Below are 57671 nucleotides of genomic sequence, written 5' to 3'. Positions count from 1 at the left end.
GGGAAAACGGCAGCGCATTATCAAAACTGCCCCCCGTGGCAAAACAGTGCGCCTGATTAACAATGACCCGGCACACCGGCATGGTTTCGCCAAGTTCCACCGGGCGGTCTGCATCCGTGGTATGAATCCCCAGTGAGTGCCCTTTGCCCATGTAATCCAGAATTTCACCGGCCTTTACTTTGGCTGCGGCATAATCGCTGGCCCGGTAAACGGTTAATACCAGTGACATCTTTTCACCGCTGAAGGGCGCATCCGCGCCGGCGTCGGTTTCGGTTACCATCAGGAAATCGCTGTCTTTCAGCCCTTCCCTGCTCAGCCCTGCCACCGCACAGACATCCGCGACAGGCTTCGCCAGCACATGACGGTTTAAGTGGCCGTCATGCCACATGGCTGCCTGCAGTTGCTGCTTCTCGTCACTGTTCAGCAACGCGCCGTTCACCTGTGCCAGTTCGGCCAGCATGGCGTCATACACGGCATCCACGATAATCACTGAATTCTCAGAAGAGCAACTGGTGGCATTATCAAAGGTTTTCGAGGCTTTAATCTTGGCAGCGGCATCGGCAAGATCTGCGGTTTCATCCACAATCACCGTGACGTTACCCGCCCCCACCCCAAAGGCAGGTGTACCGCTGGTATACGCCGCCCGGACATTGTTCTGTGAACCGGTGGCAACAATATGATCTACCTGACTGAGCATTTCCTGGCTGAGCACCTTGCTCACCGGGGTCGGTAACTGTTGCACCAGATCACGGGGCGCGCCCACCCGGTCCAGCTCCCGGTGCACCAGCTCAAGTAACCGGGTACAGGACGGCTGACCTTTCGGTGACGGCGCAAGGATGATGGCATTGCGGCACTTAAGGGCGTTGAGCATATTATTCATCGGCGTGGCGATCGGATTGGTCGAAGGCACAATCACCCCCACGACGCCCACCGGCCGGCCAATTTCCACCATGCCGTTTGCCGGGTCTTCACTGATGATCCCAACCGTTTTCGCCTGCTGTAAATCCCGCAACAGCCCTAAGGTCTTGCGGTGATTCTTGGTAATTTTATCTTTAACGTTACCCAGACCGGTCTCTTCCACTGCCAGCTCTGCCAGCCGGGCATTATTTTCAGGATTAATCAGCGCCCAGGCGGCAGCGGTAACCACTTCGTCTACCTGCGCCTGGTTATACTCGTCGAAGATCGCCTGCGCCGTCCGGGCTTTGGCAACCAGTTCTGCGACCGCTTGTTCCGGTGATAATGACATAACAAATCTCCACTGATCCGGATATTGATATAACTCTCATAACTCAGCTATATGTGTAGATCAGGCAGCATACAGCTGTACGCTGCCCTTCACTGATGCAGGATTACCCAGGCATCAGTGCTGATTCAGGCAGCCGTTACTTTTTCAGATCGGCTAACAGCTCTTTCAGATAGGCCTCACGCTCTTTCCACATGGTGATGACCTCTTCACGGGGAATGATCCGTACCGGAGAGCCGGCGGAATCCATTTTTTTGAGGGTTTTCTTGTCTTCAAACATCATCGGCACACGCTGTGCCAGATAATCCACCACCTCGTCAGGGGTACCTTTACGGGCCATGATGCCACGGAAGTTAACGCTGGAATCATCCACCTCAACCCCCTGTTCCATGAACGTTGGTACATCCGGCAGGAACTCCTTATTCCGCTCCAGATCAGCCACTGCCAGAATCTTCACACTGTCACGGTTACGGAACGCATCCGACAGGTTATTGAAGCCGGCCTTCACCTGGCCACCCATAACGCTCTTCATTGCCGGGGTGCCTCCTTTATGTGGCACGTAGGTCAGTTTCAGGCCGGATGCCTTGGCAAACTGCAGATATGCGATGTGATGACCGACATATAAACCGGCCCCGGAGAACGTCACCTTACCCGGATTTTCCTTCGCATAGTTCATCAGGTCTTCAAGGGTATTAAACGGGCTGTCTTTACCGACGATCAGTACCGCCGGGTCCGCCCCCCAGTTGGCAATTGGTTCCAGATTATCGATATTATATTTGGTCTTGAAAACGATCGACTGGGCAATGAAATGCGGTACGTTATACGCCGCCAGTTCATAGCCGTTCTTTTTCGCTTTAGAGGCAAAGAAATCCCAGCCAACTTTACCGCCGGCACCGGGTTTATTCAGGATAACCATGGGCTGCCCCAGATAATCTTCATTCCCCGCCAGCATCGTCACGATACGCGCCTGAAAATCCGTTGCCCCACCCGGTGAATAAGAAACCACCATACTCACCGGACGTTCCGGATAGGCATCCGCCTGTGCCAGCTGTGGCAGCAGCGCGCTGCCTGCAACGGCGAACGCAAGCGCAGAAGTTTGCAGGGTTTTAGTAATCTTTTTCAGCATGGATAACTCCTCGTCCCAGGGACTGTATTTATTGTTGTATCGAGCATTTTGGGTCATGCAATGCCCGGCTAAATCAGCCAGGCGGAAGGTGTCTGCAATTGCAGTAGCACCGAGAAAATCAAATAAATCACGCCGGTAAACAACACGCCTATCACCGTGTTCTTCAGTACTGAGCGGCTCCTTGGCCGCAGCGGTGTATAAATCACCGTAATCAGTACAAAAGCCAGAAAAGACGTGGTGTACATACCGACAATATCGGCAAAGTACAGGTACAGCAGAATGATGATAAACATCGGAATCAGCCGGACTACATCCGGCCAGCGGGCCGGATTACCCTGCCCGACAATGCCGAACATCCAGCGCCACAGAAAATCGGCAATATCCTTCAGCCAGCTCAGCAGTTCACCGTCGGTCACCAGCAGAACCAGTGCGAAGCCGAACAGAAAATAGGTCAGTAAATTCGGAAAGAAATACGCTTCCTCACCGTATTCAACGTTGCTTCCAAGGCTCAGTAACAGAACCGCCAGCGCCAGCCCGCCAAGTGCGGTTAAACGTTTCGCTAACATGATCAGGCCTCCTTCTCGACAACATAGCCGTCATCATCGGCCTGCTGTGCCGCTCGCAGCTGTCGCTTGGCCTTCATTTCACTGAAGACGCTGTACACAACCGACAGCACCACAATGGTGACCAGGGTGATATTCAGCGCACCGCCGAAGAAATACGGCACCATACCGTCGCCCACCTGTGCGATGATCTGCCCCTGCAGGAAGTTAGTCTCAGCAATCGGCCCGAGGATAATGCCCAGCACCACCGGCGAAGGGCTGAAGCCGATTTTGGAGGCAAAATACATGGTGATCCCCAGCCCCATCATGACGAATACATCTGAGAAGCTGTTTTGCACACTGAAGGTACCGAACACCGCCAGCACAGTGATTGCTGCCGCCATATAGTATTCAGGGATATCCATCACAAACCGGCTGTAACGGCTGATCATGATGCCGAAAATACACATCAGCAGCTGGCCGACCAGCAGGGAGTTAATGAAGGTCCAGACCACCGGGCCATGCTCAGAGAACAATGCCGGGCCAGGAAACAGGCCGTGGATCAGCAGACCGCCCAGCAACACTGCGGCTGTCGGTGACCCCGGAACACTCAGGGTCAGCAGCGGTACCAGCGAAGGACCAACCATTGCGTTATTCGCCGACTCAGCCGCGATCACACCGGCAGGCTCACCTTTACCGAATTTCGCTTTATCACGGCTCATTTTCTTGGTCTGGTCATAAGACACCAGACCGGCAATCTGCCCGCCGGCACCGGGGATTAACCCCACAACCACACCGATGACACTGCCCACCAGCAGGGCCTTCCAGCGCACCAGCGTATCGCGGACAGACATAGCGATACTCTGGGCTTCCATAGCAAACTTGGTAACACCGCCCGGCAGATCCTGGGGGGTCAGCATTGAAAGCACCTGCGGAATCGCGAACAGTCCGACTAAGGCAGCAATAATATTGATGCCACCACCCAGATGTTCACTGTAGTTAAAGCGCTCCACCCCCAGCACCGGATCGTAGCCAATGGTGGATATCCACAGCCCCACAAACCCGGCAAATAAGCCTTTGATCACCGACCCGGAGCCCAGTGAACCGATTACCGTCACCCCAAGAATAGCCACCCAGAACAGATGGGAAGGACCGAAGCCCAGCGCCCACTGGGACAGCGTCGGCGTGAAGAAAATCAGCACCAGCACACCCAGAACACCGCCTACGAAGGAGGCCAGAAAACAGTAATGCAGGGCTGCGGTTGCCTTACCCTGTTTCGCCAGAGGATTACCGTCCAGAGTGGTGGCGATATTCGCCGGTGCACCGGGAATACTCAGCAGGATGGCACTGACCGCGCCCCCGGCGACAGTCGCGGTATAAGCAGCGCCCAACAGAATCAGACCGGTGGCCGGTTCCATATGAAAGGTAAAGGGAATAAGCAGCGCTACCGCCATGGTAGGGCTGAGACCGGGAGTCGCCCCGAGGATAAGGCCCCCCACGGTGCCAAGCACCAGCACGAGGAAATTCCAGGGCGTGAATACGTCCGGAAGGTATTGCAAAAACTCTAGCATCATTATCACCCTTGCACCGCTTAGTCATAACAGAACTGGGGTCTGCTTCCACCACGGTGTCGTTGTTATTTTATCTCGGGCTAATCGGGCTTTTAACGCTGCTTGCCCAGCGTTAAAAAACCCAACAGACATTTGGTTTTTATCTTTTTTTACAGTCAGTTACAGCAATATTTATACACATTCTGTGGGCCACGCCCGGTTACTTAACTATCAGCATGCTGGTTGATGAAATATCAGCTATTTTTCTGGAAATACTGCCGATCAGTGCGCCTTCCACCTTACCCAACCCCCGGGTGCCTACCACTATCAGATCGGCCTCAAACTTCGTTGCCTGCTTGATAATCGTGCCGGCCGGATCACCCTTTGCCACTTTAGCGGTTACATGCTCAGCCCCCTGCTGACTGGCCACATCCAGCGCTTTGGTCATAATTTCTTTACCTACCTCTTCCAACGCGGAAGAGCGCAGCTTGGCCAGATCATCACTCTTTATGTAGCGTTCCAGTTCCGTGGGAATTTTCATTGGCCGGATGACATGCAATAACAGCAAATCAGCGCTGAAAGCGGTGGCAATTTCAGCCGCCGCGGTCACTGCCTGAAGTGACATTTCCGATCCGTCTACTGCGACGCATATTTTTTTATACATGCGAATGTCTCCGGTGATGGTCTGCCTGAGAGAACGTCTCTTCAGGGCTGAAATACACATCGGCAGACACTGACTACCGACACACTTCATATAACTCATATATATGACTTATATGATCGTAACGGGTCAGCTCTGTAAGTCAAGCTTAAAAATACCCTTCAGGAAAAATCAGAGCGGCTGAATAACGTCTTTCTTACTACCTAATAACAGCCGGAAGTGAACAGAACGGGAACATAAAAAGTCATATAAAACATATCACTTAACGCAGCCATACCCTATCGGAAAGCACCTTCAGAATGCGAACAAAAAGCGTGAGATGAAATATCTGCAAGTAAAATTATCCGGCGATACCTGCAGATTTAAGAAGGGAAAAGAGAAGAAAAAATCTAACGGATTTCAGCCTTATAACTGAATTTATCTGCCCGGCCAACTGTTTTACGGTACTCAATCATCTTATTGTTTCGGCTGTAAGTATGGCGCACCAGCACCACCACCGGAGATTTTTCAGGTATCCCCAGAATCTGTGCTGTCTGCTTATCGGCAATATCGGCAGTAAGGGTTTCCTCAGCCCGCACCACCGGCACTTTATACTTTTCCACCACCATGGCATACATCAGATCGGGAATATGCACATCCCCCTTTTCCAGCCCGGGCAGGACATCCGGACACCACCAGCAATGCTCCACCAGAATCGGTAATTCCTGAATATAACCCTGACGCTGGATGTAAAGTAATTCACTGTCCGCCGGATACCCCAGCTGCTGACAGATATGTTTCGGCGCAGAACGCAGCGCCCGCTCCCCTGCTTCCTTATGAATCCGTACCCCTTTCCCGGTACCGTCACCATAGGAAAAGAACCGGAACAGGCTGTTATTAAAATCAATGGTTGATACGTAGGTCCCCTTTCCCTGATGTCGGAACAGCCGTTTTTCATTCACCAGATTGTCGATTGCCTTCTTTACGGTTCCCTGGCTGACGTCCAGCTGAGCAGCTAACTGAGGCTCAGAAGGGATCAGATCACCCGGGACCAGACGGCCACCATCAATGTCATTGAGAATATGCTGTTCAACACGCTTGTACAGAGGGATGTGCTGGGCACTCATAGGGGCAAAAACCCTTGATAAATTAATAAGACAGATCAGCTGAAATATACGCGATTCCCCTTAATGCCGCAATTTACAGCCCGCTGCCAAGCCGTATTGATAACTTTTAACCCCGCATTTACCGCCGTGTTAATACGCTTGCGGCAACCTTCGGATACCGAGACAAATTCATGGATTTTCCACCCCCTGCGTTGCTGATCGTGCTGACACTGTTACTGGCCGGCTGTACCGGCTCAGCCGTCAGACAAGCACCGCTGACTGAAACAACCGGCCTGCAACCGGAACAATGGGCAACAACCGTCAGCGGTGAACAAACCCATACCGGCAATCAGCTACTGGCACTGGTGGATGACCCGCAACTGGATGTGCTGGTCGCTGACGCCCTGAAAACCAATCAGCAGTTACAGCAAACTGCACTGCGTATCAGGGAGCAACGGTTGCTCACCACCCAGACTGCTGCGGCAGAAAAGCCGGACCTGAACCTGAGCCTCAACAGCCAGCGCAACAAAACAACGGTGATTAACGAAAGCCACGCACTGGCACTGAACCTGAACTGGGAACTGGATGTATGGGGCCGGCTCGCCAACGCCTCCTCCGCAGCCGAAGCCGACACCCGGGCATTGCAGCTGGACTATCAGGCAGCCCGCAACTCCCTGACATCCAGAATCATTCAGCGCTGGATCGATATCAGCCTGCGTGCCCGGATCATCACTACCCTTGAGCAGCGGCTGGAAAGCCTGCAAAAAACGGAAGCAACCATCACCGAACGTTTCCAGCGCGGGCTGGGCAATCTGGCGGATCTGGAAGCTGCCCGGGCCAGCACGGCCCGTACCCGGGCAGACCTTGCCGCCCGGCAACAGAATCAGGCCGACGCCAAACGCTCCCTGAATGTGCTGCTGGGCCGGCAGCCACAGTCCCCTCTGCCACTGTTCGCAGAGTTGGCAGAAACACACCTGGCCGTGGCCATTCCTCTGCAGCAATTACCGGGGGAAGTACTGGCCGCCCGCCCGGACCTGTTAGCTGCCTATGAACGCATTGTCGCAGCCGACTACAACACAGACGTCGCCTATAAAGCCTTGTTACCCGGATTCAGTCTCACCGCCAGTATCAGCCAGTCCCGGAACAGACTGTCTGACCTGTTATCCGGCAGCAATGCCTGGAGCCTGCTGGGCAGTTTAACCGCTCCGCTGTTCAACGCCGGGCGACTTGAAGCCGGCAAAGACATTGCTGAATTACAGGCTGAGCGTGCTTATCTGGCTTATCAGCAAACCCTGCTGACAGCCGTTCAGGAAGTGGAAACCGCGTTATCTCAGGAATATACATTACAGCAGCGTCAGGAATATCTGGCACTGGCCAGCCGCCATTCTGACGCCAACTTTATCCACTATCAGAGCCGCTACCGGGACGGTCTGGCAGATATTCTCAACCTGCTGACAGCGGAACAGCAAGCCTTTGATGACCGCATCGCCTTACTGCAAATCCGGCAGGCCCGGCTTTCCAACCGTATCGTGCTGGGCCTGGCCCTTGGCATGGGAGTATGATCCGTGACAATTAAGTTATTACCGAAAAAACTCATCATCACCCTGCTGTCTGTCGCCGGGCTCGGAGGTGCATGCCTGTATACCGCAGCAGCCATCGACAATCAGCCTTCAGCGGAACAGTTTGAAGAGACTGTAACCGCCCCCAGAGTCACTGTTCTTGAACTGACACCCGGCAGCTTTACCGCCCGGATTAACGGCTTTGGTGAGGTCACCAGCACCGATGAACTGAGCCTGAGCAGTCAGATCAGCGGCCGGGTAGTCTGGCGTAATCCGGATTTCACTGATGGCCGGCAAATCCGGAAAGGTGAGATTCTGTTACGGCTGGATGATACCGACTATCAGACCGCACTGGCACAGGCACAGCAAAACCTTGCCGATGCTAACCTCGCCCTGCAGCAGGAAAAACACCAGAGCAGCCAGGCAAAGAAAGACTGGCAGCGCGCCGGCCTGACTACCCAACCCAGCGATCTGTTACTGCGTAAGCCTCAGCTGGCTGCCGCACGGGCCCGTTACCGGGCAGCCAGCGCAGCAGTAACCCAGGCCCGCAATAACCTTGCCCATACGGAACTGAAAGCACCTTTTAACGGGGTAGTATCTGCCCGCAATGTCAGTGTTGGCAGCTACCTGCAGCCGGGCAGTGAACTGGCAAAACTGCGCGCCAGCGACCGTGCCGAAGTACGCATCGGTCTGACCGCCAGCCAGTGGCAACAGCTGCCGGAAGACCCGGCCACCGCCAGTGTAAGGCTGTTCAGTAAAGACCAGCAGACCCGTTGGGAAGCACAGGTTCTCCAACTCGCTGATGCTGTCAGCCCGACAACCCGTTTACGTGAACTGATTATCAGCGTTGAACAGCCTCTGGAGAAAGATACCCCCTTGCTGACAGGTGACTTTGTCGCCATCAGCATCACCGGCAGGCAGCAGGCAAACCTCTTTGCCATACCCGCCGCAGCCCTGAGCGCTGCCGGCTATATCTGGTACGTAGAGGATAATTTACTGAAACACAGCGCCCGCAAAGCCATCTTCAGCAAAGATAATCAGCTGTTTATCCCCCGGGGAGACCTACCCGCGTCACTGCAACTGGTGCGTAAACCGCTGGCCAGCTACTTACCGAATATGCAGGTCAGCCCGGTCACTGAACAGCAGACGCTGGCCACAACGGAGATCAGCCAATGATCCATGATACCCGTCAAGGCTGGGTCGCCTGGTTTGCCCGTAACCCGGTGGCGGCTAATCTCCTGATGGCCCTGATACTGATCGCCGGCCTGATGAGTGCGATGAACCTGCGGGTAGAAGCCTTTCCGCCCCTTCCTCCTAATACGGTCACGGTATCGGTTGTCTATGAAAGCGGCTCCGCTGCCAACGCGGAGGAAGGGCTGGCGATCAAGCTGGAAGAAGCTCTGCAGGGCATTGAGGGAATTAAAAAACTCACCAGCGACTCTGACGGTTCCGGTACCACAGTCACGGTTGAACGTACCAGTGGCTACGATCTGGAGACTCTCTACCGGGACGTTAAAAACCGTATCGACAGCATCAATACCCTGCCACAGGCAGCGGAACGTCCGGTGGTCAGTAAAGCCACGTATCTGGAAGACGCTGTCAGCGTTCAGCTCTACGGCGATGCAGACCCGGCTACCTTGCAGGAAGTGGCCCGGCGACTGCGCAAACAACTGCTGAACGACCCGGCCATTGAGCGGGTGAATACCAACGGTAACCGTACGCCTGAGATTACCATTCAGGTGGATGAAAACCGCCTTCAGGCGCTGGGAGTCAGCATAGCCGACATTGCCGCCCGCATTCAGGGCGCCTCTCTGAATGAACGGGGCGGCGAACTGTTCAGCGCCGATGGCACCCTGGTTATCAAGGCCGATCAGCAGGCGTACTATCAGACCCAGTTTGAACAGATACTTATCCGTCAGACGACCGGAGGCCAGCGCATCACACTGGCCGATCTGGCAACCGTCGAAGACGGTTTTACCCAAACACCGGTACTGTCGCGCTACAACGGTCTGCCGGCGATCGGCCTGGATGTAAAGATGTACACCACCTCAGACATCATGCAGATCTCCCGGCAAGTCGAACAAGAAGTGGCCAGCTTTCGCAGCCAGTTACCTGTCGGCATCGAAGCCGTTATCTGGAATGACCAGAGTATTTATATCGCTGACCGTCTCAGCCTGCTGATGAAGAACAGCGTGATGGGGATTGGGCTGGTGATGCTGTTACTGGCCCTGTTTCTTAACGTACGGGTCGCCTTCTGGGTGGGTGTAGGCCTGCCGGTCATCTTCTGCGGCGCACTGTTACTCATGGACGCCCGTCTGTTCAACCTGACCCTGAACGAGTTAACCACCTTCGGGTTTATCATCGCGCTGGGCATCGTGGTTGATGATGCGGTTGTGGTCGGCGAAAGCATTTACGCCTCCCGGGAAAAACACGGGGCGACTGTCGATGCCACGATTGCCGGCGCACAGCGGGTCACCATTCCCACCGTATTCGGCGTGCTGACCACCATTGTCGCCTTTATGGCACTGACCCTGGTTGACGGCGAAATGGGCAAGATATTCAGTTTCTTTGCCTACGCGGCTGCCTTCTGTCTGGCCTTCTCCCTGCTGGAATCAAAACTGGTGCTGCCGGCGCATCTGGCACACCTGAAAATGCAGTCTGATCAGCGCAACCCTGTTAGCCGGGGCTGGGGAAAAATCCAGACGGTCATGAGCAACGGCCTGAATTACTTCACCCGCAAACTGTACCGCCCACTGATACATCAGGTACTGGCATACCGGTACGTGACGGTGATCATCGCGGTCAGCCTGTTTGTGCTGGTCATCGGCATGGTGCCTTCCGGCAAAATCAAAGCCGTCTTCTTTCCACATATCCCCAGTAACTTTATTACTGTCCAGCTGGAGCTGGAAGAAGACACCGGTTTCGGTCTGGTACAGAAACAGGCACTGATGATTGAACAGGCGGCCATGCAACTCAACCGCGATATCCAGCAGCAATACGCGCTGGATGAACCGCCCGTAAACCATCTGGCCATCTGGACCGATGCCAGCAGTGCCACCCTCATAGCCGGGCTCTCAGGACGGGCAGGCAGACCGCTGACCACACAGGACATTGCCAACAGCTGGCAATCCAGAATCGGCAACCTTGAAGCGGTTCGCAAGCTGAAGTTCATCACGGCCTGGGAAGGCGCCGATGACATCAGCATCGAAATCCGCTCAGAAGATAACCAGACACTGGAAACCGCCAGTCAGGCCATTGAAACTGCGCTGAAAAATTACGAAGGCATTTCCGCAATACAGAACACCCTCAGGGCCGGTCAGGGACAAATTGACCTCACGCTGACCCCCGCGGGGCAGGCAATGGGGCTGACAGCGCAGAATATCGCCAACCAGATCCAGCAAGCCTTTCAGGGGTTTGAAGTACAGCGTTTTCAGCGTGGCCGGGACGAAATGAAAGTCAAACTGCGCTACCCGGATAACGCCCGTCGTCACATCGATAATCTGGCGGATGCCAGAATCCGCACCGACAGCGGTCAGGTTTTACCGCTGGACAGCGTTGCCAGCATCAGCAGCCGTTATGTGGCCAGCAATATTTACCGGGTAAACCGCAGCCGGGTCGCGGTTATTTCTGCCGATGTCGACAAATTCGCCGCCACACCACAGCTGATTCTGGATGAATTAGACAGCGGCCTGTTCAGCCAGTTAAGCCGGGATTACCCCGGTCTGGAAATCAGGCTCGGCGGCGAAGCACAGGAAGAAGCGGAAACCCGCAGTTCACTGCAGGGGGCATTTCTCATTGCACTGGTTGCTATCTATGCATTACTGGCAATCCCGCTGAAGTCATACCTGCAACCCCTGATGATCATGACCGCCATTCCGTTTGGCATTGTCGGCGCACTGATCGGCCACTGGCTGCATGACATCCCCCTGAGTATCCTGTCGCTGTTCGGCATTCTGGCGCTGTCCGGCGTAGTGGTAAACGACAGCCTGTTACTGATCAGCCGCTTTAACGAACAGCGTGCCGCCGGTATGCCCGCTCATCTGGCCATGGTACAGGCAGGGTGCAGCCGGATGCGGGCCATATTCCTGACCTCCATAACCACTTATGCCGGGCTCGTACCGCTGATATTTGAAACCTCTGAGCAGGCTCAGTTCCTCATTCCCGCCGCAATCGCCATGGGCTATGGTATTCTGTTCGCAACCCTTATTACCCTGATTTTAATACCGGCACTGACAATGATCGGCGAAGACCTTAAACCGGCCGCCAAACGGCCTTCCCGGAGAAAGCCTGTCGCCGCCATCACCGCCAAACCTCAGGAACTGATTTCATGACGCTACCCAAGATTGAAATTTTGCTGGTCGAGGATGATATCGATCTGGCCAGCTCCACCGCCGACTTCCTGGCCCTGGAAGGCATCACCTGCGACCATGCCTACAATGGTCAGGCAGGCCTGAAACTGGCCACAGAAAACAGCTATCAGGTATTGGTTCTCGATCTGATGCTCCCCCGCATGGATGGCATCACCCTGTGTGAAAAACTGCGCCAGCAGGGCACCGACACGCCGGTTCTGATGCTCACCGCCCGGGACACACTGGAAGATAAAATTGCCGGCTTCAGAGCCGGTACCGACGACTATCTGGTGAAACCCTTCGCCATGGAAGAACTGGCCATGCGGATTCGGGCACTGGCGGTACGGCGCAGCGGGCAGGTGCGCAAACTGCAGGTCGGCGGCCTGACACTTAACCTGGACAGTCGCCATGCCAGCCGGGACGGTATCACCCTTAAGCTGACCCCCAGTTGCTGGACACTGCTGGAAACCCTGATGCGCGCCAGCCCGAACCCCGTCAGCCGAAAAGACCTTGAATACAGCCTCTGGCAGGACAGCCCACCAGACACCAACAGCCTGAAAGTCCATATGTATAACCTCCGGCAGCAGGTAGATAAACCCTTTGCACAAGCCATGATTCAGACCCTGTCACAACAGGGCTTTGTATTACGGGATAACAATGTTTAAACACGGTAAACGTACCATGCGCAGGCAATTCAGCCTGCTGGTCGTCAGTCTGACGCTGGTAACAGCGCTGATTTATACCTTTCTGGTGGATATCAGCCTGAGCAGGGGCTTTGATGAAATGGCCAAGTTGACGATGCAGTTTGAAATCGATGACTTCGAAAAACGCTACACTGAAGCCCACGATACGCCGCTGCCGCAAACCAGTATCCTGCATTTCTATCTCGACGACTGGCGTCAGGCACCGCCTTTTTATCATCAGGTTGTGCCGTTTACGGAGCTGGAGTATGGAGAATATGTTGAGGTGGAATGGTTTCCCAACGGAGAAGAAAGCTGGGACGGCGCCCGTTTCCTGACAATATATACACACCGTTTACCCGACCAGCGCAAGCTGTATGTTGTTGCCGATTTTGATGCCGATAAGCTCTCGCAGGAACAACGGCAAAAGTTCGACCGCTTATTCAGCCGTGGCTTCTTCGTCGGTACTGTTTATGTGTTCCTGATGATTCTGGTGGTCTGGCTGTACGGTCGGCGCCTGACCCGCCGCAGTGACGCACTGGCAAAATGGGCTGAAGAATTATCCTTTGAAAAACTCCAGCAGCCGGTGCCGGATTTTTATTTCCACGACCTTAACCAGATCGCGAACCAGCTTCAGACCGCGTTTGTCCGCATTGCGGATCTGCTGGAAAAAGAACACCGTTTTCTGCGTAATGCCAGCCATGAATTGCGTACTCCGATTGCGGTCATTAAAGCCAATATGGAATTACTGGCCCGCATGGAGTCTTCAGCACCGCTGCAACGCCCCCTTGATCGCATCAACCGTGCCAATGCCAGTATGCAAAAGCTAACCGAAACCCTGTTATGGATCTCACGGGATAACAATACGCCCCCAAAACAGGAAAATATCGTCCCGGCCCAACTGATCAGAGAGCTGCTGGAAGACCTTGGCTACCTGCTGGAAAACAAGCCCGTCGAACTCAATTTCCGGGAAAGCTTTGGGGGCCATAAACTCCTGCCGGTAACCCCGCTGAGGATTGTCCTCAATAACCTGTTACGTAATGCTTTCCAGCACACCCAGGAAGGCAGCATTAATATTGAAATTGACGAGCATTACCTGCGCATTGAAAATCACGATGAAGGGGCCACGCTTACCGACAGTGATAACAGCTTCGGCCTGGGCATTCATCTGGTAGAACAGATTTGCCAGAAGCTTCACTGGGAACTCCGGCTCGAATACGTCGGGGACGGCGTCATTGCCACCCTGAAATGGCCGGAACACATTTTTACTCACTGAATTCAGACATAAAAAAACGCTGCATATGCAGCGTTTCTTCTATTCCGGTACGTCAGGGGAAGACGTGTATCAGAACTGGTAACGGATACCCATCATCGCAGACACCGCAGAGTCTTCACTGACAATCGAGCTGTCAGTAATCTCATCACTGTAACTTTCATAGTTTACCGCACCGATAATGGTCCACTCCTGATTCAGCGCGTATTCTGCCGACACACCCACACCGTAAATCCAGGCACTGTCACCGTCGTAAGCAGCACGACCTGCGCGGGCCTGGCTGGCGGAAACACCGTAGTAATGATTCACTACCTTATCACTTACCCAACTGGCAGATACTGCCGGGAAAACGGTCAGATCGCCAAACTCAACCGGTATTCCCCATCCGAGGTTCACCTGGGTGCCCTTATGCTCATCTGCAACATCCTGAGCTACAGAGGCGCTCAGCAGCCCCACCTCCGTCATCATTTCCGCACCCAGCACCAGATTCGTACCGCTATCCACATCACCCAGATCACGCAGCTGTCTGCTGTCGGTGCGCTCACCGTCCAGATCATCCGCTGCAATCGCGGCATACAGACTCAGCGTTTCTGTTTCATAGAAGGTATAACCCGCCTCAAGACCGGAAATATAAAAATTGCCATACTCAATATCAAACAGCGGCAGTGCAGCACTGTCGTCATCAATCCCCTTGTAGATTGATTCGCTGTAACCTGCCCCAAGCCCCAGGCTGATATTCAGCTCCGGCTCGCCTTCTGCCGCAACAGCAGTGGTTGCCCAGATACCGGCGAACAGACTTACTGCCCCGACCCCGGCCATTTTAGCGTGTTGTTTCACCTTTAATTCTCCTGCACTTAGCCATGAAAGCCCACAGCATACCCCTCTGGGGGTTAAGTAAGAGTTAAGGTGGAAAACAACCCTCAAAATGCCAACATTCAGGCAAAATTCATCCCAGATACGGCTCAGGATATGCTAGTCTAGCCCCCACTGATATGCAGCGTACCCACAGAAACAGGGAGGTAATGTTTCAAACAGAGCGTATTCAAAGGCGTTACACCTTTGTGAGTGATTTTCTCTGACATTCCCCTGCACTTAACTGATCTGTCAGCCGCAGTACCTGCGCCAGAGGTAATTTGCCATGGTAAAAATCACTACACAGCTCATCAGCGTCTGGATGCTGACAACCCTCAGCCTGTTCGGCAATGCGACAACCGATATCCTGCAAAAACCCGGCACGGGCGTCAGCGTTACTCCGGTATTTTCGACCCTTCCTGAAGAACATTTTCGCGGTGAAATCGCCATTGCCGGCCTGCAGGAACTGGGCTATGCAGTATTGCCGGCCAAGCAAACCGGTTACGCCACCATGCTGCTGGCGCTGGCTTACGGGGATGCTGACTTCAGCATTCATATGTGGAATGTCCTGCACGACGGGTTTTATCAGAAAGCCGGCGGGGTTAAGTCGATCTTAAAAACCGGCAACGTTATCCCCGGCCTGAAACAGGGTTACCTGATTGACAAAAAAACCGCTGAAACACACGGCATTCAAAGTCTGAACGATCTGGCTGATCCGGCAATAGCCGCACTGTTCGACACAGATAAAGACGGTAAGGCGGATCTGACCGGTTGCAACCCGGACTGGGGCTGTAAGGACATCATTGACGAACATCTGAAAACCTATGGCCTGAATAGCACTGTAAGCCATAACCGCGGCGATTACTTCGCCCTTATGAAAGCCACCATTAAGCGTTACAAATCCGGTAAGCCGGTTTTGTATTACACCTGGCTGCCACAGTGGATATCCAGTGTACTCGTGCCCGGAAAAGATGTGATCTGGTTAACAGTAGAACCGCCGGAAACGCTGGAAGGCGTTGTGCTGCCAGCCAGCTTGCCCACAGAGGAAGCCGCTGACGATAACCCGCTGACAGAAACACAGACAGCAGCCCAGCGGGGATTTGCAGACGATCAGATTAAAGCGGTTATGAACCAGAACTTTGCTGCCGATAACCCTGCTGCCCGTACCTTCTTATCGCTGTTACAGATTCCGGCGGCAGATGAAAGCGCACAAAACCTTAAAATGATGCGTGGTGAAAAGTCCCCGGAAGACATCAAACGTCATGCCACTCGCTGGATTAAGAAAAACCGTAAAGTCTTCGACGGCTGGCTGGAAAAGGCAAGAGAGAGTGTGCCTGTGACAGCCGCACCCGAAGCACCGGCAGACAATGCCGCACCGGTTAACACTGCAGCAGACAGTGAAGAAAACACAGAGAAAGCCCCTGAGACTGACGTAAACACTGATGATCAGGCGAGCAGTGCTGCTGCCATGCCTGTCGCGGTCCACACTGCATCCGCAGCGGTGGCCATCCAGTAATCGCGGTCAGTGACGACTGTAGACATACACAACCTCAACGGTTGCGCCGTGATTACTGTATTCAACACTTTCACACAGCCCGGATACCAGCTCAATCCCCCGGCCACTTAACATACCAATGTTGAAAGCATTTTCATTGCTCAGCCACGCTTCGTAATCAAAGCCATCGCCGCTGTCTTCTATGCGGATAAATACCCTGCCACCGGCTGCCAGCCGGGCATGCTGAACATGCACCGAGACGGAGCCCCAACTGAGGGTTTCCAGACGTTTTTCACGCTCACTGAAATACCGGGCGAAACCTTCCGGCGAATCCTTCAGGCTGGATTCAAGCTTAAGTACACCGTGATCCAGCGCATTCACGTACAGCTCTGTCAGAATACTGAATACCGTATGCCAGTGTTCACCCTCACCTTCAGACTCCTGTAACCGGCTCAGTGCCTGGGCAACAGGATCAATTCTCGCCAGACTGCGCCCCTGCAGCTCCAGCCCCCAGTCCCAGACATCCAGATCATTGCTATCCTCACTGTCTGACACCAACTGCGATGTGGCGGTAAAACTGCGTTCTGACTGAACTGAATTACCGGGAATATCAATCAGGGAGATATCATCCCGTTGCGGAAAGTCCCGGACAAAATGCTGCAGGCTGGTCAGTATGCTGTCGACCAGAGAGTACTTATGGCGATACTGAGGATCGGTAATCGCCGCAAACATTCTTGCCTCACCGAACATGTCTCCCTCAGCGTTCTCGGCCTCAATGACACCATCACTGATCATTAAAATATGATCTTCCGGCTGGATATTACTGATCTCAAAACTCAGTTCATTCACCTGGGGTAAAATACCCAGCGGCGGGTGACTGGAGCTGACACGCTGCACCAGTTCTCCCTGGCTGAAGACCATGACATCCGGCAAACCACCGTTCCAGATCCGGGCCGTACCATCCACTTCCAGCGTCACCACCGCCACCGCCAGAAATAAGCCGGTCGGCAACAAACGGTAAAGCTTGGCATTAATCTGCGCGATGACTTCTTCTGCGGCATACCCCTTGGCCGTCATCGCCCGGAAAGTTTCCGCCAGCGGCAGCGCGCCCAGGGTGGATGTCAGGCCGTGGCCGGTAAAATCCCCCAGCAGAATATTCAGATCCCCGTTGGGCCGATAGGCGGTCAGCTGCACATCACCGCTGAAGGTGGTCGCCGGCTGTTTATGCATCCGGATAGTCTCCAGACCCACATTGGAGGATTCTATAGCGCCGCTGAACAGCTGCTCAGCCACTTCAACCTCACTCTGACGAATCTGGTTAAGCTCAGCAACCTGCTGATACAGCTCGGAAATACGGCGTAAGGCGACAATTTTGCCTTCCAGCAACTCAAACGGAAAAGGCCGCTGAATAAAATCATCCCCTCCGGCATCGATTGCATTGCGGATGATATCCTGACCCTCAGCACCGGAAACAAAGATAATCGGAATAAAATTATCCGCCGCCAGATGTTTAATCTGCCGTGCGGCTTCAATTCCCCCCATCCCCGGCATATTCACATCCATAAGAATCAGGGACGGCTTAAGCGCCAGATATTTTTCCACCGCCTCGAAACCGTCCGATGCGAATTCGGCAACCAGCCCCATGTTGACGACCATCTTCTCCAGCAACCGCTGATTCAGGGTCATGTCGTCTGCGATGAGTACGAGACTAAGATTTGTCTGCAGCTTTTCCGCAACTGTCATATTTATGCTTCTATCGTTACAAACTGATCGAATTTAGCAATGGAAAGAATTTTATGTACGGCAGGATTAGGCTTGGCCAGCACCACTTTTCCGGACAGGGTGTCAGCATGCTCCTTAAGCAACAGAATCATCCCCAGCGCAGAGCTGTCCATATAGGTTGCCTTAGAGAGATCCACCCGGAACATGGCGCCGGGCTGGTCCACAAAGCGGTACGCTTCACGAAAAGACTGATGTGCTGAATAATCAAACTGCTCAGCCACGCAGATATCAACGGTTTTCTTATCATCGGAGGTTTTTGCAGTTACAGACATCGAATACCTCAGGTATTAATGGTTCAGTTCCGGGGGATGAAACAATCGGCAGTCACCGTGCTGTCTGCTTCAGAACAGCTCGATATCACCTTCATCCATATCATTCTGTGCCACTGTACGGGCTTCATTCCGGGTCTGGGCAGTGACCCTCAGCTCCTCACAGCGATGCTGACAACGCAGGGTAGCGGCGGTATCCAGATTTCCCTCTGCGGTGGTCATATCATCCACCAGCTCAGCAATTTCGTTCAGTGAGTTTACATTATGCTCCATTGAGTTCAGTGCCTGAGAGGCAATGTCCTCAAACTGCAAAGACCGTACGGCGTTATCTACGGTGGAGTCGATTTGCATGCTCAGCTGGGAAATTTCAGTGACCTTAGAGTTCATGAATTCGCCGTTACTGGCCATGAATGCCAGCATTTCGGTCATCTTTTCCTTGGTGCCGATGGTATCACTCAGATCCGTCGCGGCCATTCCTGATACCGTACTGCGCAGGGTATCAATGGTTGCCCGGGCTGACGCCATTTCTTCACGGATCTTATTATTCAGATCACCGGAGTTAACAGACAAGGCCCTGACTTCATCAGCAACCACCGCAAAACCGCGGCCTGCTTCACCGGCACGGGCCGCCTCAATACTGGCGTTCAGCGCCAAAAGGTTCGTCTGGCTGGCCAGGCCTTCTACATTTTCGATCAGGCTGAAGATACCATCCAGCTTCTCTACCATATCATCAATGTAATGTACGGTTTCCAGGCTGTTCTTACTGACATTCACCATGACCTGTACAAACTGATCGAGTATTGAGCCCGTTTCATTAATGAACATCTGAATATTAAATTCTTCTGCTGCCCCGTGGCTTTCTTCTTCCTCTGTACGGGTAATAATCTGCGCCGTCAGCTCTGACTGCTGACTGGTCAAACCATGCAAACTGTGAAAGCTGTCTGACATCAGTACCACGGCTTCTTTAATCAGCGCGTCAACACGGGCGATCTCCTGATTAACAATCAGCGCTTCATGGGTCAGCGTCTGTGAAAGTTCTACCATGGCATGCTGGAGTTCACCGTCCACATGCTCCGGAGATACAGCTTCAACCTTTTGCTTAACCGCCTTTTCTGCCTTGGGTTCACACAACAGACCAATGCCGCCGGCAAACACAGCGGCAATTGCTATCCAGACAATTGCTTGCGGCACAGGCAACAACTGAGCCATCGCCAGTAACAGCGCACCGGCTATTACCAGTCCCGCCAGGGTTTTCTTTTGCCACATAACAGAGTACCTCACTTGCGCTAACGGTTAAGATGCTGCATTAACCGTCCAGCTATTCTTTGCAGTGCAACCACTTCCCTGGCTGCACCATATTTTACAGCGGCGCCCGGCATGCCCCACACCAGACTGGAAGCCTCATCCTGAGCAATGGTATGTGCGCCGGCATCCGCCAGACGCTTCATTGCTTTGGCCCCGTCTTCCCCCATGCCGGTTAACATCAGCGCCGTCACATTAGACGGAGGCACTTCCAACAGGGAATTAAACAACACTTCAACTGACGGTTTATGGCGGTTAACCGGCCCGCTGTCATCCAGCCGGCACACCATTTTTAAACCGTGTTTTTTAACCAGTAAATGCTGTGATCCCGGCGCAATGTAGACATGTCCGGTTTCAAGCACATCACCATCCCGTGCTTCTTTAACCGTCAGATCACACACCGTATTCAGACGGTTGGCAAAACGTTCACTGAAACTGGCGGGAATATGCTGAGTGATCACAATTGGCGGCATATTGACCGGTAACTTGGTCAGCAGATCACGCAGGGCTTCGGTCCCTCCGGTTGATGAACCAACGGCAATGACCCGCATCTGATCACCGGGCCGGTCTTTACTGATCAGCGCCGGCGCGGCAACCTGTTCTGCAGGCTCAGTCCGGCTGCGGCGAAAACGCAGCTTCTGGCTGGCGCCGGCTGCGGCTTTGACTTTATTAATCAGGTCGGTCTGGAAGTTTTCCAGATGACTGTCCAGGCTGGTTGCCAACGGCTTACCAATAAAGTCTACAGCTCCCAGTTCAAGTGCCTGCAGTGTCACATCAGCTCCGTCCTGGGTCAGTGTGGATAACATCACCACCGGCATGGGGTTGAGTTTCATCAGATTACGCAGAAAGGTAATGCCATCCATTTTGGGCATTTCCACATCCAGAGTCAGTACATCCGGGCGTAACTGTTTAATTTTGTCCCGGGCATCATAGGGATCGACAGCTTCACCGACGACTTCAATATCAGCATCAGCAGACAACATCTCATTGATGACACTGCGTACCACCGCCGAATCGTCAACAATCAGTACTCTGGTTTTCGTCATAAATAACTTTCCTTATTAAAACAGTTCCACGTCTGAATCATCCAGATGACAATCAACATCCTGACGGTATGAACGTTCCTCTTCTATCAGACGCTGGTCATCCCTGTGATCCATGCGGTTAACCAGCATCCGCCCTTCCTGGGGAAAAAAAGCCACTTTACGTGCCTGATCGCCACCGAAATCTGCCGCCAGTACCCGTAATTGTTCGGCGGTAACATAGTCTTTTATAAACTCGATGTTCTGCTGTCCGATACTGGTTATCCCCTGCATCATATCGCCGCCACCGGTCAGTTTTACCTGCAGGCTTTCCCGGCGGCTGCCCAGACGCAGTAACCCGTTAATCAGCTGTTCCATCGCAAACAAACCATAGCGCATGGAACGTCCACCATCATCCTTCATATTGCTGGTGGGTAACATAAAGTGGTTCATGCCACCGATTTTCAGCTCCGGATCATAGATACAGGCAGAAATACAGGAACCGAGGACGGTTGTCAGTACGACCTTTTCCTTACTGATACAGAACGCACCGGGCTGAACCTTAATCGCATAGCACTCCCACTTTGGCTCCCAGAATGCTCTCATGTGCTCAAAACCCCGCATGGGTTTAGGCGCTGGTGGCTTTGTTGCAAGCATCAGTTTACCTTCCTGTAAATAGTCTTCCCCATCAGTTCAAAATTGCTCTGATGACGCGCCAGGGCTTCCGAATGCCCAACAAATAAATGCCCACGGGGCTTCAACAGCCCGGCCATGCGCTGCAACAACCGGGCCTGGGTCTGCTGATCAAAATAGATCATTACATTGCGGCAGAAAATAAAATCGAACGGGCCTTTCATCGGCCATTCATCCATCAGGTTCAGGTGATTAAACGCCACCATTTTCTGCAGCTCAGGACGCACCTTTACCCGGCCATCGTTCTGGTTTTTTCCTTTCAGGAACCATTTGTGTACCGTCGCGTTTGGCAGCGATTTAACACGGCTCTGTTCATAGACGCCGGTTCTGGCGCTGGCCAGCACTTTGGAATCAATATCGGTTGCCAGAATTTTCACATCAAAACTGGCCGGATCAAGCCCCGCTTCCAGCAAGCTGATGGCCAGGCTGTAGGGCTCTTCCCCCAGCGAACATCCAGCAGACCAGATACGTAACCGGCGCTCAGGGCTTTTCTCAATTTCCGGAATTATCCGGGTCTTCACATAATCGAAATGATGCCGCTCCCGGAAAAAAGCGGTGAGATTGGTCGTCAGCGCATTAATGAACTGAGTAAACTCCGCAGGTGAGCCGTCAAGACACTGAAAGTATTCATCGAAACTGTCCAGCCCCAACTCCCGTAAACGGCGCACCAGCCGGTTATACACCATATCTTGCTTATGATCGGCCAGTGCGATACCGGCATAGTCATAAAGCTCTTGCTTGGCTTTTGTGAAGTGCTTATCTGTGAAAACGAACTCACGCTCTCGGGCGGTTGTTGTTGCCATCCTTTAACCTCAAAAACTGGGGTGCCTGGCTTTATTTGCGCGCCATTACAGCGCGCCTTCCTGTCTTACACCGGTATAATCAGAACTCTTCCCATTCATCATTACTGCCAGCGGCTACCGGCGCGGTTTTAACATTATTGCGACGGGTTGTTGCCGGGCTGGCCGCAACCGGGGTGTCTGATACCAGTGAACGTACCCGTGCCATACGCACATGACTGTTAGCGGTTTCATTCATACCGCTGACCCTGAATGCGCTCACCAGACGCTGCAGCTGTTCAGCCTGCTCTTCCATAGAAGAGGACGCCGCAGCAACTTCTTCCACCAGTGCCGCATTCTGCTGAGTCCCTTCATCCATCTGGGTAACCGCCACATTCACTTCTTCAATGCCGATGGCCTGTTCACGGCTGGCCGAGGCAATCTCACTGATAATCCCGGAAACGTTTTTAATGGCGCCCATGATTTCATCCAGTGCTTTACCGGATTCATCAACAAATACGCCCCCTTCCTCAACTTTCTCAACGCTGTCGCTGATCAGCTCTTTAATTTCTTTAGCAGCACTGGCACTGCGCTGGGCCAGGTTACGTACTTCGGAAGCTACCACTGCAAAACCGCGTCCCTGTTCGCCCGCTCTGGCGGCCTCAACGGCAGCGTTAAGCGCTAACAGGTTAGTCTGGAACGCAATCTCATCAATGACGCTGATAATTTCTGCAATTTTGCTGGAGCTGGCACTGATATCGCCCATAGATGTCACAACCCGGGCCGAAATTTCACCGCCTTTTTCAGCCAGTAACTGCGCATTTTCTGCCAGCTTACGGGCCTCATCCGCATTATCTGCGTTCTGCCTAACTGTACTGGTCATTTGTTCCATACTGGCCGCGGTTTCCTGCAGGCTCGCCGCCTGCGCTTCTGTACGCTGGCTCAGCGTGGTATTACCGCTGGATATCTCAGACGAGCCGGTATTAATACTGGCTCCGGCACTGCGAATTTCACCCACCATGTTCTCAAGGTTACGAATCGAACTGTTTAACGCATCATTCAGTTCTGCAAACTCGCCGTGATACTCACCGCTCATTTCCTGGGTCAAATCACCCTTCGCCAGCGCTTCCAGTACAGTTTTCACATCGCGTACCGGGACCACGACCGCATCCAGCATCTGATTCACGCCTTCGGCGATGTTCTTCATGAAGCCAGTGTAAATATCAACATCCAGGCGCTGATCCAGCTGCCCCATTGAAGCCTGACTGATCAGCTCTTCCACCTGCTTCTCAGCATTCAGCTGGTCTGTCACATCGGCCCATTCAACCACTGTGCCCAAACGGCTGTTCTGTTCATCAATCACCGGGTTGGCGATCAGGTTAAAGGTCCGTGCCCCTACCTCAATCTGACCATTATGGGTGGATTTCAGAGCGTCCAGCATACGGCGCTGATGTTCAGGATTCTTATGGAAGATATCAAAATTCGCACCGACCAGCGCATTGGCATCAAAATCAGGCAGTTGCTCACGAATATCCGCTTCAGCATTGCTCATCATCCGAATAACGGCATCGTTACAGTAGATGATTTCACCTTCATTGTTGGCCAGCATGACATTGGAAGAAACATTATCCAGAGCGACTTTAATCCGCTGTGCCCGCTTGGCCTGTTCCCGTGCATCATTCACTTCAAAACCCAGCTTCACTGCCAGCATTTTAACGCTGCGCTTGAGTTCACCCACTTCACCGGGTTCTTCGATCGGAATCGGTTCAAGATAGTTGCCTTCTGAAACATCCAGCATATGACGCTGCGCGTCCTGAGCAGGGGAAATTACTTCTTTATCCAGCACCCGTTTTGAACCGAAAGCCATGATCAGATATGCCAGCAGTGGCCCGGCCATCAGCCCTTCTGCCGGCAGGCCCAGTGCATAAATAGCGGCATTCACAATCACGGCGGCTGCCAGTCCTGAAAGGGTATAACGGTTAAGTTTGCCTTTCAGGTTTGTCGGTTTAATGTTATCCGGATTTGGCAGGCTGGCATCTTTACCGCGCAGGGTTGAATACAGTGCCTCAGCCGTAACGATTTCATCCTGAGTTGGCCGGGTCCGGACCGACATATACTCAACAATTTCACCGTTTTTAAAGACCGGTGTTACGTTAGCTTTTACCCAATAAAAATCACCGCTCTTGCAGCGATTTTTTACCAGCTTGCTCCACGGACGGCCCAGCTTAAGTGTGCTCCAAAGATCTTTGAAGGCCGCCTGTGGCATATCCGGATGACGCACCAGGTTATGATTTTTTCCAACCAGTTCATCCTCACTGAAACCACTGACCTCAACAAAGTCCGGGTTGGTATAAGTAATGATGCCTTTAAGATTGGTTTTAGTAACCAGTTCCTGACCGTCTCTGAGTTTGACTTCCCGGTCGGTCACCGGCTCATTAATCTTCATGCTCTCTCCTTTAAAAAACCTGTACTGCGCGTCTAACCGGCTACCGGCGCTGCTACCGCCAGTTCACCTGAATTCATTAGCTGATCGATATCCATCAGCACAATCATTTTGTCATCATGAGCCACCAGACCGGTGATAAACTCGGAATTGATGACCCCGCCTATCTGCGGGGAAACCTGAATCTGACCGGTTGCCAGCGTGTATGTCTCGGCGACTGCGTCGACAATGATGCCCATGATTCGCTCGCCTTTTTCACTCTGTACCTTGATCACGATAACCACAGTGGTCGGGCCATACACCAGAGCAGGCAAGCCAAACCGTAACCGCAAGTCGATGACCGGAATAATTGCACCGCGCAGATTCAGAACACCGCGCAGATAGTCCGGCATTTCCGGAATCGGGGTGACCGGTGCCCAGCCACGCAGTTCCTGAACCCGCAGAATATCAATGCCATACTCTTCATCTTCCAGCAGAAAGCTCAGATACTGCTGGCCATCTTCACTGTAGGTAAGGTCATCGCCCAGCTCATGGCTGTTCATGCAACATTCTCCCTGTCCGGCACGGCCTGAAGCCCGCCGTTACCCGTATTGGCAGAGTGCGCCATACCCGCACTCAGGCCCCGTTTTATGATCCCCGTGACATCCAGAATCAGTGCGACACTGCCATCTCCCAGAATGGTTGCACCGGCAAATCCTTCAATCGGTTTGAAATTAACTTCAAGGCTTTTGATAACAACCTGCTGCTGGCCATAGAGTTCATCCACCACCAGTCCCACTTTCTGACCGCCGTTCTCAACGATTGCAATCAGACTGCCGGCAAAGCCTTCTTCTTTGGCCTCAGGTGGTAACTTAAACAGCGCACGCATTGATATCAGCGGGATATATTCATCACGGAAATGCAGCAATTTATTTTCCCCGGCGATCGGACTCAGGGATTTTTTATCTGCCTGGAAAGTTTCGACGATTGATACCAGCGGTAAAATGTAGGTCTGGTCATGAATCCTTACCAGTTGGCCGTCAAGAATGGCCAGGGTAAGCGGCAGGCTGACACTGAACTTAGCTCCGTTGCCCGGATCAGAACGGACACTGACGTTGCCCCCCAGTGATTCAATATTCCGCCGTACCACGTCCATTCCGACCCCCCGGCCGGACAGGTCGCTGACTTCTTCTGCGGTGGAGAACCCCGGCTTAAATATCAGCTCATCGATTTCCTGATCGGTCATCGCCTGATCTTCAGTGATCAGCCCGTTCTCCAGTGCTTTCTGGCGAATTCTGGCGGTATTCAGCCCCCGGCCATCGTCGATGATATCAATAACAATAACGCCGCCCTGATGATAAGCATTCAGCTGAACGGTACCGGTTTCATTCTTTCCGGCCGCCAGCCGTTCTTCCGGTGTTTCCAACCCGTGATCAAGAGAGTTACGGATCAGGTGTACCAGCGGATCGCCGATTTTCTCCATCACAGTTTTATCTATTTCGGTCTGTTCACCGGAGATTACCAGGTCCACCTTCTTACCCAGCTTACCGCTGACGTCATGTACCAGCCGTGGGAAGCGGTTAAACACGAAGCTGATCGGCAACATTCTTACCCGCATCACATCTTCCTGCAGGTCACGGGTATTACGTTCCAGTTGCTCCAGACCGCTCTGCAACCGCTCGAAATCAGCACCGGTAGATTCCATCAGTTCCTGACCGATCTGTCCGAGCATCGCCTGAGTAATTACCAGTTCTCCAACCCGGTTTATCAGTGCGTCAATCTTGTCTGTATCCACCCGGATGGAACTGCTTTCGGTTGCTTTGGGCTTACGGGCAGCCGGCGTTTTGTCCGCAGCTGCCGGAGCCGGTGTTTTAGGCTCTGCCGGGGCAGGCGTAACCGGCTCACTGACAGGTGCCTGAGGGCTGTCCGGGGCTGTTTCAGTTGCAACGGCAGCAGGCTGAGCCTCTGTGGCCTGTACAGCCTCTTCAGCACCGCTCAGCGCAGATACATTAATTTCGCACTCATCTTCTACCCACTCGAAGACTTCCCGGACAGAGGCCTCGTCACAGTCGGATTCCAGGGTCAGTTGCCAGGAAAGGTAAATCAGCTCCGGGTTCAGGTCGGCCAGTGCAGGCAAGTTACTCAGATTCGCCTCAACTGTCAGTTCACCAAGATCAGTGAGGGTGTCCAGCATCAGCGAAGGCTCATTACCGGTCTGAACAATGTCTGCACCGGGAATAAATTCGACACGCCAGCCGGCCGCCGGCGTTATGCATAACGGGCTGATACTCAGATCACATTCGTCCTCAACCCATTCGAAAATTTCTTTAACATCGTCTTCGCTGCAGTCGGAGGTAAGTCCGATCTGCCAGTTAATGTGCAGCAATTCAGGGTCCAGCGCTGCCAGCGCAGGCAACCCTGAGCAGTCAGGCTGAACATTCAGTTCACCAAAGTCCTCCAGCGCTTCGAACATAAACGCGGGTTCATGGCCTTGCTGTAACAGGTCTTTGTGGGGCTGAAAATCGATCTGCCAACCGGCAGGCACACTGGCAACGGTCGCTACTTCTGCCGGTCTTTCGGCTACCGGTACCGCTTCTGCCGGCGCCTCCCCCAGTGCAACTTCAAGGCCTTTCTGTACGCTGGCAAGCATTTCCGGATCAGCGTCAGCGCCCCCCTGTACGGACTCAAGCAAAGCCTTGATACAGTCGACAGACTCAAGCAACAGATTGACCAGCGGGCCGGTGACAGCCTGTTTACCACTGCGCATTTCATCCAGCAGGGTTTCTACACGGTGCGTAAAGTCTGCAACTTCATTAAAACCAAAGGTTCCCGCGCCCCCCTTTATGGAATGGGCAGCACGGAAGATAGTATTGATCGTTTCTTCGTCTGCCGAGTCCATGTCCAGCAGGCTCGATTCCATGACTTCTAAACCTTCGTAACTCTCTTCGAGGAAGGTTGCAATAAACTGCGAAAGATCAATACTCATAGGCGATCACCGTACGACGCGTTTGATTGTGCTGATCAACTTCTCAGGATTAAAAGGTTTTACCAGCCAGCCTGTCGCACCGGCACTTTTCCCTTGCTGCTTCATATCAGCGGAGCTTTCAGTGGTGAGCATCAGTACCGGGGTGAACTTGAACGTCGGCAGCTTACGCAGCTCAGAACACAGAGTGATACCGTCCATGACCGGCATATTCACATCGGTAAGCACCAGATCAAAGCGGCCGCCTTTTGCCTTGGTCAGCGCTTCCTGACCATTACCGGCCTCAACAACCTGATAACCTTCCTGCTTCAGGGTAAAGGTCACCATATTTCGTAAAGAAGCCGAATCATCAACAACTAAGATGGTTGCCATTTAATATTCTCCGTAATCCGTTATTTTTTATGCTGACCCGAGTTGCAGCATGGATGCCAGTCCCAGTTGGCGGGCAACCTTATCCAGTTCAGCAGACCGGTTCTGCCACTCGTAATCAATATTGTGTGACTGCAACTCTTTGATGAATACAACGAGCAACTGAACCGCTGCCGTGTCGACCCGGGTCAGGTCAGCAGCGTTTATTGAAATTGAAGCAGAAGATTCCAGAAGGTCAGTGAATTTATCTTTCCATTCACCGATATTTACAATTGAGATCTCTTCCGGCAACTGTAACTCTTCCCTGGTTTCATTAGTCATATGCGTATCTCTCAATTTTCCGGGTACTACTTATCTCTCGGCTTTTCTCCTGCAAACTTAAACAGGAATATTTGTAGATATAAATGTGTTACACAAAGCTTCTTAAGTCAAAAAATCAATCACTTAGCTTACTCACTTTGGTGAGTATACAACCTTGATTTACAAGGATTTTCAGCATCGTGCAATAGCACTTTTTATTATCCGCAAAGCCTTTTTAAACGTTATCCTTTGTTATTACTGAAGATTTAAAATTTCAGCCTGACAAAATCCAGGCGAAAAAAAAGCTGCTATAAAAGCAGCTTTTTCCAGCGTATCTGGCACATTACGTGCGGCGGTCTGCCGCGGAGCCCATCCGTTTACGGCCTGCAAAATCAGGCGACACGTCGGTACTGCGAACATAGCCAACAACACAGCGCTCCGGATCTATCACATCCCCCAGAACCTGCTGCCATTTTTCCGCATTCAGTACCACATGGGAAGAATCGCTGAAGTACAGCCATTCATTCTCAACCATGCTTTTTACCTTACGCCGTACAGTTTCGTACGGAATACCGGTCGCAATACTGATCGAATGATTATTACAGGAGAAACCCGGTACCGACTGTTTCGCCTCTTCATCTTCACGCTGGCGCAGTGCCCACAGTGAGATTACATTAAAAATAATCGCGGCTTTGATGTCACCGTCAAAAACCCGGTAACAGCGAATCAGAAAATCGGTCGAAAAAGATACGAAGCCCAGTTTCTGTGCTAATTCTTCCGCATCAAAACAGGACCTAAGATTAGTCGGGTTCGCCCCAGCAGACGTAGACTGATCATGCCGATTTGAAACGGTCGTAGAAGTTGCATTTTTATCCATATTATTCCCCAGCCAGCAGCTAACAGCGTTCCGTTGCTATGTCAGATTCTTGTTAATTAAACAGATCTTACAATTATTGTATGACTTTTAACATATACCAACAAAGTATCCCCATTCAAGAAAATACCGCTCTTTCCCTAATGAAATTAGACCATTGCAATGATTTTGTCACATCTTACTGCTAAAACTGATATCCAGAATCAGCTATAGGATTAAAACAATGACGATGAACTCATTGCAACACCAGATACTTCAGTTAACCCGTAAGGGCTTAAGCTTAAATGAAATTCTGCAAATTACTGACGCACCCGCAGACATGGTCCGGCAGTTTCACCAGCAGTGTTTCCTTCAGCATAAACACCGTGACGCCAAAGAATCTTCACAGCATCAACAGGCAATGTATGCTATGAATCTTCGTGCCACACATAATTAATCGGCAGGTTTCCGGAAAAATTAAGCATTCCTTGACACAGATTCAATTCTTATCTGTTCTGGCTATTTACAGACGCCATCCCGAGTTTCTAAACTGATCCCAGCATAGAAGTTCACCACAGGGTTTCTGTGTTCACCTTTGCTCTAGCCAAACATTAGAGGCCTCAAGGAATTACAATGAAAAAATTATTACTGGCAGCAACTGCTGCTGCACTTCTGACACCCGTAGCCGCCTTTGCTGAACGTGACGGCACAACTGTATACAACACTTACTGTCTGGCATGCCACATGACCGGCGTAGCCGGTGCGCCAAAAGTAGGCGACCCTGAAGCCTGGAAAACCCGTATAGAAAAAGGCGTTGATGGCCTGCTGGCAACCGCGAAAAGTGGCCTGAATGTTATGCCACCCATGGGTAACTGCCAAAACTGTACTGACAGTGAGCTGACTGCAGCTATTCAGCACATGCTGGATAACTCCAAGTAAGCAATGCGTATGTATAAAAAACCCGGCCTGTGCCGGGTTTTTTTATATCAGAAGACTTCCTGTGGGGTCAGCGGTCCGAAAACTTCAGCATCCCCGGCTTTAATTTTTTCCAGCGCTTCAGGATCAGCCCCTTTCTGAACAATGATTTCAACCCGCCGGTTGGTGCTGCGGTTCAGTGAAGTGTCGTTAGGCGCCAGCGGTTTGGTATCTGAATAACCGACCACATTGAACCGTGACTGATCAATTCTCGGGTCCGCAAATAACTCATGGGCAACCGATAAAGCCCGTGCTGTGGATAATCCCCAGTTGGATTCATACTGACCACCGGATACCGGAATGTTATCCGTGTGCCCTTCAATAGCAACCTTACCGTGAACAGTCAGTAAAACATCCCGAATCTTGGCCATCACAGGAATATAAGCGAACTTCAGTTCTGCAGAGCCGGAGCTGAAAGATCCTTTATCCTTTACACGGATAATAATTTTCTTACCGTCAGTCTCAACTTCTACGCTTCCCTGGCCAATTTCTGACTGCAAGGCAGCGGCAAAGGAAACAGCATCCGTTTTAGCCTGCGCTTCGGCCTGCTCCTCAATCTGCTCTAACAGCTCCCGAAGCTCTTCCTGAGTCTCACTCTTCTCTTCTTCACTGACTTCAGACTCACCTTCCTGAGTGCGTATATCCAGCGTCTGGAGATCGTTGTCTGTGGTCATTTGACGGACTTCATTCAGCGGCGTAGGCTCCGGGCGGCCCGGACTGAATTCCTGAGCAATGATACTGGTACCCTTAGGTATATCAGCAACCTTTACCTGATTCTGAACACCAAAGGCTTCACGCATAGAGCCGGCCAACTGCTTAAACTTCAGCACGTCCATTTCTGAGAAAGACAACAGCAATACGAAGAAGCACATCAACAGAGACATAAGGTCGCCGAAGGTTGCTAGCCAGCCCGGTAACCCCGCGGGACAGGGGGGGCATTTTTCTTCTTCATCACTCATCCGCGTTACCCTTCAGCCACTGCCCGTTTTTTCTCAGGCAGGTAGTTGCGCAGCATTTGCTCAATAACCCGGGGATTCTGACCGGCCTGAATTGCCAGCAGGCCATCGATAATCAGCGACTGATTCAGCTCTTCTTCCGCTTTACGGCCATCGAGTTTATCTGCGATCGGCAGTGCAAACATGGTTGCCAGCATCGCACCGTAAAGTGTTGTCAGCAGGGCAACCGCCATCGCAGGGCCGATCGACTTAGGGTCACTCATGTTGGACAGCATCTGTACCAGACCAACCAGTGTACCGATCATGCCCATCGCAGGCCCGACATCACCCATCGCCTTAAAAATGTCACAGGCGCTTTCATGACGCTCAGTGGTCAGAGATTTTTCTTTATTCAGGAGGCCGCGGACAATGTCCGGGTCGTGACCGTCTACCAGTAACTGAATGCCACGTTGCATAAAGTCACTGCTGACTGTTTTATCTTCCAGCGAAAGCAGACCACCTTTACGGGCAGCATCCGCCAGATCAACGGCTTCTGCGATAATATCTTCAGGCTTCACGGACTTGAACATAAACGCCTTGCCCATCACCTTACCGATACTCAGGAACTGGCCCAGAGTAAACTTCATCAGCACAACAAAAAGACTGCCGCCCAGTACGATGAGCAGTGATGGCACGTTAACAAACGTCCCTACGTCGCCACCGGTTACCATCGCTGCGACTACGATACCAAATGCACCTAATAACCCAACGAGCGTTGCTAAATCCACTCTGTACTCCTCAGCGTCATAAACTCAAATCCACTTTGAAAAAGTTAATCCACTTAGTGTTATCGCCCCGACCAGACGAATACTTTAGCTTCATCCGCATAAAAATCTACATCAAGTGACAGGCAAGATTCAAACGATTGATTTAGGGCCCTTCTTTACTTGCCCTATATCGTACTATTTACAGTACAATATGCCAGTCTAAATAAACCCAACACGCACTAAGCTGCTAGATTATTTGAGAATTTCGCTAATGCCTGCATCTAAGAAGCCCCTCGATTTTGAAACAGCACTTGGCCAGCTTGAAAGCATGGTTGAAGAACTCGAAAAGGGCGACCTCAGCCTTGAGCAGTCACTGCATACCTTCGAAGAAGGCGTGCGGCTGACCCGAAGCTGTCAGACCATGCTAAGCGATGCCGAGCAGAAAGTTCAGCTACTGATTAAGCAAAATGGTGAGTTACAGGAAACACCGTTTGAACTGCCGGAGGAATAATCTGTGGATATGAAGCAGCAACTCAACCGGTACCGCAGCAGAGTTGACCAGGCCCTGGAGCAACACATGGCCAGCCAGACTGCTGCGCCCCTGTTACAGGAAGCAATGCGTTATTCACTGTTTAATGGCGGTAAACGGGTGCGGCCGCTGCTGGTATATATGGCCAACCAGCTGCTCGCGGGCAACCTTGATGCAGCCGATAATGCTGCCTGCGCAATCGAATGTGTCCACAGCTATTCACTGGTACATGATGATCTGCCAGCAATGGACGATGATGATCTCCGCCGCGGCAAACCGACCTGCCATATCCAGTTTGACGAGGCGACAGCCATTCTTGCCGGCGATGCCTTGCAAGCCCTCGCATTTGAACTGCTGAGCAAGCCTGCAGAGCTTTTCGGCCCTGCCACACAGCTACAGATGCTGGCCTCTCTGGCCCGGGGCAGCGGTGCGATGGGTATGGTTGCCGGCCAGTCAATTGATCTCAGCCATGTTGGCAAAATGATGACCCTGGACGAGCTGGAGAATATGCACCGCCATAAAACCGGTGCACTTATCTGCAGCAGCATTGAAATGGGTGCACTGAGCAGTGGCAATGCCACCACCGAAGACTTGCAGGCTCTGGACACCTTCGCCCGGCATATTGGTCTGGCCTTTCAGGTGAAGGATGACATTCTGGACATTGAAGGGGACACCCAGACCCTGGGCAAACCTCAGGGCTCAGATACCGAACAGGATAAACCCACCTATCCGGCGCTGCTTGGCATGGCGGGGGCAAAACAAAAACTGGCCCTACTAAACGAACAGGCCCATGCTAGTATCCAGTCATATGGTGATGCTGCCCAACCACTGCACTGGTTAGCGGATTACATCGTAGAACGCCAATACTAATCCGCTGCTGAAGATTGCCACGCTGATGTTTTTTGAAATTCCCACGACCCGCCCCGATACTCCTTTGCTGAACCGACTCGACCAGCCGGATCAATTGCGCCAGCTGCCTGCTGATCAGTTAGATGAGCTGGCCCGGGAACTGCGGCACTTTCTGCTCTACAGCGTCGGCCAGACCGGCGGCCACTTTGGTGCCGGGCTGGGCGTTGTTGAACTGACAATAGCCCTCCACTACTGCCTCAGCACCCCACAAGATCACCTGATCTGGGATGTGGGACACCAGAGTTATCCACATAAAATACTCACCGGCCGAAGAGAGGAGCTGCTGACCATCCGCAAAAAGGACGGTCTGGCCCCCTTCCCCCGGCAGAGCGAAAGCCCCTACGATGATTTCGGTACCGGGCACTCAAGCACCTCTATCAGTGCTGCGCTGGGCATGGCGCTTGCAGATAAGCTGCAAAATATCGACAGCCGCACCGTTGCCGTTATCGGCGACGGCGCAATGACCGCCGGCATGGCATTTGAAGCACTGAATCATGCCGCACATACCGGCAGCAACCTGCTGGTAATTCTCAACGATAATGACATGTCGATCTCCCATAACGAAGGCGGGCTGGCCACCTATCTGGCCAAAAACCTCAAAGATAATATGGGAGAAACAACCGCCGCACTGTTTGAAGCACTGGATTTTAACTATTCCGGTCCGGTGGATGGTCACGACATTCAGGCCCTGCTGCAGGCGCTGCAACAAAGCCTGAACCAGTCTGGCCCGCAGTTTTTGCACATTACCACGCTGAAAGGTAAAGGTTTCGCCCCGGCAGAAAAAGACCCGATCGGTTATCACGCCATCGCCAAAATCGACCCTATCGGTAAGCCAAAAGCCAAAAGCAAACCGACCTTTGCCCATATTTTTGGCCAGTGGGCGACAGATAAAGCAGCAGAAGACGCCAGACTGACCGCAATCACCCCCGCCATGCGTGAAGGTTCCGGCCTGGTGGAATTTTCCCGGCAGTTTCCGGAGCGATTTTTTGATGTTGCCATTGCCGAACAGCATGCGGTAACACTGGCTGCAGGTATGGCTTACCGCAACATGAAGCCGGTCGTCGCCATTTATTCGACCTTTCTGCAGCGGGCCTACGATCAGCTGATTCACGATGTCCTGATTCAGAACCTGGACGTCCTGTTCTGCATTGACCGGGCCGGGCTGGTCGGCGAAGACGGTGCAACCCACGCGGGCTGCTATGACATAAGTTTTCTGCGCTGCATTCCGGAAATGGTCATCATGACGCCGGCGGATGAACAGGAATTACTGAATTTACTGGAAACCGGTTACCAGCATCAGGGGCCGGCAGCGATTCGCTACCCCCGTGGCAGCGGTACCGCGATACAAACCGCTCCGGCTACCCCGGTTCCGCTAAGCCGCGCACGTGAGATCCGCCGGGGCAACAGTGGTGTTGCCGTCCTTAACTTCGGTCCCCTGCTCAGTCAGGCGGAAGCGCTGGGGGAGGAGACGGATATCACCATCATTGATATGCGTTTCGTCAAACCGCTGGATCAGCAGATGATTCTGACACTGCTGGCAGATCATCACACCTTAATCACGCTGGAAGACCATGCCGTAAAGGCTGGCGCCGGATCAGCTGTCAGCGAGTACTTACACAGCATCAACAGTCAGGTACACCTGATCAGCCTGGGGATTCCGGACCGCTGGATCGAACACGCCACCCGTCAGGAACAGCTGGCGGAATGCGGACTTGATAGCGAAGGCCTGCGCCGGGTAATTCGCCCACTGCTCTGGTCTGCGGGCTGATTATCAGTATTCTTCAGACACAAAAAAAGGCCGGCTCACTGTAACAGCAGAGCCGGCCTTTTTTAATCTGAGGGAAATTATTTTTCCTGAGGTTCTTCCTGAAAATGCTGCTCCGTCATCATATGTCCGAGCTTGCCCATTTTCGTCGCCAGATACTCTTCATTATGGCGGTTCTTGCCGACCTGCAGCGGTACCCGCTTATCAACATTCAGACCGCTGGCCTGCAATGCTTTAACTTTGCGCGGATTGTTAGTCATCAGTTTAACGCTGGTAATACCCAGATGCTCCAGCATAACCTGACACATGGTGTAATCCCGCTGATCTGCCTGAAAGCCCAGCTGCTCGTTGGCTTCAACAGTGTCCGCACCGCCATCCTGCAAATGATACGCTTTGATTTTATTCAACAGGCCAATGCCGCGGCCTTCCTGACGCAGGTACAGAATCACCCCGCTGCCTTCTTCTGCGATACGTTTCATCGCTTCCTGCAGCTGGAAGCCACAGTCACAGCGCAGTGAAAACAGGGCGTCACCGGTCAGACATTCAGAGTGAATACGGGCCAGTACTGGCGTATCAGATGCCAGCTCACCAAAAGTGAGTGCTACATGCTCTTTACCTGTTGCCCGGTCTTCAAAACCGACCATGGTAAATACACCCCAGGGGGTGGGCAGCTTGGATGAGGCAACATATTCAACAGACACGGGAAGTATTCCTTAATCAAAACAGGCGGGCATTCTATCAGCCCGACGAAACAAGCGCTAACTCTGAATACGACATAATCAGCAAGTCATCGACCTGCATCACATAACGCATCACGGATACACTCAATATGGGGGAAATTAGCCGGGTTTCAAGAGGAAATTATACTTCTGCCACATCCATATCCAACTGACGGGGCAAAATAACCTGAACCTGCAACCCACCCAATGACGCTGAGTGGCTCAGTTTACAGGTGCCCTGATACTGCCGGATGATCTCAGAAATAATGCTCATCCCCAGACCATGCCCGCTGGTTTCTTCATCCAGACGCTCACCACGGTTCATTAACCGTTCCAGATCTTCCGGCGCAACCCCGGGGCCATCATCGGCAACGATCAGCTCGAGGCTTTCATCGTCCATCCGCGCCACGATACTGATCTGGCTTTTGGTCCACTTAGACGCGTTATCCAGCAGGTTTCCCATCAGCTCAACAAGGTCATCGCGCTCTCCGGGAAAGTAAGTTGTTGCCGATACATCCAGCCTGAAATCAATAGCTTTTTCCCTATAGATCGCCTTCAGAGTCCGCACCAGCTTTTCCAGTTCTTCCTGAATATAAATGCGCTGCCCGGGTAACGCGGCACCGGCTATCCGGGCACGGGTCAGCTCCCGCTCCATCATCCCCCGCAAACGGGATGACTGCTCCTGCATATCTTTACCCTGGCTATAACCCGCTTCAATCAGTGCCTCTATCTGCCGGTCAATGACCGTCAGCGGCGTCTTGGAAGCATGAGCAAGGTTCCCCACCGCATTTCTGGAACGCTGCAGGCGCATTTCCATACTCTGGACCAGATAGTTAATTTCGGTTACCAGTGGCTCAATCTCTTTGGTTTCCACTGCAGGTAACTGCCGGATGTGTCCGGACTTAAGCTGGGCTATCTCATGCCTGACGGCTTTCAGAGAGGACAACCCCTGCCGGATAACCCATACCTGTACCGCCAGCAGAACCAGCAGCAACACACCGCCAACACCGGCAAATAGCCAGGTAAGCTGCGCCAGAGACGCTTCAATAAAGCTGACATCTTCCGCCAGAGCAACACGGATAGCCCGCCCCTGCTTCATGAATTTGTTTTCATAGACCAGCCAGGGCGCGCCGTTCATCTCCAGCAAACGGATCCGCTCTTCGCCGACGTCCTGGTGCTCACTGAGGGGGATTTTTGCATCCCACAGGGAGCGGGAAAAGAACCATTTATCGTCTACAGCCACCTGAAAATAGTGGCCGGACATAGGCTGTTCATACACAGAGGAGGTTTTATCCGGGTCCAGCCGCCAGCCACTGCCAATATCCATATCCACCGCGCGCAGCAGGGTATAGGCATCACTGGCCAGCCGGGCAGACACAAAGTCATACGCCATCTGGCGTAAAAACCAGCCCTGCCCCAGCCACAACACAACAAAAAGGATCAGAGTAACCAGCACGAAACCGAAGTTCAGCCGTGCCTGAATGGATCTCAAGTGGGCTCTCCGAAGACGTATCCCTGACCGCGCTTGGTCTTAATCAGCTCAGCGCCAATCTTTTTGCGCAGCATTTTGATATAGGCTTCGACCACGTTACTGTCGTTTTCAGTGCCGTCATCGTACATATGTTCAACCAGCTGCAGCTTAGACAAAACCCGGCCAGGGTTATGCATCATATACCGCAGCAAGCGGTATTCAGTGCCGGTCAGTGAGACTTCAGCACCGTCCTTAATGACTGACTGGCTGTTTTCATCCAGCGACAGACCGGACGACTCCAACTGAGAACTGATTTGCTGATTGGCACGGCGCAGCAGCGCAGTCATCCGCACCAGCAGCTCTTCAGTATGAAACGGTTTACACAGGTAGTCATCGGCACCGGCCTCGAAGCCGTCCACGCGCTCTTGCCAGGCGCTGCGGGCCGTCAGAATCAGAACCGGAATATTATTCTTCTTAGTGCGCCAGTGGCGTAATACATCCAGACCGGATTTATCAGGTAAACCCAGATCCAGTACCACCAGATCGTATATATCTTCTTCACCCAGGGCCTGGGCGTCGATACCGTTAACCGCCAGGTCAACGGCGTAGCCATGCTTAGCTAATGCTGTTTTTAATTCCGGGCCTAACGCCGGATCATCCTCAGCCAGCAAAATCCGCATTGCAATTCCTCTTGGTGAAAAATACTGAATGGAAAAAGCCGGCATCATTTACCGGCCTTCTGATCAGTTTAAATGTCTTTTTGCCCGTCACCTTCCAGCGTATGACTGATGGCACCTGTACGGGCATCAATATATAGCATTTCAATCATGCCATTGGTACCGGCAATCTCCATTTCATAGATATACACCGCCCCTTTTTTAAGCAGACTGGTTTCAATGATCCGTCCTTCCGACATATCCTTAACCAGCGCCATCAGTTCAGCCATTGACAGAATCTCACCGCTGGATACCAGCTCACGGCAATCTTCATAATCAAGCTTTTCAAATGACTCCATCGCTGCAGCGGAAAATCCCTGCAACATCAGCATAGAAAATAATAATATTTTTATAAATTTCATTCCGGCCCCTCATCGTACGGTATCAGCCAACCGTCAACGGCACTCTCAAATTGCTAAAACGTATAATACCTGGCTCCGGCCAACAGCTGTTGAACTGTCAGGCGGGGTAAGGAGTCTCCGGTATATGCATCAACAAAATCGGTACGTACTTTGCCAGACTGATCTCTGCGCTGCAGCTGGTACATATAGCCGCGGGCATGTGGAATCAGACTCATATCAAGCATATCGCCGGGCGCAGCCTGAATACGTTCTCTCAGCTCAGTCACCGACAGGATACTACCCTGCACCAGCACCGGCTGCACATCAGAAAAACTAAGACGCTTTGTATCAGCCTGAACACTCAGTGTCAGGCCCAGCAGCAATACTGCCGCCATTCCAGATTGCATGAATCGCATATTCAGCCCACCTCTTTCAAAGACAGTTAGTAAGCTGGGCAAAGCATGCAAAAACCATCCTGCAACACTCTGCCTCACGGAGAATATGTCGAACGTTGAAAATATCTGCAGACAGGCTGCGGGAGGAACACAGGGGATAGTTCCGGATCATTTCACACGGAGTTCGGCAGACTCTGAGCTAATCTTAAAATGCTTATCTGAAATTAAACTGAAAGTTCCGCTATAAAGATGCTCACTGAACGGTCATCAGCCAGCCGTAATATCCGACCTGCAAACAGGCCCACGCCATGATACCGGCCAGTACATCATCCAGCATGATTCCCAACCCGCCACTGACACGTTTATCCGCCCAGCCAATCGGCCACGGTTTCACAATGTCGAAAAAACGAAACAGGACAAACCCAATCACGATCCACAGCCAGCCAGCCGGGGCCATAAACATGGTAATCCAGTAGCCGACAAACTCATCCCAGACAATACCGCCATGATCATGCACCCCCATGTCTTCGGAGGTTTTACCGCACAAATAAATGCCGACAGCAAAGGTAACCAGCAACATCAGCGCATAGACCGTAGCGGATAAGGGTTCCAGTAATAAGTACAGAGGCACCGCGGCCAGTGTACCGAATGTGCCGGGCGCCTTAGGGGCTGCACCGCTGCCAAAACCAAAGGCCAGAAAGTGCACAGGATTACGCCAGACGGAGGCCGGAGTTGTGTTTTTCATGACTCTGCATGCTCAGAAAAATGATTAAAACCCCGCGCGGTTACCGGCCGTTCACCGGCAGCGTCCCGGACAAACAACCCCAGCTCAGCGCGAATCTCACCAACCTTCCAGACCGGCACATCATGATGCACAAGGCTATCCAGCACGGCTTCTTCATGATCCGGGGGAAGGGTAAAGCAGACTTCAAAATCTTCCCCGCCGGAACATGCCCACTCGACGGCCTTGTCTTCACCTGCAAAACGCCGCAGGGCCGGGGACAGAGGTAACTCTTCCAGTTCAATGCAGGCGCCCACGTGGCTGGCGCTGAGCACATGCTGCAGATCCGCCAGCAGACCGTCTGAAATATCAATGGCAGCAGATGCCTGACCGGTCAGCAGCTGTGCGGTACTCAGACGGGGCTCAGGGGCAAAAAAACGCCGCTGCAAATAGGCAACGTCTTCACTGTGTGGAATATTTTGCAACAGGGTTTCAAGCCCGGCACGGGAATCTCCCAAGGTGCCGGTTACATACACCGCATCACCGGGACAAGCACCGTCACGCCGCAGCGCCCTGCCATATTCCACCCAGCCGTGTACCTGTACCGTCAGCGTAAGGGGTCCTTTGGTGGTGTCACCGCCAACCAGCCGTACACCATGGCGTTCTGCCATCTTTGCCAGAGGTTCGGCGAAGGCAGCCAGCCATTCAGGGTCGGATTCAGGCAGCGTCAGAGCCAGCGTAAAGAAGCCCGGACGGGCGCCCATCGCTGCCAGATCACTCAGGGTGGCACCTAACAGGCGGGTAGCAATTTGTTGTGCAGGGGTATCCGGCAGAAAGTGGGTACCTTCCACCAGCGTATCAATTGAAAAAACCAGTTGCTGCCCCGGAGGCGGAGAGACAATGGCACAGTCATCGCCAACCCCCAGCTCAACGCAGCCGGAGCTGTCCTGGCCGAGATCGGAAAAATACTGACGTATCAGTTCAAACTCGTCCAAGAAACACTCCTGATCAGGACTTTTTAGCGTCACGCTTGGCGTTGATCTCGGTCATACGCACCCGCGCGGCCAGCTTGTCCAGAATACCGTTTACATAACGGTGGCTTTCGGTGGCACCAAAGGTTTTAGCCAGCTCAACACTTTCGTTGATAACAACCTTATAAGGCACAACAATCCGGTGTGACAGCTCAAAGCTACCGATACGCAGAACAGCCAGTTCAATCGGATCCAGATCCGTCACGGCACGGTCCAGAAACGGTTCGAAAGAAGCATCCAGATCACCGGCATGCGCAGGCACGCCGTGCAGCAACTCACTGAATAACGGGATGTCCGCACCGGACATATCGTTATCAATGCGGAATTGCAGCTCGATGTCGGTAACCGAGTTACCGGACATGTGCCACTGGTACAACGCCTGTAACGCGAAGCTCCGCGCGGCGCGACGCTTTTCGGTCAGCGACGGCTTCTTAGTCTTCTTTGGCGTAGGATTATCGCTCATCTCACTTACCCTTCAAGCTGGCGCAGCAAGCTAACCATTTCCAGTGCAGACAGCGCAGCTTCTGCACCTTTGTTACCGGCTTTGGTACCGGAACGTTCAATTGCCTGTTCAATGGAGTTTACTGTCAGGATGCCGTTCGCAACCGGAACACTGTAGTCCAGAGACACCTGTGCAACGCCCTTTGAGCTCTCACCGGACACATATTCAAAGTGCGGCGTACCACCGCGGATAACCGCACCCAGTGCGATGATTGCATCATCTTTCTTCTGTGCAGCCACTTTCTGTACCGCCAGAGGAATTTCAAAGGCACCCGGCACGCGGATAACACGAATGTTGCTTTCTTCAACACCGTGACGCTTCAGCGTATCAATTGCACCTTCCAGCAGGCTTTCAACAACAAAGCTGTTAAAACGGCCAACCACGATGCTGTAGTTACCGCCACCGGTCAGGAAATCACCTTCCACATACTGTACTGACATTTTCTCTTAATCCTATCGTCAATTATTCATCAGCGCTTATGGCTGCCCGGCAGCCATAACCGCATTATTCTTCACAGGTAATGTATTCAACAATTTCCAGATCAAAACCGGAAATTGCATTAAATTTCATTGGCGAGCTCAGCAGGCGCATTTTGCCCACACCCAGATCCCGCAGGATCTGCGAGCCGGTTCCCACCGTCAGATACGAACCGGACGCACTGACGTTCGCCGGACGGATCTTTTTATCTTTATTCAGCATCTGATTCAGGGCGTCACCCAGATCAATCCGCTCAGCTGTATCCAGTAACAGCACAACGCCCTTACCTTCTTCAGCCACTTTTTCCAGTGCGCGGCGCATGGTCCACTTCAGCTCTTCACCCTGGCTGGCACCGACCACATCACGCAACACCTCAGTGCGGCTGTGTACCCGGACAGGCGTAGGCTCATCCGCTGAAATGTCACCCAGCGTCAGCGCCAGATGAGTACAGTTCTGAATTTCATCCTGGAATGTAAAGCAAGTAAAATCGCCAAATTCGGTTGGCAGAACGCTCTCACTTTCCCGGACAACGGTATGTTCGTTGGTTGCCCGGTAATGGATCAGGTCTGCAATGGTACCGATCTTCAGATCATGCTTTTCAGCGAATACTTCAAGATCCGGACGGCGGGCCATGGTGCCGTCATCATTCATGATTTCAACAATTGCCGCTGCCGGCGTACAGCCAGCCAGACGCGCCAGATCACAACCGGCTTCAGTATGACCTGCACGGCTCAGAACGCCACCAGGCTGAGCCATCAGCGGGAAAATGTGTCCCGGTTGTACAATGTCTTCCGCCTTCACATTATGACGCACTGCAGTCCGTACTGTGTGTGCGCGGTCGGCAGCTGAAATACCCGTTGTCACACCTTCCGCGGCTTCAATAGACAGGGTAAAGTTGGTCGAGAACTGTGCACCGTTGCTCTGTACCATCAACGGCAGTTTCAGCTGTTCACAGTGCTTACGGGTCAGCGTCAGACAGATCAGACCACGGGCATGGGTCGCCATGAAGTTAATGTCTTCAGGACGTACCATTTCCGCGGCAATCACCAGATCGCCTTCATTCTCACGGTCTTCGTCATCCATCAGGATAACCATTTTACCCTGGCGAATATCTTCAATCAGTTCTTCAGGTGTGTTCAGATTCATCGATCCAAAACCTCAGTTCAAATATTGATGCCACCCTGCCGGTTAACAGCAGCATAGCGAAATGTATTACCGGTTCAGATAACCGGCCGCTGCCAGAGTGCTCATGCTGACACCTGACGTTTCAGTTTGTTCGGCGGTGCGGTTCAGCAGACGCTCCATATACCGGGCAATAATATCCACTTCCAGATGCACCAGACGCCCGGCCTGATACCCCGCCAGAATTGTTTCCTGTGCCGTATGCGGCACAATGTTCAGCTGAAAACTGTTGCCTTCCACCGCGGTGACAGTCAGGCTGGTTCCGTCAACTGTAATCGACCCTTTCGCCGCGATATAACGGCTGATATCGGCAGGGGCTTCAATCTCAAAACGGATCGAACGGGCATCTTCCTGACGGCTCTTTACCTTACCAAGGCCATCCACATGCCCCGTCACGATATGACCGCCCAGCCGGCCGCTTGGCTGCATAGCCTTTTCAAGGTTTACCTGCTCGCCGGGTTTTAAGTCAGGAAAACGGGTATGTGCCAGGGTTTCCCGGGACACATCCGCCCAGAAACCGTCACCGGGTAACTCTACGGCCGTCAGACAGACGCCGTTCACGGCAATACTGTCCCCCAGCGCCACATCACTGAGATCCAGCGAGCCGGTGCGGATATACAGCCGCAGATCACCCTGCACCTGCTCCGTGGCGGCAATACTTCCCAGCGCTTCGATGATTCCCGTAAACATATGTCTTATTAAATTCCTTTGTGCTGCCCATTAGCAGCCTGTTATCTCGGTTCAGCCAGCAGTATCAGAATGATTAACCGGCACCAATGTTAACCGGATATCATCTCCCAGAACCCTGCTGTCGGTCAGTGTTAAGCGTCGCTGCTGCTGCATTTTCTGCAACGGTAACTCAACCAGACTGCGGGCTTCACTGCCCAGCAATGTCATCGCCTGGTACAACACCACTTCATCCACCAGCCCCTGCCGGACAAAACTGCCTGCCAGTGTTGCGCCGGTTTCAACCAGTACTTCATTACACTGACGTTTCGCCAGTTCTTCTAAAACGGCCAGCAGGTCAAGACCTGCTTCTGTGCCGGCTAATTGTAACCACTCCAGCTCAGTGGATGTGTCCTGAGACGACGCCAGCTGGCTGAAAAACGCCGGACATTCTGCCTGGCTGATAAGCAGCGTTTTTCCCGGCTGACGTAAAACCTTCGCGTTTGCAGGTATACGCCCCTGACTGTCCAGCACCACCCGTAAAGGCTGACGCCGGCAAATCAGCTCAGCATCCGGTAATCCCAGCTGTTCAGCCCGCACGGTCAGAGACGAATCGTCCAGCAGAATTGAACCTATCCCGGTAATGATCGCTGAGCTACGGGCACGCAGTCGCTGAACATCCTGCCTCGCCTGAGGGCCAGTTATCCACTGGCTTTCACCACTGGCCATTGCGGTACGGCCATCAAGGCTGGCTGCCAGCTTAAGCCGCACAAACGGACGCTGCACACGCATCCGGCTGTTGAACCCGGGATTCAGACTCTCTGCTGCAGCATTCAGTAAACCACTGCGCACCCGGATTCCGGCATCTTCCAGACGTTTAATCCCCCGCCCTGACACCTGCGGGTTAGGATCAACCATACCGATTACCACGTCCGTCACGCCGGCTTTCACCAAAGCTTCAGCACAGGGAGGTGTCTTGCCAAAATGGCTGCACGGTTCAAGCGTGACATAGGCGGTTGCACCTGCCGCTGTTTCGCCGGCATCAGTCATCGCCTGCAATGCATTCACTTCCGCATGGCCTTCACCGGCGATCCGGTGGAAGCCTTCGCCGATCACCACACCGTCGCGGACCAGCACACATCCCACCCGCGGATTGGGCTCCGTGGTGTACAGGCCACACGCTGCCAGTTCAACTGCCCGCGCCATATAACGGTGATCATCCGCAGACCAGCTTTGAGTCTTAATCGACATCCGCGCTGTCCTTCGCTTCAGACAAACGCTCAATCTCTTTCTTAAACTCGTTTATGTCCTGGAAACTGCGATACACAGAAGCAAAACGTACATAAGCCACTTCATCCAGCTTACGTAACTCGCGCATGACTTCTTCACCAAACATACGTGATACCAGCTCCCGCTCTCCGGTCGCCCGTAAACGGTGTTTAATTCGGCTGATGCAGGATTCAATATCTTCAACGCTGACCGGCCGCTTTTCCAGCGCCCGCTGGATACCGCCGCGCAGCTTATCTTCATCAAACGGCTGGCGTGAACCGTCGGCCTTAATGACCTTAGGCATTAACAGTTCAGCCGTTTCGTAGGTGGTGTAACGCTCGTGACAGCTCATACATTCCCGGCGACGACGCACCTGCTGGCCTTCAGCCACCAGACGGGAGTCGACCACCTTGGTTTCATGGTCACCACAGAACGGACAATGCATAGAACCAACCTCAAAGAGCGTCAGGGCCGTCTTTTGAACGGCCATTGCGGTGGCCATTTCAGCCGCCGCAGTCAGATAGAACATCAGCGCCGGCGGATAAGCCTTACGCAGATACAAAAAAGGCAGACATTATACGCGAAGTTTAGCCGTAATAGCAGGCGCTGCAGCAGAGAAATTCGGTCATTTTGATAATTTATCAGTTTCCCTCTGCTCGCATCGGCAAAGCCTGGCTCTGTGCCTAGCTTTACCGTCAGCCTGAAGCTAAAATATGCAGCAAATTTCAGGCTGCCGACTTCCCTACTGACCGGCAGAATCCCTTACATCCAGCATACAGGTTCTGTAATGGCCCAGTTCGTATACACCATGAACCGGGTGGGCAAAGTTGTCCCACCCAAACGTGAAATTCTTAAAGATATCTCCCTGTCTTTCTTCCCGGGAGCCAAAATCGGCGTACTGGGCCTGAACGGTTCAGGTAAATCCTCCCTGTTACGGATCATGGCAGGTATCGATAAAGACTACCTGGGCGAAGCACGCCCGATGCCAGACCTGAACGTTGGCTACCTGCCACAGGAACCTGAGCTGGACAACACCAAGAGCGTACGGGAAATTGTTGAAGAAGCGGTTTCCGATGTTAAAGATGCTCTGTCCGGCCTGGATGAAGTGTATGCAGCCTATGCAGAACCTGATGCGGACTTTGATGAGCTGGCGAAACGCCAGGCCGAATTCGAAAACCTGATTGCCGCCAAAGACGGCCATAATCTGGAACGCACCCTTGAAGTGGCTGCTGAAGCACTGCGTCTGCCCCCCTGGGATGCCCGCGTAGAGCACCTGTCCGGTGGTGAGCGGCGCCGTGTTGCCCTGTGCCGCCTGTTACTGGACAAGCCGGACATGCTGCTGCTGGACGAGCCGACCAACCACCTGGATGCAGAATCCATTGCCTGGATCGAACGCTTCCTGCAGGAATACCCGGGTACCGTGGTAGCAATCACCCACGACCGTTACTTCCTGGACAACGCTGCCGGCTGGATTCTGGAACTGGACCGCGGCCATGGCATCCCGTACGAAGGTAATTACTCTTCATGGCTGGAACAGAAAGACAACCGCCTGCAGATGGAAGCCAAGCAGGAAGCTGCGCACCAGAAAGCGATCAACTCCGAGCTGGAGTGGGTACGCCAGGGTCAGAAAGGCCGTCAGGCTAAATCCAAAGCCCGTCTGCGTCAGTTTGAAGAAATGAGCTCCCGCGAATTCCAGACCCGTAACGAAACTCAGGAAATCTACATTCCGCCAGGGCCACGCCTCGGTGAGAAAGTTATCGACCTGAACAATGTCAGCAAAGCCTTTGGTGACAAAGTACTGATTGAAAACCTGAGCCTCAGCGTTCCTCAGGGTGCCATCGTCGGCATTATCGGCGGTAACGGTGCAGGTAAATCCACCCTGTTCAAACTGATTACCGGCGCAGAACAGCCTGATTCCGGCAGCATTGAGATCGGTGAGACGGTGCAGCTGGCATACGTGAACCAGGACCGTGATCTGGATGGCAGTAAAACTGTCTGGGAAGAAATCTCTGACGGGCAGGACAACATTACTGTCGGTAACTACAGCACTTCATCCCGTGCTTACTGTGGCCGTTTCAACTTCAAAGGCTCTGATCAGCAAAAATTCGTCAAAGACCTGTCCGGCGGCGAGCGTAACCGCCTGCACATGGCCAAGCTGCTGAAAGAAGGCGGCAACGTTCTGCTGCTTGACGAACCGACCAACGATCTGGATGTTGAAACCCTGCGGGCACTGGAAGAAGCACTGCTGGCCTTCCCGGGCTGTGCCGTTGTTATTTCCCACGACCGCTGGTTCCTGGACCGTGTATGTACGCACATGCTGGCTTACGAAGGCAACTCTGAAGCTGTATTCTTTGAAGGCAACTACACCGAATACGCTGAAGATTACAAACGCCGCCACGGTAAAGACCACCAGCCTGAGCGCATCAAGTACAAGCGTCTGGCGTAAGCACTTAACGCCAGCGCTTATCTGAAAAACCGGCTGATTCAGCCGGTTTTTTTATGCCTGCAGAAAAATCTTCCGTGTTTTAACAGGGTTTAAATTACCCAAGTTAGGTTGTACTCTTAAGCGAAGTAGGCAAGTTATTATCCAATGTCACTATTTCTGCAGTATTAGTGATCCACAGCAGGAGTGCAGCCCGTGCAAGAACGACGCCGGTTTAAACGCATTAAATTCGATGCTCAGACAGAAATCATTGATGACGAGCATATCTGGCCAGTCCATCTGCTGGACCTGTCTTTTAAAGGTTCACTGGTTGAAGTAGACGAGCCCGTGCCGATCGAACTCGGCACTCAGGTAACCCTGAAGATACATCTGGCCGCCAATGACATTCTGATGGAACTGCCCTCCACCCTGATGCATCAGGAGGGCAAGCAACTGGGCTTCCACACCAATAACATCACCATTGAAAGCATTTCCCACCTGCGCCGCCTGGTCGAACTCAACCTGGGTGATGAGACCTTGCTGGAACGGGAACTGGAACACCTGATGGATGAGACGTAATCAGATTGCATCCAATGCTTCTGATAAACGACTGACACCGATCACCTTCATGCCCTTTGGCGTCGTCTTAGGGGCATTAGCCTTCGGCACAATCGCCCGGGTAAAACCGTGCTTGGCCGCTTCGCGAATCCGGTCCTGACCATTCGGGACCGGACGTATCTCTCCCGACAGCCCCACTTCGCCGAAGACGATCAGATCCTGCGGTAACACCCGGTCACGGAAACTGGAAACAACCGCCAGCAACAGCGCCAGGTCCGCTGAAGTTTCCAGCACTTTTACCCCGCCCACCACGTTAACAAAAACATCCTGATCGCCGGTCTGCAAACCGCCATGGCGATGCAGCACCGCCAGCAACATTGCCAGCCGGTTATGTTCCAGACCGACAGCCACCCGCCGGGGGTTATTCATATGGGTCTGATCCACCAGCGCCTGCACTTCCACCAGCAACGGCCGGGTACCTTCCCACACCACCATCACCAGACTGCCCGGGCTGGGCTGCTCGCCCCTGTTGAGGAAAATTGAACTGGGATTCTTTACTTCTTTCAGGCCGTTTTCCAGCATGGCAAACACCCCCAGCTCATTCACCGCGCCAAAGCGGTTTTTATGGCTACGCAGGGTACGGAAACGGCCATCGCTGTCACCCTCAAGTTGCAGAGAGCAGTCAATCATATGTTCGAGGACTTTCGGACCGGCCAGGCTGCCATCCTTGGTAACATGCCCCACCAGAAACAGCACCGTGCCCGTCTGCTTGGCAAAGCGGGTCAGATACGCCGCCGCTTCACGCACCTGCGAGACACTGCCCGGGGCAGAAGTCACATCCGCCACGTGCATCACCTGAATGGAATCCACCACCAGCACTTTCGGCTTCAGGGTTTCTGCCACTGCACATATTTCTTCCACGCTGGTCTCAGACAACATTTTCAGATTCTGCGCGCTGATCCCCAGCCGGTTGGCCCGCAAAGCTACCTGCTGTAAAGACTCCTCGCCGGTGACATACAAAGCCGGCATTTGCTGGGCCAGATAACACATGGTTTGCAGCAGCAGGGTACTTTTACCAGCTCCCGGGTGACCGCCAATCAGAATGGCAGAGCCGGGCACAAGACCACCGCCTAATACCCGGTCAAGCTCACCGGAGCCCGATCCGAAACGCGGCATTTCTGCCAGATCCACCGACGCCAGATCGGTGACTTTATTATGCGGCAACCCACCGGATCCAGTACTGCCGGCATAGCTATCAAAACGCGCACCACGGGAACCGGTCTGCTTGGCACTGCTCAGGCGAATTTCCGTCAGGGTATTCCATTGCATACAGGCAGTACACTGCCCCTGCCACTTGGTGTAATCCGCACCACACTCATTACACACATACGCAGTTTTCTGCTTCGCCATGAATAACCCCTGATTTTCCCGTAAGAAACACTTCTGATCCGATCAGGCATTCTAAACAAAAGCACCGGCCACTGGCAGTAAAAACACCGGCTTTCTTTATTCCGTAAAGGGATTACAATCGAAAACGCTCCGCGACATTCTTACGTTACTATTTTGAAGGATCAGACAATGAAACTGGAAACACTCGCCGTGCATGGCGGCTATACCCCTGACGAAACCACCAAAGCAGTTGCTGTACCTGTCTATCAGACAGCGTCTTACGCTTTTGACAGCGCCCAGCACGGTGCCGATCTGTTTGACCTGAAAGTGCCGGGCAATATCTATACCCGTATCATGAACCCTACCACGGATGTACTGGAACAGCGCGTAGCCGCGATGGAAGGCGGTGTTGCGGCTCTGGCGGTCGCATCAGGCATGGCGGCCATTACTTATACTATTCAGACACTGGCGGAAGTCGGCGACAATATCATTGCCACCAGCGAACTCTATGGCGGCACCTACAATCTGTTTGCCCACACCCTGCCCCGCCAGGGCATCGAAGTACGCTTTGTGGATAAAGATGATTATGCAGCCATCGAAGCAAACATCGACGGTCGCACCAAAGGTATTTTCTGTGAGTCCGTAGGCAACCCTTCCGGCAGCATTGCCGACATTGAAAAACTGAGCGAGCTGGCCCACCGTCATGGCGTACCGGTGATTGTGGATAACACCGTTCCAAGCCCTGCCCTGTGGCGCCCTATTGAGCACGGTGCCGATATCGTCGTACAGTCTGCTACCAAATACATTGGCGGCCACGGTAATTCCATCGGCGGTGTGATCGTAGATTCAGGTAACTTTCCATGGGCAGAGAACAAAGCGCGCTTCCCGCTACTCAATGAACCGGATATTTCTTACCACGGTGTTGTATACACTGAAGCATTTGGCCCTGCGGCCTTCATTGGCCGCTGCCGGGTGGTGCCTCTGCGTAACATGGGGGCCGCTCTGTCCCCGATGAATGCTTTCCTGCTATTACAGGGTATGGAAACACTGCCGCTGCGGATGGAGCGTATTTGTGAAAACAGCGCCCGGATCGCTGAATTCCTGGAACACCATGATCAGGTTGAGTGGGTAAACTACGCAGGACTGAGCAGCCATAAAGATAACGCACTGGCTGAAAAGTATATGAACGGACGGGCTTCAGGCATTCTCAGTTTTGGCCTGAAAGCTGGCCGGGAAGGCACCCGTCGTTTCTATGATGCGCTGAACGTATTCCTGCGTCTGGTGAACATCGGCGACTGTAAGTCCCTGGCGTCTATTCCTGCTGAAACCACTCACCGTCAGCTAAACGATGATGAACTGAAAGCCGCCGGCGTCACACCTAACATGGTGCGTTTATCAGTGGGCATCGAACACATTGATGACTTGCTGGCTGATCTGGAACAGGCCTTCAACGCGGCACAAGAGTAAAAGTAAACGGTTACGCAATCAAAAAAGCCCTGTCAGGCATGCCTGACAGGGCTTTTTTTAAACCAGAATGACAGGTCAGTCTGCTTTGTTAAATACCTGCTGAACACGGGCCCACAGTGAACGGGCACTCTTGCCCTTATTGCTGGAGGCCATGGCCAACTCGCGTAACGCTTCAATTTTGCTAAGTGCCAGTTTGTACTGTTCAGGTACATCATCTTTACCGGAGGCATTGAATTCCAGATCATTCACCAGACCGTCGTTCAGGCCATATACCCAGCCGTGTACTGTCAGTTTCTGACCCGCCGCCCAGGCTTCCTGAACAATGGTGGAATCACACACATTGTAAGCCTGCTCGATCACGTTCAGTTCGCACAGCCGGTCCAGCTTCTGATGGGAATGATCCCAGGCAGATAACAGATCCTTATGATGGACATATACATTACGGATATGTCGCAACCAGTTATCAATCATACCGTTTGATTTGTCAGCAATAGATGCAGCCACACCACCACAGCCGTAGTGGCCGACGACCAGAATGTGCTCAACTTTAAGTACCTGTACAGCATACTGAATCACCGACAGGCAGTTCATATCACTGTGAATTACGAGGTTAGCAACATTACGGTGCACAAACAGCTCACCCGGTAACATACCCACGATTTCATTGGCTGGTACCCGGCTGTCAGAGCAACCGATCCAGAGATATTTCGGCGACTGTTGCTGCGCCAGTGTTTCGAAGAACGCAGGATCTTCCTTATTGATCTTCTCCGCCCATTCTTTATTACTTTCAAGTAAATCAGTAAGTCGATTACTCATAACACCCTTTGGAACCCGAGTTAAGTTTGCCTTTTATACAATCCATTACAGTTTGTGTGCCTTCCAAGGCATAAACGAAGAGGGCTATATAGCCCCCTTTCTTATAATTACTTGTGGTACTGCGCACTCAGTTCATGAACCGCATCAACGAACGCTTTCGGTCGCTCCGGATCAACAAACTGGTGAATACCGTGGCCCAGATTAAACACATGACCTGAACCTGTACCAAACCGGCCCAGAATATCACCCACTTCCTGACGAATACGGTCCGGCGAGGCATAGAGTACACTTGGGTCCATATTCCCCTGCAGCGCAACGCTGTTACCCACCCGGGCACGGGCATCATCAATGTTGGTTGTCCAATCCAGCCCCAGTGCATCCGCACCGGCTTCAGCCATTGTTTCCAGCCACTGGCCGCCGTTCTTGGTGAACATGATGACCGGTACTTTACGGCCTTCGTGTTCGCGAATCAGCCCGGAAATAATCTGCTGCATATAACGCAGTGAGAATTCCTGATACATCGGACCGCTTAACACACCGCCCCAGGTATCAAAAATCTGTACCGCCTGGGCACCGCTGAGAATCTGCTGGTTCAGGTAGTCGGTTACCGACTGCGCCAGCTTATCCAACAAGGCATGCATCACCTCAGGGGTGGCATACATCATTTCTTTAATGTGGCGGAAATCTTTACTGGATCCACCTTCAACCATATAGGTTGCCAGTGTCCACGGGCTGCCAGAGAAACCGATCAGCGGCACCCGGCCATTCAGTTCACGGCGAATTTCTTTCACCGCATTCATCACATAATCCAGATCCCGTGCGGATTCAGGCACAGGTAACGCCGCCACATCCGCTTCCGTACGGATAACTTTCTTAAACTTCGGACCTTCACCGGTCTCGAAGTACAAACCCAACCCCATCGCATCCGGAATCGTCAGAATATCAGAGAACAGAATCGCCGCATCCAGCTCATAACGCTCCAGCGGCTGAATGGTAACTTCACAGGCCAGTTCTTTATTTTTACACAAACTCAGAAAATCACCCGCCTGAGACCGGGTTGCACGGTATTCTGGCAGATAGCGGCCCGCCTGGCGCATCATCCATACCGGTGTAACATCCACAGGTTCACGCAACAGGGCACGCAGAAAGCGATCATTCTTCAGTTCGGTCATCAGATTCTCTCGGGTCAAAACAGATTGGCGGCTATTCTACAGGGTTGACCACAATTGTTCTGCAACTCAGATCAAAAAAAATCCTGCTGCCGATATTTTTCCAGCCTGTAAATACAATAAAGGCTCCTTACGGAGCCTTTATGCATTCAGATCACTCAGACTTCAAGAAAGTCCAGAATGCCTTCAGCAGCCTTACGGCCTTCATCAATGGCTGTTACCACCAGATCTGAGCCCCGAACCATGTCGCCACCGGCAAACACTTTCGAGTTACTGGTCTGGAATGCGTACTGCTGATTTCCAGAGGTTGTGATCCGGCCATCCTGTTCCAGATCGATGCCGAAATCAGCAAACCACGGGGCAGGGCTCGGGCGGAAACCAAAGGCCACCAGTACCGCATCAGCGTCAATCACCTCTTCACTGCCGGCAACCACTTCTGGACGGCGGCGGCCATTTTCATCCGGCTCGCCCAGCGCGGTAGTGACAACCTTCACACCAACCACTTTACCGTTCTCGCCAACCACTTCCACCGGCTGACGGTTGAACATAAACTCAACCCCTTCTTCGCGGGCATTTTCCACTTCCCGCTTGGAACCTGGCATGTTGGCTTCATCCCGGCGGTAGGCACAGATAACTTTCTCCGCCCCCTGACGCACCGATGTCCGGTTACAGTCCATAGCTGTATCACCGCCGCCCAGCACAACCACTTTCTTGCCCGCTACGCCGATGTACTCTTCTTCGCTGCGCTCATAACCCAGGCAGCGATTAACGTTAGAAATCAGGAATGGCAGGGCATCATGTACCCCTTCCAGATCTTCTCCCGGGAAGCCACCCTTCATATAGGTGTATGTGCCCATGCCCAGGAACACGGCATCGTATTCATCCAGCAGTTTCTGCATCTGAATATCTTTACCCACTTCGGTGTTAAGGCGGAACTCAACCCCCATTTCAGTAAAGATTTCACGGCGACGCACCATGACGTCTTTATCCAGCTTGAATTCCGGAATACCGAAAGTCAGCAAACCGCCAATTTCCGGATGACGGTCAAAGACCACCGGTGTAACACCGTTACGGACCAGTATATCGGCACAGGCCAGACCCGCCGGTCCGGCACCGATAACCGCTACCTTTTTATAGGTTTCCGGCACCTTACTCATATCCGGACGCCAGCCCATCGCAAAGGCAGTATCCGTGATATGTTTCTCGACTGAACCGATGGTCACCGCACCGAACTCGTCATTCAGTGTACAGGCGCCTTCACACAGACGATCCTGCGGGCATACCCGGCCACAGACTTCCGGCAGGGAGTTAGTCTGGTGGCTCAGCTCTGCCGCTTTAATGATATTGCCTTCAGATACCAGCTTCAGCCAGTTCGGAATATAGTTGTGAACCGGGCATTTCCATTCGCAATACGGATTACCGCACTCCAGACACCGATGGGCCTGCTCACTGGCCTGCTTTTGCTGATACGGTTCATAGATTTCGGCAAACTGTTGCTTACGGACTGCCGCCGCAATTTTTACCGGACCTTTACGGTCCACTTCGACAAACTGAAAATCGTTATTTAGACGTTCTGACATATCTCTACCCCGTCTAGCGGTACAGACCCACTCGCTGATCTGCACCCTGTTAATTACATTGGCTTCGTTATTACTCTGGTCGTGAACGCATGTGGTTCAACAGAGCCCCAAGGCTTGCGGCCTTAGGCTTCACCAACCAGAAGCGGCCGATGTAATCATCGAAGTTCTCAACAATATGGGTTGCCCATGCACTGTCAGTCGCGTCAATGTAACCCATAATCACGGAACGCAGGTGGTTCTTGTATTCTTCCATGTGCTGCGGCGCTACCCGGTGAATTTCAACCAGTTCATGGTTGTACTTATCCACAAAGGTGTTATCCATATCCAGCACATAGGCAAAGCCACCGGTCATACCGGCACCGAAGTTACAGCCCACCTGACCCAGAACCGTTACCAGACCGCCGGTCATATATTCGCAGCAGTGATCACCCGCGCCTTCAATGACGGCGTGAACACCTGAGTTACGCACCGCAAAACGCTCACCGGCGCAGCCCGCTGCATACAGGGTTCCGCCGGTTGCGCCGTACAGACAGGTGTTGCCGATAATGGTGGTTTCATTGCTGGCATACTCAACCGTATCCGGCTGGCGAATCACAATCTTACCGCCGGCCATGCCTTTACCGACGTAGTCGTTGGCATCGCCCTGCAGATACAGTTCCTGACCACCGGCATTCCAGACACCGAAACTCTGACCGGCATGACCGGTAAAGTTAAAGCGTACCGGTTTATCCTGCATACCCAGGTTACCGTGTGCTTTGGCGATTGCCCCGGAGGTACGGGCACCGACAGACCGGTCACAGTTAGTGATGGTTAATTCATATTCACCGCCACTCTTGTCTGCGATAGCCTGCTCAGCCAGCGCCAGCATTTTGGTATTCAGATCCGCCAGATCGTAAGGGTCGTTATGACCAACCTGACAGGTCTGCGGCATTTCAGCCGGAATACCCGCATCGCTCAGTAACGGCTGTAAATTCAGCTTACCGTGTTTAGCGGTACTGCCTTCAATGACTTCCAGCAGATCGACCCGGCCAACCAGCTGTTCCATTGAACGCACGCCCACCGAGGCCATCCACTGACGGGTTTCTTCTGCCACGAAACGGAAGTAGTTCTTCACCATTTCCACAGTGCCGCGATAGTGATTTTCCCGCAGCTGGTCATTCTGGGTTGCCACACCGGTGGCACAGTTATTCAAATGACAGATACGTAGGTACTTACAACCCACAGCCACCATCGGCATCGTGCCGAAACCAAAACTTTCGGCACCGAGGATCGCCGCTTTAACCACGTCCAGACCGGTCTTCAGACCACCGTCTGTCTGCAGGCGCACCTTGCCCCGCAGGTGGTTACCGCGCAGTGACTGGTGAGCATCCGCCAGACCCAGCTCCCACGGAGAACCGGCATAGTGTACCGAAGTCAGCGGGCTTGCAGCGGTACCGCCGTCATAGCCTGAGATGGTAATCAGATCGGCATAAGCCTTGGCAACACCACAGGCAATCGTGCCGACGCCCGGACGGGATACCAGCTTCACGGATACCAGACCGTCCGGATTGACCTGCTTAAGGTCGAAAATCAGCTGCGCCAGATCTTCAATTGAATAGATATCATGGTGCGGCGGCGGCGAAATCAGCGTCACCCCCGGTACCGAATACCGTAACCGGGCAATCAGTTGGTTAACCTTACCACCCGGCAGCTGACCACCCTCGCCCGGCTTAGCGCCCTGAGCGACCTTGATCTGCATAACTTCGGCATTCACCAGATACTCCGGTGTCACACCGAAACGGCCAGAAGCAACCTGCTTAATCTTGGAACGACGATTCGTGCCATGACGGGCCGGATCTTCACCACCCTCACCGGAGTTTGAACGGCCACCCAATTCATTCATGGCCATTGCCAGACATTCATGGGCTTCAGGTGACAGCGCACCTAATGACATCGCGGCAGAGTCAAAGCGTTTGAAGATTTCTTCTGCCGGCTCCACTTCAGAAATGTCGATGGCTTTGGCGCTGGATTTCAGCGCCATCAGGTCACGGATAGTGGCGACACCGCGCTTGTTCACCAGGTCTGCATAGACCTGATAATCATCACCTTCGCCAGTGCGAACTGCTTTATGAATGGACTGAATCACATCCGGGTTATAGGCGTGATATTCGCCACCGTGAACATACTTCAGTAAACCACCCTGACGAATACGTTTACGGGCAACCCAGGCATCTTTAGCCAGCTCAGCCTGATCCTTCTGGAAGTCTGTAAAATCAGCGCCTTCAATACGACTGGTGACACCGGTAAAGCACAGATCAACCACCGGCGAGCTGACGCCAACGGCTTCGAACAGCTGGGCACCACGATAAGAGGCAATCGTTGAGATACCCATCTTGGACATGATTTTCATCAGGCCCTTATTGATGCCTTTGCGGTAGTTTTCGTGGCTGTCCAGCCAGTCCATCGGCAGTTCGCCGGTATTGCACAGATCCGTCAGGGCACGGTATGCCAGATACGGATACACAGCCGTTGCGCCGAACCCGAACAGCACCGCGAAATGGTGCGGATCACGGACCGTACCGGATTCAACGATCAGGTTTACATCCGGACGCAGGCCTTTATTGATCAGGCGGTGGTGCACGGCACCTGTTGCCATAGAGGCATGAATCGGCAGCTTACCCTGACGGATAGCCGCATCCGACAGGATGATGATCACTTTACCGTCACGGGCAAAGGCTTCTGCCTGATCACAAACAGCAATCACTGCGTCTTCTAGGCTGGTTGTAGCCGGATCATAGTTCAGGTCGATCTGAGCGACATCAAAGCCATCCAACTGATTATTCTTCAAACGCAGGAACTTACTGGCTGACAACACAGGTGTCGTCAGCATTACCCGGCGGGCATATTCCGGCGATTCAGAAAACACGTTACGCTCAGAACCGATACAGGTATCCAGCGACATCACGATGGATTCACGTAACGGATCGATTGGCGGGTTCGTTACCTGGGCGAACTGCTGGCGGAAATAGTCATACGGCGAGCGCACCTGCGAGGACAGTACCGCCATTGGCTTATCGTCACCCATTGAGCCGACTGCTTCCATGCCGGTTTCGCCCAGCGGACGCAACACCTGATCACGTTCCTCGAAAGTGACGTGGAACATTTTCATGTGAACCTTAACTTCTTCCGCACTCATTTCACGGAATGACTGTGATTCTTCAGTCAGGTTCATGGTCTGTTCCAGCGGCAGGGAATGTTCCCGCATCCACTGTTTATACGGCTGAGCTTTTTTCAGGCGATCATCGACATCCGCAGTATGCAGGACTTCACCGGTTTCAGTATCGATGGACAGTATTTGTCCCGGTCCGACACGGCCCTGTGCAACCACATCTTCCGGTTGATATTCGAACACACCGATTTCTGAAGCTGTACAGATAAAACCGTCTTTGGTCATTACCCAGCGGGACGGACGCAGACCATTACGGTCCAGCATACAGACGGCGAAACGGCCATCAGTCAGTACCATACCGGCCGGGCCATCCCACGGCTCCATATGCATGGAGTTGTAATCGTAAAAAGCGCGCAGCTCAGCATCCATAGTATCCAGATTCTGCCACGCCGGCGGCACGATCATACGGGCTGCACGGTAAAGATTCATACCCCCGATTAACAGGAACTCCAGCATATTATCCATGCTGGAAGAGTCTGATCCTGTAGTGTTTACAATCGGCT

At 52.8% G+C, this 57671-nt stretch carries 52 protein-coding genes (2 of these 52 cut by a window edge); 13 read left to right on the top strand and 39 right to left on the bottom strand.

What is annotated here, in order from left to right; all coding sequences use genetic code 11:
* The 6 genes from sauS to PCI15_RS03340 all read right to left on the bottom strand — a co-directional run.
* Positions 1–1246 carry the 5' portion of an acylating sulfoacetaldehyde dehydrogenase gene (gene sauS, locus PCI15_RS03365; protein ID WP_271272956.1) on the bottom strand. The gene continues 158 nt to the left of window position 1, outside the view, so 1246 of the gene's 1404 nt are visible here — the first part of the coding sequence; it begins with the start codon at positions 1244–1246; the stop codon falls past the left edge of the window.
* 136 nt (positions 1247–1382) lie between these two features.
* A complete protein-coding gene (locus tag PCI15_RS03360; protein WP_271272955.1) occupies positions 1383–2369 on the bottom strand; it encodes a Bug family tripartite tricarboxylate transporter substrate binding protein in 987 nt (328 codons plus the stop codon).
* A 68-nt stretch (positions 2370–2437) separates the two neighbouring features.
* Entirely contained in the window at positions 2438–2935 is a 498-nt protein-coding gene (locus tag PCI15_RS03355; protein WP_271272954.1) for a tripartite tricarboxylate transporter TctB family protein, read from the bottom strand.
* Positions 2936–2937: 2 nt separating this feature from the next.
* Positions 2938–4485, bottom strand: a complete 1548-nt coding sequence (locus PCI15_RS03350; RefSeq protein WP_271272953.1) for a tripartite tricarboxylate transporter permease — start codon at positions 4483–4485, stop codon at positions 2938–2940.
* A 196-nt stretch (positions 4486–4681) separates the two neighbouring features.
* Positions 4682–5125 (bottom strand): universal stress protein, encoded by a 444-nt coding sequence (locus PCI15_RS03345; protein WP_271272952.1) that lies wholly within the window; start codon positions 5123–5125, stop codon positions 4682–4684.
* Between the two features lie 386 nt (positions 5126–5511).
* Positions 5512–6228: a GntR family transcriptional regulator gene (locus tag PCI15_RS03340; RefSeq protein ID WP_271272951.1), complete on the bottom strand. Its 717-nt coding sequence runs from the start codon at positions 6226–6228 to the stop codon at positions 5512–5514.
* Positions 6229–6398: 170 nt separating this feature from the next.
* Between PCI15_RS03340 and PCI15_RS03335 the strand changes: the two genes are divergently transcribed.
* The 5 genes from PCI15_RS03335 to PCI15_RS03315 are packed head-to-tail and all read left to right on the top strand — an operon-like array spanning position 6399 to position 14071.
* Positions 6399–7769 carry an efflux transporter outer membrane subunit gene (locus tag PCI15_RS03335; RefSeq protein WP_271272950.1) on the top strand — a complete coding sequence of 457 codons (1371 nt, stop codon included), beginning with the start codon at positions 6399–6401 and terminating at the stop codon, positions 7767–7769.
* 3 nt (positions 7770–7772) lie between these two features.
* Positions 7773–8942, top strand: coding sequence for an efflux RND transporter periplasmic adaptor subunit (locus tag PCI15_RS03330; RefSeq protein ID WP_271272949.1), 1170 nt, complete (start codon positions 7773–7775; stop codon positions 8940–8942).
* Entirely contained in the window at positions 8939–12097 is a 3159-nt protein-coding gene (locus PCI15_RS03325; protein ID WP_271272948.1) for an efflux RND transporter permease subunit, read from the top strand. Before PCI15_RS03330 ends, PCI15_RS03325 begins: the two co-directional genes overlap by 4 nt.
* Positions 12094–12780 (top strand): response regulator transcription factor, encoded by a 687-nt coding sequence (locus PCI15_RS03320; protein ID WP_271272947.1) that lies wholly within the window; start codon positions 12094–12096, stop codon positions 12778–12780. Before PCI15_RS03325 ends, PCI15_RS03320 begins: the two co-directional genes overlap by 4 nt.
* The gene (locus PCI15_RS03315) at positions 12773–14071 is read left to right on the top strand and encodes a sensor histidine kinase (protein WP_271272946.1); all 1299 of its coding nucleotides are present in this window, start codon (positions 12773–12775) and stop codon (positions 14069–14071) included. The genes PCI15_RS03320 and PCI15_RS03315 overlap by 8 nt, the downstream gene beginning before the upstream one ends.
* Before the next feature lie 69 nt (positions 14072–14140).
* On the opposite strand, the gene PCI15_RS03310 is transcribed toward PCI15_RS03315, so the two are convergent.
* Positions 14141–14905, bottom strand: coding sequence for a MipA/OmpV family protein (locus PCI15_RS03310; protein WP_271272945.1), 765 nt, complete (start codon positions 14903–14905; stop codon positions 14141–14143).
* 301 nt (positions 14906–15206) lie between these two features.
* On the opposite strand from PCI15_RS03310, the gene proX reads away from it, so the two are divergent.
* On the top strand, positions 15207–16436 hold the full coding sequence (gene proX, locus PCI15_RS03305; RefSeq protein ID WP_271272944.1) for a glycine betaine/L-proline ABC transporter substrate-binding protein ProX: 1230 nt from the start codon (positions 15207–15209) through the stop codon (positions 16434–16436).
* 6 nt (positions 16437–16442) lie between these two features.
* On the opposite strand, the gene PCI15_RS03300 is transcribed toward proX, so the two are convergent.
* From PCI15_RS03300 to PCI15_RS03245, 12 genes are all read right to left on the bottom strand, one after another.
* Positions 16443–18158, bottom strand: coding sequence for a fused response regulator/phosphatase (locus PCI15_RS03300; protein WP_271272943.1), 1716 nt, complete (start codon positions 18156–18158; stop codon positions 16443–16445).
* 2 nt (positions 18159–18160) lie between these two features.
* On the bottom strand, positions 18161–18469 hold the full coding sequence (locus PCI15_RS03295) for an STAS domain-containing protein (RefSeq protein WP_271272942.1): 309 nt from the start codon (positions 18467–18469) through the stop codon (positions 18161–18163).
* Positions 18470–18538: 69 nt separating this feature from the next.
* Entirely contained in the window at positions 18539–19732 is a 1194-nt protein-coding gene (locus PCI15_RS03290; protein WP_271272941.1) for a methyl-accepting chemotaxis protein, read from the bottom strand.
* A gap of 20 nt (positions 19733–19752) precedes the next feature.
* Positions 19753–20814 (bottom strand): protein-glutamate methylesterase/protein-glutamine glutaminase, encoded by a 1062-nt coding sequence (locus PCI15_RS03285; RefSeq protein ID WP_271272940.1) that lies wholly within the window; start codon positions 20812–20814, stop codon positions 19753–19755.
* Between the two features lie 15 nt (positions 20815–20829).
* Positions 20830–21447 carry a chemotaxis protein CheD gene (locus PCI15_RS03280; protein WP_271272939.1) on the bottom strand — a complete coding sequence of 206 codons (618 nt, stop codon included), beginning with the start codon at positions 21445–21447 and terminating at the stop codon, positions 20830–20832.
* The gene (locus PCI15_RS03275) at positions 21447–22286 is read right to left on the bottom strand and encodes a CheR family methyltransferase (RefSeq protein WP_271272938.1); all 840 of its coding nucleotides are present in this window, start codon (positions 22284–22286) and stop codon (positions 21447–21449) included. The genes PCI15_RS03280 and PCI15_RS03275 overlap by 1 nt, the downstream gene beginning before the upstream one ends.
* A 79-nt stretch (positions 22287–22365) precedes the next feature.
* A complete protein-coding gene (locus PCI15_RS03270; RefSeq protein ID WP_271272937.1) occupies positions 22366–24708 on the bottom strand; it encodes a methyl-accepting chemotaxis protein in 2343 nt (780 codons plus the stop codon).
* 32 nt (positions 24709–24740) lie between these two features.
* Positions 24741–25247 carry a chemotaxis protein CheW gene (locus tag PCI15_RS03265; protein WP_271272936.1) on the bottom strand — a complete coding sequence of 169 codons (507 nt, stop codon included), beginning with the start codon at positions 25245–25247 and terminating at the stop codon, positions 24741–24743.
* The gene (locus PCI15_RS03260; RefSeq protein WP_271272935.1) at positions 25244–27670 is read right to left on the bottom strand and encodes a chemotaxis protein CheA; all 2427 of its coding nucleotides are present in this window, start codon (positions 27668–27670) and stop codon (positions 25244–25246) included. The genes PCI15_RS03265 and PCI15_RS03260 overlap by 4 nt, the downstream gene beginning before the upstream one ends.
* A gap of 6 nt (positions 27671–27676) precedes the next feature.
* Positions 27677–28039, bottom strand: a complete 363-nt coding sequence (locus PCI15_RS03255; protein WP_205659298.1) for a response regulator — start codon at positions 28037–28039, stop codon at positions 27677–27679.
* Between the two features lie 27 nt (positions 28040–28066).
* Complete coding sequence (locus PCI15_RS03250; protein WP_271272934.1) at positions 28067–28357, bottom strand: STAS domain-containing protein; 291 nt, start codon at positions 28355–28357, stop codon at positions 28067–28069.
* A gap of 322 nt (positions 28358–28679) precedes the next feature.
* Entirely contained in the window at positions 28680–29213 is a 534-nt protein-coding gene (locus tag PCI15_RS03245) for a hypothetical protein (protein WP_271272933.1), read from the bottom strand.
* Between the two features lie 609 nt (positions 29214–29822).
* Here PCI15_RS03245 and PCI15_RS03240 point away from each other — a divergent pair.
* Positions 29823–30128, top strand: a complete 306-nt coding sequence (locus PCI15_RS03240) for a c-type cytochrome (RefSeq protein ID WP_271272932.1) — start codon at positions 29823–29825, stop codon at positions 30126–30128.
* Between the two features lie 47 nt (positions 30129–30175).
* Here the strand turns inward: PCI15_RS03240 and PCI15_RS03235 are convergent, their stop codons facing one another.
* Positions 30176–31123, bottom strand: coding sequence for a flagellar motor protein MotB (locus tag PCI15_RS03235; protein WP_271272931.1), 948 nt, complete (start codon positions 31121–31123; stop codon positions 30176–30178).
* A 5-nt stretch (positions 31124–31128) separates the two neighbouring features.
* Positions 31129–31887, bottom strand: a complete 759-nt coding sequence (pomA, locus tag PCI15_RS03230) for a flagellar motor protein PomA (RefSeq protein WP_271272930.1) — start codon at positions 31885–31887, stop codon at positions 31129–31131.
* Positions 31888–32137: 250 nt separating this feature from the next.
* Between pomA and PCI15_RS03225 the strand changes: the two genes are divergently transcribed.
* The 3 genes from PCI15_RS03225 to dxs are packed head-to-tail and all read left to right on the top strand — an operon-like array spanning position 32138 to position 35072.
* Entirely contained in the window at positions 32138–32377 is a 240-nt protein-coding gene (locus tag PCI15_RS03225; protein WP_205659292.1) for an exodeoxyribonuclease VII small subunit, read from the top strand.
* 9 nt (positions 32378–32386) lie between these two features.
* Positions 32387–33265 (top strand): (2E,6E)-farnesyl diphosphate synthase, encoded by an 879-nt coding sequence (gene ispA, locus PCI15_RS03220; RefSeq protein WP_336296741.1) that lies wholly within the window; start codon positions 32387–32389, stop codon positions 33263–33265.
* 25 nt (positions 33266–33290) lie between these two features.
* A complete protein-coding gene (dxs, locus tag PCI15_RS03215) occupies positions 33291–35072 on the top strand; it encodes a 1-deoxy-D-xylulose-5-phosphate synthase (RefSeq protein ID WP_271272928.1) in 1782 nt (593 codons plus the stop codon).
* 77 nt (positions 35073–35149) lie between these two features.
* Here the strand turns inward: dxs and ribA are convergent, their stop codons facing one another.
* The 13 genes from ribA to nrdR form a co-directional block, all read right to left on the bottom strand.
* Positions 35150–35770, bottom strand: coding sequence for a GTP cyclohydrolase II (ribA, locus tag PCI15_RS03210; RefSeq protein WP_271272927.1), 621 nt, complete (start codon positions 35768–35770; stop codon positions 35150–35152).
* Between the two features lie 160 nt (positions 35771–35930).
* A complete protein-coding gene (locus tag PCI15_RS03205; RefSeq protein WP_271272926.1) occupies positions 35931–37280 on the bottom strand; it encodes an ATP-binding protein in 1350 nt (449 codons plus the stop codon).
* Positions 37277–37939 carry a response regulator transcription factor gene (locus PCI15_RS03200; RefSeq protein ID WP_271272925.1) on the bottom strand — a complete coding sequence of 221 codons (663 nt, stop codon included), beginning with the start codon at positions 37937–37939 and terminating at the stop codon, positions 37277–37279. Before PCI15_RS03200 ends, PCI15_RS03205 begins: the two co-directional genes overlap by 4 nt.
* Before the next feature lie 68 nt (positions 37940–38007).
* Positions 38008–38337 (bottom strand): PepSY domain-containing protein, encoded by a 330-nt coding sequence (locus tag PCI15_RS03195; protein ID WP_271272924.1) that lies wholly within the window; start codon positions 38335–38337, stop codon positions 38008–38010.
* Positions 38338–38390: 53 nt separating this feature from the next.
* Positions 38391–38732, bottom strand: coding sequence for a PepSY-associated transmembrane domain-containing protein (locus PCI15_RS03190; RefSeq protein ID WP_271272923.1), 342 nt, complete (start codon positions 38730–38732; stop codon positions 38391–38393).
* A 232-nt stretch (positions 38733–38964) separates the two neighbouring features.
* Positions 38965–39456, bottom strand: a complete 492-nt coding sequence (locus PCI15_RS03185) for a phosphatidylglycerophosphatase A family protein (protein WP_271272922.1) — start codon at positions 39454–39456, stop codon at positions 38965–38967.
* Positions 39453–40427, bottom strand: coding sequence for a thiamine-phosphate kinase (thiL, locus tag PCI15_RS03180; RefSeq protein ID WP_271272921.1), 975 nt, complete (start codon positions 40425–40427; stop codon positions 39453–39455). The genes PCI15_RS03185 and thiL overlap by 4 nt, the downstream gene beginning before the upstream one ends.
* 13 nt (positions 40428–40440) lie before the next feature.
* The gene (gene nusB / locus PCI15_RS03175) at positions 40441–40926 is read right to left on the bottom strand and encodes a transcription antitermination factor NusB (RefSeq protein ID WP_271272920.1); all 486 of its coding nucleotides are present in this window, start codon (positions 40924–40926) and stop codon (positions 40441–40443) included.
* Positions 40927–40931: 5 nt separating this feature from the next.
* Positions 40932–41405 carry a 6,7-dimethyl-8-ribityllumazine synthase gene (gene ribH / locus PCI15_RS03170; protein WP_271272919.1) on the bottom strand — a complete coding sequence of 158 codons (474 nt, stop codon included), beginning with the start codon at positions 41403–41405 and terminating at the stop codon, positions 40932–40934.
* Between the two features lie 64 nt (positions 41406–41469).
* Entirely contained in the window at positions 41470–42588 is a 1119-nt protein-coding gene (gene ribBA / locus PCI15_RS03165; RefSeq protein ID WP_271272918.1) for a bifunctional 3,4-dihydroxy-2-butanone-4-phosphate synthase/GTP cyclohydrolase II, read from the bottom strand.
* Between the two features lie 66 nt (positions 42589–42654).
* Positions 42655–43314 carry a riboflavin synthase gene (locus PCI15_RS03160; protein ID WP_271272917.1) on the bottom strand — a complete coding sequence of 220 codons (660 nt, stop codon included), beginning with the start codon at positions 43312–43314 and terminating at the stop codon, positions 42655–42657.
* Positions 43315–43365: 51 nt separating this feature from the next.
* Positions 43366–44541, bottom strand: a complete 1176-nt coding sequence (gene ribD / locus PCI15_RS03155) for a bifunctional diaminohydroxyphosphoribosylaminopyrimidine deaminase/5-amino-6-(5-phosphoribosylamino)uracil reductase RibD (RefSeq protein ID WP_271272916.1) — start codon at positions 44539–44541, stop codon at positions 43366–43368.
* Complete coding sequence (nrdR, locus tag PCI15_RS03150; protein WP_271274575.1) at positions 44531–45004, bottom strand: transcriptional regulator NrdR; 474 nt, start codon at positions 45002–45004, stop codon at positions 44531–44533. The genes ribD and nrdR overlap by 11 nt, the downstream gene beginning before the upstream one ends.
* Before the next feature lie 342 nt (positions 45005–45346).
* Between nrdR and ettA the strand changes: the two genes are divergently transcribed.
* Positions 45347–47005: an energy-dependent translational throttle protein EttA gene (gene ettA / locus PCI15_RS03145; RefSeq protein ID WP_271272915.1), complete on the top strand. Its 1659-nt coding sequence runs from the start codon at positions 45347–45349 to the stop codon at positions 47003–47005.
* A gap of 192 nt (positions 47006–47197) precedes the next feature.
* The gene (locus PCI15_RS03140; protein ID WP_271272914.1) at positions 47198–47560 is read left to right on the top strand and encodes a PilZ domain-containing protein; all 363 of its coding nucleotides are present in this window, start codon (positions 47198–47200) and stop codon (positions 47558–47560) included.
* On the opposite strand, the gene radA is transcribed toward PCI15_RS03140, so the two are convergent.
* A complete protein-coding gene (gene radA, locus PCI15_RS03135) occupies positions 47561–48949 on the bottom strand; it encodes a DNA repair protein RadA (protein WP_271272913.1) in 1389 nt (462 codons plus the stop codon).
* Between the two features lie 168 nt (positions 48950–49117).
* Between radA and PCI15_RS03130 the strand changes: the two genes are divergently transcribed.
* Entirely contained in the window at positions 49118–50395 is a 1278-nt protein-coding gene (locus tag PCI15_RS03130) for an O-acetylhomoserine aminocarboxypropyltransferase/cysteine synthase family protein (RefSeq protein ID WP_271272912.1), read from the top strand.
* Positions 50396–50470: 75 nt separating this feature from the next.
* On the opposite strand, the gene can is transcribed toward PCI15_RS03130, so the two are convergent.
* The 4 genes from can to gltB all read right to left on the bottom strand — a co-directional run.
* Positions 50471–51211, bottom strand: a complete 741-nt coding sequence (gene can, locus PCI15_RS03125; RefSeq protein ID WP_271272911.1) for a carbonate dehydratase — start codon at positions 51209–51211, stop codon at positions 50471–50473.
* Between the two features lie 107 nt (positions 51212–51318).
* Complete coding sequence (gene hemE / locus PCI15_RS03120; protein ID WP_271272910.1) at positions 51319–52383, bottom strand: uroporphyrinogen decarboxylase; 1065 nt, start codon at positions 52381–52383, stop codon at positions 51319–51321.
* Between the two features lie 155 nt (positions 52384–52538).
* Positions 52539–53960: a glutamate synthase small subunit GltD family protein gene (locus tag PCI15_RS03115; RefSeq protein ID WP_271272909.1), complete on the bottom strand. Its 1422-nt coding sequence runs from the start codon at positions 53958–53960 to the stop codon at positions 52539–52541.
* Positions 53961–54030: 70 nt separating this feature from the next.
* Positions 54031–57671 carry the 3' portion of a glutamate synthase large subunit gene (gene gltB / locus PCI15_RS03110; protein ID WP_271272908.1) on the bottom strand. It continues 814 nt past the right edge of the window, so 3641 of the gene's 4455 nt are visible here — the last part of the coding sequence; the start codon falls outside the window, past its right edge — the gene reads right to left on this strand; the stop codon is at positions 54031–54033.

Source organism: Aliamphritea hakodatensis, from assembly GCF_024347195.1.
Taxonomy (GTDB): Bacteria; Pseudomonadota; Gammaproteobacteria; order Pseudomonadales; family Balneatricaceae; genus Amphritea; species Amphritea hakodatensis.
This window is presented reverse-complemented; position numbering and strand designations above follow the sequence as displayed.

Bases quoted from the DNA above. Each gene is read 5' to 3' on its own strand.
- PCI15_RS03115 (WP_271272909.1), bottom strand. From the start codon at position 53,960: ATGTCAGAACGTCTAAATAACGATTTTCAGTTTGTCGAAGTGGACCGT.
- PCI15_RS03315 (WP_271272946.1), top strand. From the start codon at position 12,773: ATGTTTAAACACGGTAAACGTACCATGCGCAGGCAATTCAGCCTGCTG.
- ribD (WP_271272916.1), bottom strand. From the start codon at position 44,541: ATGTCGATTAAGACTCAAAGCTGGTCTGCGGATGATCACCGTTATATG.
- PCI15_RS03195 (WP_271272924.1), bottom strand. From the start codon at position 38,337: ATGAAATTTATAAAAATATTATTATTTTCTATGCTGATGTTGCAGGGA.
- nrdR (WP_271274575.1), bottom strand. From the start codon at position 45,004: ATGCATTGTCCGTTCTGTGGTGACCATGAAACCAAGGTGGTCGACTCC.
- PCI15_RS03280 (WP_271272939.1), bottom strand. From the start codon at position 21,447: ATGCTTGCAACAAAGCCACCAGCGCCTAAACCCATGCGGGGTTTTGAG.
- PCI15_RS03190 (WP_271272923.1), bottom strand. From the start codon at position 38,732: ATGCGATTCATGCAATCTGGAATGGCGGCAGTATTGCTGCTGGGCCTG.
- PCI15_RS03300 (WP_271272943.1), bottom strand. From the start codon at position 18,158: ATGACAGTTGCGGAAAAGCTGCAGACAAATCTTAGTCTCGTACTCATC.
- radA (WP_271272913.1), bottom strand. From the start codon at position 48,949: ATGGCGAAGCAGAAAACTGCGTATGTGTGTAATGAGTGTGGTGCGGAT.
- PCI15_RS03275 (WP_271272938.1), bottom strand. From the start codon at position 22,286: ATGGCAACAACAACCGCCCGAGAGCGTGAGTTCGTTTTCACAGATAAG.
- ispA (WP_336296741.1), top strand. From the start codon at position 32,387: ATGAAGCAGCAACTCAACCGGTACCGCAGCAGAGTTGACCAGGCCCTG.
- PCI15_RS03260 (WP_271272935.1), bottom strand. From the start codon at position 27,670: ATGAGTATTGATCTTTCGCAGTTTATTGCAACCTTCCTCGAAGAGAGT.
- PCI15_RS03360 (WP_271272955.1), bottom strand. From the start codon at position 2,369: ATGCTGAAAAAGATTACTAAAACCCTGCAAACTTCTGCGCTTGCGTTC.
- PCI15_RS03340 (WP_271272951.1), bottom strand. From the start codon at position 6,228: ATGAGTGCCCAGCACATCCCTCTGTACAAGCGTGTTGAACAGCATATT.
- nusB (WP_271272920.1), bottom strand. From the start codon at position 40,926: ATGAGCGATAATCCTACGCCAAAGAAGACTAAGAAGCCGTCGCTGACC.
- ettA (WP_271272915.1), top strand. From the start codon at position 45,347: ATGGCCCAGTTCGTATACACCATGAACCGGGTGGGCAAAGTTGTCCCA.
- PCI15_RS03200 (WP_271272925.1), bottom strand. From the start codon at position 37,939: ATGCGGATTTTGCTGGCTGAGGATGATCCGGCGTTAGGCCCGGAATTA.
- PCI15_RS03335 (WP_271272950.1), top strand. From the start codon at position 6,399: ATGGATTTTCCACCCCCTGCGTTGCTGATCGTGCTGACACTGTTACTG.
- PCI15_RS03240 (WP_271272932.1), top strand. From the start codon at position 29,823: ATGAAAAAATTATTACTGGCAGCAACTGCTGCTGCACTTCTGACACCC.
- PCI15_RS03245 (WP_271272933.1), bottom strand. From the start codon at position 29,213: ATGGATAAAAATGCAACTTCTACGACCGTTTCAAATCGGCATGATCAG.
- PCI15_RS03185 (WP_271272922.1), bottom strand. From the start codon at position 39,456: ATGAAAAACACAACTCCGGCCTCCGTCTGGCGTAATCCTGTGCACTTT.
- PCI15_RS03235 (WP_271272931.1), bottom strand. From the start codon at position 31,123: ATGAGTGATGAAGAAGAAAAATGCCCCCCCTGTCCCGCGGGGTTACCG.
- PCI15_RS03285 (WP_271272940.1), bottom strand. From the start codon at position 20,814: ATGACGAAAACCAGAGTACTGATTGTTGACGATTCGGCGGTGGTACGC.
- dxs (WP_271272928.1), top strand. From the start codon at position 33,291: ATGTTTTTTGAAATTCCCACGACCCGCCCCGATACTCCTTTGCTGAAC.
- PCI15_RS03325 (WP_271272948.1), top strand. From the start codon at position 8,939: ATGATCCATGATACCCGTCAAGGCTGGGTCGCCTGGTTTGCCCGTAAC.
- PCI15_RS03295 (WP_271272942.1), bottom strand. From the start codon at position 18,469: ATGTCTGTAACTGCAAAAACCTCCGATGATAAGAAAACCGTTGATATC.
- PCI15_RS03345 (WP_271272952.1), bottom strand. From the start codon at position 5,125: ATGTATAAAAAAATATGCGTCGCAGTAGACGGATCGGAAATGTCACTT.
- PCI15_RS03290 (WP_271272941.1), bottom strand. From the start codon at position 19,732: ATGTGGCAAAAGAAAACCCTGGCGGGACTGGTAATAGCCGGTGCGCTG.
- PCI15_RS03130 (WP_271272912.1), top strand. From the start codon at position 49,118: ATGAAACTGGAAACACTCGCCGTGCATGGCGGCTATACCCCTGACGAA.
- PCI15_RS03265 (WP_271272936.1), bottom strand. From the start codon at position 25,247: ATGAACAGCCATGAGCTGGGCGATGACCTTACCTACAGTGAAGATGGC.
- PCI15_RS03355 (WP_271272954.1), bottom strand. From the start codon at position 2,935: ATGTTAGCGAAACGTTTAACCGCACTTGGCGGGCTGGCGCTGGCGGTT.
- ribBA (WP_271272918.1), bottom strand. From the start codon at position 42,588: ATGAATCTGAACACACCTGAAGAACTGATTGAAGATATTCGCCAGGGT.
- PCI15_RS03255 (WP_205659298.1), bottom strand. From the start codon at position 28,039: ATGGCAACCATCTTAGTTGTTGATGATTCGGCTTCTTTACGAAATATG.
- hemE (WP_271272910.1), bottom strand. From the start codon at position 52,383: ATGACCGAACTGAAGAATGATCGCTTTCTGCGTGCCCTGTTGCGTGAA.
- PCI15_RS03160 (WP_271272917.1), bottom strand. From the start codon at position 43,314: ATGTTTACGGGAATCATCGAAGCGCTGGGAAGTATTGCCGCCACGGAG.
- PCI15_RS03225 (WP_205659292.1), top strand. From the start codon at position 32,138: ATGCCTGCATCTAAGAAGCCCCTCGATTTTGAAACAGCACTTGGCCAG.
- PCI15_RS03270 (WP_271272937.1), bottom strand. From the start codon at position 24,708: ATGAAGATTAATGAGCCGGTGACCGACCGGGAAGTCAAACTCAGAGAC.
- proX (WP_271272944.1), top strand. From the start codon at position 15,207: ATGGTAAAAATCACTACACAGCTCATCAGCGTCTGGATGCTGACAACC.
- PCI15_RS03250 (WP_271272934.1), bottom strand. From the start codon at position 28,357: ATGACTAATGAAACCAGGGAAGAGTTACAGTTGCCGGAAGAGATCTCA.
- PCI15_RS03350 (WP_271272953.1), bottom strand. From the start codon at position 4,485: ATGATGCTAGAGTTTTTGCAATACCTTCCGGACGTATTCACGCCCTGG.
- ribH (WP_271272919.1), bottom strand. From the start codon at position 41,405: ATGTCAGTACAGTATGTGGAAGGTGATTTCCTGACCGGTGGCGGTAAC.
- PCI15_RS03320 (WP_271272947.1), top strand. From the start codon at position 12,094: ATGACGCTACCCAAGATTGAAATTTTGCTGGTCGAGGATGATATCGAT.
- can (WP_271272911.1), bottom strand. From the start codon at position 51,211: ATGAGTAATCGACTTACTGATTTACTTGAAAGTAATAAAGAATGGGCG.